Annotated in this window: 49 protein-coding genes and 1 pseudogene (2 of these 50 running past the window's edge); 28 read left to right on the top strand and 22 right to left on the bottom strand. The window is 65.3% G+C overall.

The window, feature by feature from the left end:
* Positions 1 to 43 carry the 3' end of a 5-(carboxyamino)imidazole ribonucleotide synthase gene (locus tag AWB68_RS03845; protein ID WP_087643034.1) on the top strand. Its footprint begins 1145 nt before the window's first position, so 43 of the gene's 1188 nt are visible here — the last part of the coding sequence; its start codon lies off the left edge, out of view; the stop codon is at positions 41 to 43.
* Positions 44 to 53: 10 nt separating this feature from the next.
* On the top strand, positions 54 to 1082 hold the full coding sequence (locus AWB68_RS03840; protein WP_087643033.1) for an L-threonylcarbamoyladenylate synthase: 1029 nt from the start codon (positions 54 to 56) through the stop codon (positions 1080 to 1082).
* An 85-nt stretch (positions 1083 to 1167) separates the two neighbouring features.
* Here the strand turns inward: AWB68_RS03840 and AWB68_RS03835 are convergent, their stop codons facing one another.
* Positions 1168 to 2322, bottom strand: coding sequence for an SGNH/GDSL hydrolase family protein (locus tag AWB68_RS03835; RefSeq protein ID WP_087643032.1), 1155 nt, complete (start codon positions 2320 to 2322; stop codon positions 1168 to 1170).
* 435 nt (positions 2323 to 2757) lie between these two features.
* Complete coding sequence (gene dacB, locus AWB68_RS03825) at positions 2758 to 4368, bottom strand: D-alanyl-D-alanine carboxypeptidase/D-alanyl-D-alanine endopeptidase (protein ID WP_125482862.1); 1611 nt, start codon at positions 4366 to 4368, stop codon at positions 2758 to 2760.
* A 220-nt stretch (positions 4369 to 4588) separates the two neighbouring features.
* On the opposite strand from dacB, the gene AWB68_RS03820 reads away from it, so the two are divergent.
* On the top strand, positions 4589 to 5251 hold the full coding sequence (locus AWB68_RS03820) for a response regulator (protein ID WP_087643030.1): 663 nt from the start codon (positions 4589 to 4591) through the stop codon (positions 5249 to 5251).
* On the top strand, positions 5251 to 6552 hold the full coding sequence (locus tag AWB68_RS03815; protein ID WP_087643029.1) for an ATP-binding protein: 1302 nt from the start codon (positions 5251 to 5253) through the stop codon (positions 6550 to 6552). The genes AWB68_RS03820 and AWB68_RS03815 overlap by 1 nt, the downstream gene beginning before the upstream one ends.
* A 107-nt stretch (positions 6553 to 6659) precedes the next feature.
* Here the strand turns inward: AWB68_RS03815 and AWB68_RS03810 are convergent, their stop codons facing one another.
* From AWB68_RS03810 to AWB68_RS03800, 3 genes are read right to left on the bottom strand one after another with little or no spacing between them, the layout of a single operon-like run.
* A complete protein-coding gene (locus tag AWB68_RS03810) occupies positions 6660 to 8033 on the bottom strand; it encodes an efflux transporter outer membrane subunit (RefSeq protein ID WP_160109953.1) in 1374 nt (457 codons plus the stop codon).
* A gap of 17 nt (positions 8034 to 8050) precedes the next feature.
* Positions 8051 to 9193, bottom strand: a complete 1143-nt coding sequence (locus tag AWB68_RS03805) for an HlyD family secretion protein (RefSeq protein WP_087643027.1) — start codon at positions 9191 to 9193, stop codon at positions 8051 to 8053.
* A gap of 33 nt (positions 9194 to 9226) precedes the next feature.
* Complete coding sequence (locus tag AWB68_RS03800) at positions 9227 to 9754, bottom strand: DUF3302 domain-containing protein (RefSeq protein WP_087643026.1); 528 nt, start codon at positions 9752 to 9754, stop codon at positions 9227 to 9229.
* Positions 9755 to 10021: 267 nt separating this feature from the next.
* On the opposite strand from AWB68_RS03800, the gene AWB68_RS03795 reads away from it, so the two are divergent.
* The 5 genes from AWB68_RS03795 to AWB68_RS03775 all read left to right on the top strand — a co-directional run bounded on the left by AWB68_RS03795 (position 10022) and on the right by AWB68_RS03775 (position 14364).
* Positions 10022 to 11539 carry a DegQ family serine endoprotease gene (locus AWB68_RS03795; RefSeq protein ID WP_087643062.1) on the top strand — a complete coding sequence of 506 codons (1518 nt, stop codon included), beginning with the start codon at positions 10022 to 10024 and terminating at the stop codon, positions 11537 to 11539.
* A 138-nt stretch (positions 11540 to 11677) separates the two neighbouring features.
* Positions 11678 to 12163 (top strand): hypothetical protein, encoded by a 486-nt coding sequence (locus AWB68_RS03790; RefSeq protein WP_087643061.1) that lies wholly within the window; start codon positions 11678 to 11680, stop codon positions 12161 to 12163.
* A 214-nt stretch (positions 12164 to 12377) separates the two neighbouring features.
* Positions 12378 to 12746 carry a DUF427 domain-containing protein gene (locus AWB68_RS03785; protein WP_087643025.1) on the top strand — a complete coding sequence of 123 codons (369 nt, stop codon included), beginning with the start codon at positions 12378 to 12380 and terminating at the stop codon, positions 12744 to 12746.
* A 55-nt stretch (positions 12747 to 12801) separates the two neighbouring features.
* Positions 12802 to 13626, top strand: coding sequence for an SRPBCC family protein (locus AWB68_RS03780; protein ID WP_087643024.1), 825 nt, complete (start codon positions 12802 to 12804; stop codon positions 13624 to 13626).
* A gap of 111 nt (positions 13627 to 13737) precedes the next feature.
* The gene (locus AWB68_RS03775; RefSeq protein WP_087643023.1) at positions 13738 to 14364 is read left to right on the top strand and encodes a cysteine hydrolase family protein; all 627 of its coding nucleotides are present in this window, start codon (positions 13738 to 13740) and stop codon (positions 14362 to 14364) included.
* Here the strand turns inward: AWB68_RS03775 and AWB68_RS03770 are convergent.
* The gene (locus AWB68_RS03770; protein WP_087643022.1) at positions 14344 to 14991 is read right to left on the bottom strand and encodes a TetR family transcriptional regulator; all 648 of its coding nucleotides are present in this window, start codon (positions 14989 to 14991) and stop codon (positions 14344 to 14346) included. The two genes, AWB68_RS03775 and AWB68_RS03770, sit on opposite strands and share 21 nt — an antisense overlap.
* A gap of 440 nt (positions 14992 to 15431) precedes the next feature.
* Here AWB68_RS03770 and AWB68_RS03765 point away from each other — a divergent pair, with 440 nt between their 5' ends.
* From AWB68_RS03765 to AWB68_RS03755, 3 genes are read left to right on the top strand one after another with little or no spacing between them, the layout of a single operon-like run.
* A complete protein-coding gene (locus AWB68_RS03765; protein ID WP_087643021.1) occupies positions 15432 to 16676 on the top strand; it encodes an efflux RND transporter periplasmic adaptor subunit in 1245 nt (414 codons plus the stop codon).
* A 15-nt stretch (positions 16677 to 16691) separates the two neighbouring features.
* Positions 16692 to 19895 (top strand): efflux RND transporter permease subunit, encoded by a 3204-nt coding sequence (locus AWB68_RS03760; RefSeq protein WP_087643020.1) that lies wholly within the window; start codon positions 16692 to 16694, stop codon positions 19893 to 19895.
* 1 nt (position 19896) lies between these two features.
* Complete coding sequence (locus tag AWB68_RS03755; RefSeq protein ID WP_087643019.1) at positions 19897 to 21534, top strand: efflux transporter outer membrane subunit; 1638 nt, start codon at positions 19897 to 19899, stop codon at positions 21532 to 21534.
* Between the two features lie 165 nt (positions 21535 to 21699).
* Here the strand turns inward: AWB68_RS03755 and AWB68_RS03750 are convergent, their stop codons facing one another.
* Positions 21700 to 23079, bottom strand: coding sequence for a nucleobase:cation symporter-2 family protein (locus AWB68_RS03750; RefSeq protein ID WP_125482860.1), 1380 nt, complete (start codon positions 23077 to 23079; stop codon positions 21700 to 21702).
* Positions 23080 to 23414: 335 nt separating this feature from the next.
* On the opposite strand from AWB68_RS03750, the gene AWB68_RS03745 reads away from it, so the two are divergent.
* The 4 genes from AWB68_RS03745 (at position 23415) to fghA (ending at position 28140) form a co-directional block, all read left to right on the top strand.
* Positions 23415 to 24827 (top strand): xylulokinase, encoded by a 1413-nt coding sequence (locus AWB68_RS03745; RefSeq protein ID WP_087643017.1) that lies wholly within the window; start codon positions 23415 to 23417, stop codon positions 24825 to 24827.
* A gap of 78 nt (positions 24828 to 24905) precedes the next feature.
* Positions 24906 to 26138 carry an AGE family epimerase/isomerase gene (locus AWB68_RS03740; protein WP_087643016.1) on the top strand — a complete coding sequence of 411 codons (1233 nt, stop codon included), beginning with the start codon at positions 24906 to 24908 and terminating at the stop codon, positions 26136 to 26138.
* A gap of 34 nt (positions 26139 to 26172) precedes the next feature.
* Positions 26173 to 27279, top strand: a complete 1107-nt coding sequence (locus AWB68_RS03735; protein ID WP_087643015.1) for an S-(hydroxymethyl)glutathione dehydrogenase/class III alcohol dehydrogenase — start codon at positions 26173 to 26175, stop codon at positions 27277 to 27279.
* A gap of 12 nt (positions 27280 to 27291) precedes the next feature.
* Positions 27292 to 28140 carry an S-formylglutathione hydrolase gene (gene fghA, locus AWB68_RS03730; RefSeq protein WP_087643014.1) on the top strand — a complete coding sequence of 283 codons (849 nt, stop codon included), beginning with the start codon at positions 27292 to 27294 and terminating at the stop codon, positions 28138 to 28140.
* A gap of 759 nt (positions 28141 to 28899) precedes the next feature.
* Here fghA and AWB68_RS03725 read toward each other — a convergent pair.
* The 4 genes from AWB68_RS03725 to AWB68_RS03710 are packed head-to-tail and all read right to left on the bottom strand — an operon-like array spanning position 28900 to position 31980.
* Positions 28900 to 29682: a metal ABC transporter permease gene (locus AWB68_RS03725; protein ID WP_087643013.1), complete on the bottom strand. Its 783-nt coding sequence runs from the start codon at positions 29680 to 29682 to the stop codon at positions 28900 to 28902.
* On the bottom strand, positions 29675 to 30583 hold the full coding sequence (locus AWB68_RS03720) for a metal ABC transporter ATP-binding protein (RefSeq protein ID WP_087643012.1): 909 nt from the start codon (positions 30581 to 30583) through the stop codon (positions 29675 to 29677). Before AWB68_RS03720 ends, AWB68_RS03725 begins: the two co-directional genes overlap by 8 nt.
* Positions 30580 to 31476, bottom strand: a complete 897-nt coding sequence (locus AWB68_RS03715) for a metal ABC transporter solute-binding protein (RefSeq protein ID WP_087643011.1) — start codon at positions 31474 to 31476, stop codon at positions 30580 to 30582. The genes AWB68_RS03720 and AWB68_RS03715 overlap by 4 nt, the downstream gene beginning before the upstream one ends.
* Before the next feature lie 45 nt (positions 31477 to 31521).
* The gene (locus AWB68_RS03710; protein ID WP_087643010.1) at positions 31522 to 31980 is read right to left on the bottom strand and encodes a Fur family transcriptional regulator; all 459 of its coding nucleotides are present in this window, start codon (positions 31978 to 31980) and stop codon (positions 31522 to 31524) included.
* A gap of 313 nt (positions 31981 to 32293) precedes the next feature.
* On the opposite strand from AWB68_RS03710, the gene AWB68_RS03705 reads away from it, so the two are divergent.
* The 8 genes from AWB68_RS03705 (at position 32294) to AWB68_RS03670 (ending at position 39371) form a co-directional block, all read left to right on the top strand.
* The gene (locus AWB68_RS03705; RefSeq protein ID WP_087643009.1) at positions 32294 to 33067 is read left to right on the top strand and encodes an L-iditol 2-dehydrogenase; all 774 of its coding nucleotides are present in this window, start codon (positions 32294 to 32296) and stop codon (positions 33065 to 33067) included.
* A gap of 308 nt (positions 33068 to 33375) precedes the next feature.
* Positions 33376 to 34737, top strand: a complete 1362-nt coding sequence (locus AWB68_RS03700) for an ABC transporter substrate-binding protein (protein WP_087643008.1) — start codon at positions 33376 to 33378, stop codon at positions 34735 to 34737.
* A gap of 84 nt (positions 34738 to 34821) precedes the next feature.
* A complete protein-coding gene (locus AWB68_RS03695; protein WP_087643007.1) occupies positions 34822 to 35757 on the top strand; it encodes a carbohydrate ABC transporter permease in 936 nt (311 codons plus the stop codon).
* Positions 35754 to 36602 carry a carbohydrate ABC transporter permease gene (locus AWB68_RS03690; protein ID WP_087643006.1) on the top strand — a complete coding sequence of 283 codons (849 nt, stop codon included), beginning with the start codon at positions 35754 to 35756 and terminating at the stop codon, positions 36600 to 36602. Before AWB68_RS03695 ends, AWB68_RS03690 begins: the two co-directional genes overlap by 4 nt.
* A gap of 14 nt (positions 36603 to 36616) precedes the next feature.
* The gene (locus AWB68_RS03685; RefSeq protein WP_200828620.1) at positions 36617 to 37333 is read left to right on the top strand and encodes an HAD family hydrolase; all 717 of its coding nucleotides are present in this window, start codon (positions 36617 to 36619) and stop codon (positions 37331 to 37333) included.
* A gap of 69 nt (positions 37334 to 37402) precedes the next feature.
* Positions 37403 to 38524, top strand: coding sequence for an ABC transporter ATP-binding protein (locus tag AWB68_RS03680; protein WP_087643005.1), 1122 nt, complete (start codon positions 37403 to 37405; stop codon positions 38522 to 38524).
* Positions 38525 to 38737: 213 nt separating this feature from the next.
* Positions 38738 to 39016 carry a hypothetical protein gene (locus AWB68_RS03675; protein WP_087643004.1) on the top strand — a complete coding sequence of 93 codons (279 nt, stop codon included), beginning with the start codon at positions 38738 to 38740 and terminating at the stop codon, positions 39014 to 39016.
* A complete protein-coding gene (locus AWB68_RS03670) occupies positions 39009 to 39371 on the top strand; it encodes a type II toxin-antitoxin system PemK/MazF family toxin (RefSeq protein WP_087643003.1) in 363 nt (120 codons plus the stop codon). The genes AWB68_RS03675 and AWB68_RS03670 overlap by 8 nt, the downstream gene beginning before the upstream one ends.
* A 17-nt stretch (positions 39372 to 39388) precedes the next feature.
* On the opposite strand, the gene AWB68_RS03665 is transcribed toward AWB68_RS03670, so the two are convergent.
* From AWB68_RS03665 to AWB68_RS03650, 4 genes are all read right to left on the bottom strand, one after another.
* Positions 39389 to 40336, bottom strand: a complete 948-nt coding sequence (locus AWB68_RS03665; RefSeq protein WP_087643002.1) for a sugar-binding transcriptional regulator — start codon at positions 40334 to 40336, stop codon at positions 39389 to 39391.
* Between the two features lie 131 nt (positions 40337 to 40467).
* Entirely contained in the window at positions 40468 to 41949 is a 1482-nt protein-coding gene (gene xylB, locus AWB68_RS03660; RefSeq protein ID WP_087643001.1) for a xylulokinase, read from the bottom strand.
* A 133-nt stretch (positions 41950 to 42082) separates the two neighbouring features.
* A complete protein-coding gene (gene dalD / locus AWB68_RS03655) occupies positions 42083 to 43474 on the bottom strand; it encodes a D-arabinitol 4-dehydrogenase (protein ID WP_087643000.1) in 1392 nt (463 codons plus the stop codon).
* A 264-nt stretch (positions 43475 to 43738) separates the two neighbouring features.
* On the bottom strand, positions 43739 to 44560 hold the full coding sequence (locus tag AWB68_RS03650) for an EAL domain-containing protein (protein ID WP_087642999.1): 822 nt from the start codon (positions 44558 to 44560) through the stop codon (positions 43739 to 43741).
* A 246-nt stretch (positions 44561 to 44806) separates the two neighbouring features.
* Between AWB68_RS03650 and hmgA the strand changes: the two genes are divergently transcribed.
* Both hmgA and fahA read left to right on the top strand, forming a co-directional pair.
* Complete coding sequence (hmgA, locus tag AWB68_RS03645) at positions 44807 to 46144, top strand: homogentisate 1,2-dioxygenase (protein WP_087642998.1); 1338 nt, start codon at positions 44807 to 44809, stop codon at positions 46142 to 46144.
* Positions 46141 to 47448: a fumarylacetoacetase gene (gene fahA, locus AWB68_RS03640; protein ID WP_200828619.1), complete on the top strand. Its 1308-nt coding sequence runs from the start codon at positions 46141 to 46143 to the stop codon at positions 47446 to 47448. The genes hmgA and fahA overlap by 4 nt, the downstream gene beginning before the upstream one ends.
* A gap of 388 nt (positions 47449 to 47836) precedes the next feature.
* Here fahA and AWB68_RS03630 read toward each other — a convergent pair whose 3' ends face one another.
* On the bottom strand, positions 47837 to 49018 hold the full coding sequence (locus tag AWB68_RS03630; RefSeq protein ID WP_087642995.1) for an MFS transporter: 1182 nt from the start codon (positions 49016 to 49018) through the stop codon (positions 47837 to 47839).
* A 354-nt stretch (positions 49019 to 49372) separates the two neighbouring features.
* Between AWB68_RS03630 and AWB68_RS03625 the strand changes: the two genes are divergently transcribed.
* Entirely contained in the window at positions 49373 to 49816 is a 444-nt protein-coding gene (locus AWB68_RS03625; protein ID WP_087642994.1) for a hypothetical protein, read from the top strand.
* A 22-nt stretch (positions 49817 to 49838) separates the two neighbouring features.
* Here AWB68_RS03625 and pdeM read toward each other — a convergent pair whose 3' ends face one another.
* The 4 genes from pdeM to AWB68_RS03605 are packed head-to-tail and all read right to left on the bottom strand — an operon-like array spanning position 49839 to position 55949.
* A complete protein-coding gene (gene pdeM / locus AWB68_RS03620; RefSeq protein ID WP_087642993.1) occupies positions 49839 to 50507 on the bottom strand; it encodes a ligase-associated DNA damage response endonuclease PdeM in 669 nt (222 codons plus the stop codon).
* Positions 50504 to 53089: a ligase-associated DNA damage response DEXH box helicase gene (locus AWB68_RS03615; protein WP_087642992.1), complete on the bottom strand. Its 2586-nt coding sequence runs from the start codon at positions 53087 to 53089 to the stop codon at positions 50504 to 50506. The genes pdeM and AWB68_RS03615 overlap by 4 nt, the downstream gene beginning before the upstream one ends.
* Positions 53086 to 54753, bottom strand: coding sequence for an ATP-dependent DNA ligase (locus AWB68_RS03610; protein WP_087642991.1), 1668 nt, complete (start codon positions 54751 to 54753; stop codon positions 53086 to 53088). Before AWB68_RS03610 ends, AWB68_RS03615 begins: the two co-directional genes overlap by 4 nt.
* Entirely contained in the window at positions 54750 to 55949 is a 1200-nt protein-coding gene (locus AWB68_RS03605; RefSeq protein ID WP_087642990.1) for a ligase-associated DNA damage response exonuclease, read from the bottom strand. Before AWB68_RS03605 ends, AWB68_RS03610 begins: the two co-directional genes overlap by 4 nt.
* 154 nt (positions 55950 to 56103) lie before the next feature.
* Here AWB68_RS03605 and AWB68_RS03600 point away from each other — a divergent pair, with 154 nt between their 5' ends.
* The gene (locus tag AWB68_RS03600) at positions 56104 to 56610 is read left to right on the top strand and encodes a plasmid fertility inhibition factor family protein (protein ID WP_087642989.1); all 507 of its coding nucleotides are present in this window, start codon (positions 56104 to 56106) and stop codon (positions 56608 to 56610) included.
* Positions 56611 to 56648: 38 nt separating this feature from the next.
* On the opposite strand, the pseudogene AWB68_RS49255 reads toward AWB68_RS03600, so the two are convergent.
* Positions 56649 to 56764, bottom strand: a pseudogene (locus AWB68_RS49255) (NAD(P)-dependent oxidoreductase); the annotation flags it as partial.
* Between the two features lie 51 nt (positions 56765 to 56815).
* Positions 56816 to 56886: the final stretch of a LysR family transcriptional regulator gene (locus AWB68_RS03595; RefSeq protein ID WP_087642988.1), read on the bottom strand. Its footprint extends 943 nt past the window's final position; the window shows 71 of its 1014 coding nt (coding positions 944–1014); the start codon falls outside the window, past its right edge; the stop codon is at positions 56816 to 56818.

Here is a 56886-nt window from a genome sequence, read left to right as displayed (position 1 = left end):
GGCGCGCGATTGCGCGCGCATGCTGCATATTCCGCTCGATTGAGCGAGCGCCGATGAGCATCATCTACCCGAGCGCCGCGCTGATCGACGAAGCGGCGGCGCTGCTGGATGCGGGCGAACTCGTCGCGTTTCCGACCGAGACGGTGTACGGACTCGGCGGCGATGCCGAGAATCCCGAGGCCATCGCCCGTATCTACGCCGCGAAGGGGCGGCCGGCGAATCATCCGGTGATCGTGCATCTCGCGCCGCAAGGCGATCCGGCGTATTGGGTGCAGTCGCTTGTCCCCGATGCCGTCAAGCTGATCGACGCCTTTTGGCCCGGCCCGCTCACGTTGATCCTCAAGCGCGCGGCCCATATTCCGGCGGCGGTGAGCGGCGGGCAGGATTCGGTCGGGATTCGTGCGCCGTCGCACCCGGTCGCGCAGCAGCTTTTGTCGGCGTTCAGCGCGCTTCGCGCCGGAAAGGGCGGACACGCCGGCGTGGCGGGGCCGTCGGCGAACCGCTTCGGGCACGTCAGCCCGACCACCGCCCAGCACGTGCGCGACGAGTTCGGCGCGAGCGTCCATGTGCTCGATGGCGGCGCGGCGGACGTCGGCATCGAATCGACGATCCTGGATTTGTCGCGCGGGTTTCCTGCCTTGCTGCGCCCGGGGCACGTGAGCCCGCAGGAAATCGCGGACGTGATCGGCGTCGCGCCGCGTCTGCCCGACGGCACCGATGCCACCGCGCCGCGCGCTTCCGGCACGCTGAAGGCGCACTACGCGCCGCGCACGCCGCTCGCGTTGCTGCCGTTCGCCGCGATCGAGCCGCTGCTCGCGGCGCATGGTTCGGGCGGAAGGAAGATCGCGCTGGTTGCGCGGAAGTCGAGTGCGGGCCGGTGGGCGGACGCGCCGAACGTGCATTTCATCGTAGCGCCGGAAGACCCGCAGACCTACGCACGCGATCTCTACGGGCTGCTCCGCGCGCTGGACCGGGCGAATGTCGAGCGGATTTTGATCGAGAAGCTGCCGGATTCGATCGAATGGATCGCGGTGAACGACCGGCTCGGCCGCGCGGCTGCGGCGTTTGAAGCACACGAATAGAGCCGCGCCGCAGTCGCCTCGTGAAAAGCAAAACGCCCGGTCGCGAGACCGGGCGTTTTGCATTCAAGCGCGTATCAGCCGCGGATCACTTGCCGAGACCCGACGCGGCAATCGCCTTCTCGACGGCTTGTGCGTAGAGCAGATGCAGGTGCGTCGTCGGATGGATGGTGTCCGCGTACATGTACGTCTGGTCCGCGCCCGCGACCGTCAGAGTCTGCGGCGAGCAGAACAGCGAACTGCCGAAAGCCGTCGGGTCCGTCTCGCCGAACTTCGCGGCGGCGGTGACCATCGCCTGGAGATTGCACGCGGTGCCCGTGTTCGACACAGTGAAACCCAGCGACTGGAAGTTTGCCGTGATATTGGCAAGCAGCGGCGGCACGTCGACGTAGACGACCTTGGAAATCAGCCCGGTCTGCGTCAATGCGGTCTTGAGCACGAGGTTGAAGCCGTTCGACGCGTTGCTGAGGGTTACGCCCTTGTCGGCGCTCATCAGGCCCTGCGGCGTGGTGCCGATGTCCGGCACGTTCGATACGACGACGTGCGTCGCGCCGGCTTGCACGACCCGGCCGATGACGGTCGCCAGATCGAGGGCGGCCTGCTGGATCGCAGCCGATGCCGCCGTGGCCGCAGCTTGTGCGGCGGCCGGCGGGATTTGTCCGGCTGCCGCGGCGGCGGCCGCGCCCTGGGCCTGAGCGAGATTGAGCAGGATGTCGTTGGCGCCGCCGTTGATCAGCACGAGCTGGTTCGCGTTGAAGCTGCCGTGTGCGGCGATATAGGTGCTGACCTGGTCGTTGATCGGGATGGTGGTCGCTTGCGAGAACGCGTCGCTCGCCGCGCCGGTCGTCGCGTGGCCGATGCCCGGTTGCAGCTTCACGCGCGAGCCGCCCTGCGCGTAGTCCAGGCCGGCTTGCGGCGTGAGCGGCACGCCGAAGCCGCCGGTCGCGGCGGGTGTCAGCGTGTTGCCGTAATACTGCGCGACGTTCTGCGTGAAGACCAGGCCCGGATTCGTCGTGAAGCGGCCGCCGCCGAAGGCCGGGGTGATGACCGTCGAATACGTGCCGGCGTCCGACAGGCTGTCGCCGAACGCCACGACCTGCAGCTTGATGCCGCCCGGCGGCGTCGAGTTGTTGTTGTCGTCGCTGCCGCCGCCGCACGCGGCGAGCAGTGCGATTGCCGCGCTCGCGGTGGCGATTTGTGCAAAGCGCACCATGGCGCTGCGGACCGTGTAGGACTTGTTCATCGACCTCGTCTCCAATTCTTGGCGAATCTTTTAATGAGTGCCGCGGCTGATGCGCCGCGTTTTTTATCAATTTGCGCCGCGTGCGCAGCGTGCGATAGCTTACCGAATCTTCCCGCCTCCATCAGATGTTTCGAATCGTGCCCGCTTGCGTCCGATCGTGCCGCTTCGGCGCGGTGAAGCGTCGAGTGGCGACGCGAACGTGCGTTCACCCTGCGCGGCGGTTCCGCATGCGTGCATTCACGGTTCAATGAAGGTGCGCGAAATGCGCGTGACGGCCGGCGTCGGATGCCGGCAGGAGCAATCCGGTATCGAATTGCATGATTGTCTTCCTCCATAGAAGCGGTCTGTGCCGCCGTGCCCGACAGCGTACACGGCGAGCGCACGGCGGCGCTCGCTACTTCGTAGAAGGAATATTCGAAGACGCGTACGCCCGTGCTATTCCGCGACGCCCACCTTGCGCGCGCCCTCGTACACCCATTCGAGCAGCGCATCGTGGGCGGCGCGCGCCGCTTCCGCCCGTGGATCGTTGATGAAGCTCACGACGACATAGGTCTCGCCGTTCTCCGAACCCACATAGCCCGCGATGGCCCGCACGTCGCGCAGGGTGCCGGTCTTGATGTGCGCGTTGCCGAGCGCGCCCGCGTTGGTGAGACGGTTGCGCATGGTGCCGTCGACGCCCGCGATCGGCAGCGATTCGGTGAACACCTGCGCGACCGGGCTCGAGTTCGCGGCTTGCAGAAGATCGGCGAGCGAGAGCGCGCTGATGGTTTCGTCGCGCGAGAGGCCGGAGCCGTTGTCGAGCGCGAGGCCCGGCATCGGCAGCGCGCTGCGGCGCAGGAACGACTGGATCGCCTGCGCGGACTTGGCGGTCGTCGCGGGCGGCTTCGCGGTGGCCGCGCCGATGGTGAGGAACAGGTTGCGCGCCATCACGTTGTTGCTGAACTTGTTGATGTCGCGAACGATGTCGGCGAGCACGGGGCTGCGGTGCGTGCCGACGAGCCGCGCGCCCGACGGCGTCGCGCCTTCGCGGGTCGCGCCGTTGAACGTGCCGCCGGTCTGCTTCCACAGCGCCAGAAAGCCGCCGGCGAAGAAGGTGGAATGGTCGAGCGCCGCGACGTTGATCGTGCGCGAGCCACAACGCAGCGGATAGTCGCCGATGAACGACGCCTGCACGAAACCGCCGGTCGTCTGCGCGACGCTTGGCGACGCCGCCGGCAGCGATCCCGCGCATGCGCCGCGCGTCACGCGCAGCTCGTTGTCGATCTGCAGTTGCGCGAGCTGCGGCAGCACGTCGATGGAAACCTGGCCGTCGGGATTCGGTGTCAGCGTGAACGACAACGACTTGAACGCGTACAGCAGCGGGTCGGGGCCGACGTTGTACGGCGCGGAATCGTCGTTGTCGAAGGCGGGGAGATCGCGCGTCGAGGGATCGAAATAGCGCTTGTCGAGCACGAGCGCGCCGTCGATGCCGGTGATGCCGTTGCGGCGAATCTGGTCGACGAGGTCGATCAGTTCTTCCGGCACGAGCTTCGGATCGCCCGTGCCCTGGATGTAGAGGTTGCCGTGCAGCACGCCTTGCGTATCGACTTCGCCGTCGGCGTAGGCGGTCGTCTTCCAGCGATAGTCGGGGCCGAGCAGCGACAGTCCGGCGTAGGTCGTGACGAGCTTCATCGTCGAGGCGGGGAGCATCGGCTGAGTCGCGTTGATCGCGACGAGCGGCACCGGCGCGCCGATGCGCTGCACGACGACGCTCATCGACGACAACGGCACGTGCGCCCGCGCGAGCGCGGCCATCACGGTGGCGGGAAGCGGACCCGAAGGCACCGCGACGCGCTCCTGGCGCTCCGCGTGTTTGCTTTTGACGGCGCCATGCGCGGCGTGCTTGGGCGCCTGCGATTCGGCCTTGGGGCCGCCGCCGCCGCGGGCGTCGGCGGCGGGCGCATAGCCGAGCGTCGCGCTGACGACGACGAGCGCCACGGCGAGCGCGCCCGATGACAAGCGCGCGGTGATACAACGGGAAGAAGCGGAGAACGAGGCAAGCGGCATGAATTCTTCTTCGATGCGAGTAGACAGGCGCGGCGAAAGCGGCTTGCCGTGGCAAGCGCGCTCGAACGAAGCGGCTATTGTAGACAAGCTTCCTTGCTAAATCGTTGCCGTATGTTGCGCACGATCCTGGTCCGCCGCGAGATCGCTTTAAGTCCCGCTTAATCCTTGCGGGAAGCGTCGCGGCTAAAATGGGCCGCACCCTTACGAGAAAGAGCACGCGATGCGAATCCTGCTAGTCGAAGATGATCGGATGATCGCCGAGGGCGTGAGGAAAGCGCTGCGCACCGATGGTTTCGCCGTGGACTGGGTGCAGGACGGCGAAGCGGCGCTGACCGCGGTTGGCGGCGAGCCCTACGACCTGATGCTGCTCGACCTCGGCCTGCCGAAGCGCGACGGCCTCGATGTGCTCAAGAGCCTGCGCGCACGCGGCAACGCGGTGCCGGTGCTGATCGTCACCGCGCGCGATGCGGTTGCCGATCGCGTGAAGGGGCTGGACGCCGGCGCCGACGATTACCTCGTCAAGCCCTTCGATCTCGACGAACTCGGCGCCCGCATGCGCGCGCTGATCCGCCGGCACGTGGGGCGCGGCGAGTCGCTGGTGCGCCACGGCGGACTGACGCTCGATCCCGTCGGCCACCAGGTCACGCTCGACGGCGCGCCGATCGCGCTCTCCGCGCGCGAGTTCGCGCTGCTCGAAGCGTTGATGGCGCGGCCGGGCGCGGTGCTCTCGAAGAGCCAGCTCGAAGAAAAGATCTACGGCTGGGGCGAGGAGATCGGCAGCAATACGGTCGAGGTCTACATCCACTCGCTGCGCAAGAAACTCGGCGCGGACCTGATCCGCAATGTGCGCGGCCTCGGCTACATGGTCGCGAAGGACGCCTGATGCATTCGATTCGCCGCCAGTTGCTCGTCTGGCTGCTAGCGCTCGTGATCGTCGGCGTGGGGTTTGCGGGCTGGTTGATCTACCGGCAGGCGCTCGCCGAAGCCAACGAACTCTTCGACTACCAGTTGCAGCAGATCGCGGCCGCGCTGCCATCGGAGCCGTTTTCGTCGGTGCTCACGTCGCGCAGCGGCAGCGACGAGGGCGTCGTGATCCAGATCTGGAATCGCAATGGCGTGCTGATGTATTACTCGCATCCGCGCGTGCCGCTCGCGCCGCACGCGGAACTTGGCTTTTCCACCGAATTGACGGCGCGCGGCGCATGGCGCGTGTATAGCGCGATCGTCGGCGATAACGTCGTGCAGATCGCCCAGCCGCTCTCGATTCGCAACCGCCTCGCGGCGGGCGTCGCGTGGCGCACGTTGTGGCCGCTCGTGCTGCTGCTGCCGTTTCTCGGGCTGGCGGTGTGGGTGATCGTCGGGCGCGGGCTGGCGCCGTTGCAGCGCGTGACGCGCGCGCTCGACACGCGCCACCCGGAAGCGCTCGAACCTTTGCCCGACACGCGTTTGCCGCAGGAAGTGCGGCCCGTCGTGCGCGCGCTGAACGCGTTGCTCGCGCGGCTCGCAACGGCGCTCGATACGCAAAAGGCCTTCGTCGCCGATGCCGCCCACGAACTGCGCACGCCGCTTGCGGCCGTGCAGATTCAGGCGCAGCTCGTCGCGCGTGCGCAGGACGACGTCTCGCGCAAGGAAGCGCTGTCGGACCTGCAGGCCGGCATCGCGCGCGCGACGCGTCTTGCCGAGCAACTGCTCGCGCTCGCTCGCTCGGAGCCGGATAGCAAGACGCCGATGAAACCTGTCGATCTGCACGCGTTGCTGGACGAATGTGTCGGCAGCAGTGTGCTGCTGGCGCAGCAGCGCGGCGTCGATCTTGGCATCGAGGCGAGCGAAGCCGCGACGATGACGGGCGACCCCGAGTCGCTGCGCGTGATGCTCAACAACCTGATCGACAACGCGACGAAGTACACGCCGGGAGGCGGGCGGGTGGATGTATCGCTGAAGGTGGAGGAGGGACGCGCGGTCGTGCGTATCGCGGATAGCGGGCCGGGCATCCCGGCGGAGGAACGCGAGCGCGTGTTCGACCGGTTCTATCGCGTGGGAGAAGGTGCGAGTCGCGCGCGCACGGATGTGGCGGGGAGCGGGCTCGGGCTTGCGATCGTGCGGCGGATCGCACTCCAGCATGGCGCGAAGGTGGAACTCGGGGAATCGCCGGGCGGTGGGCTGCTCGTTACCGTGAGGTTTTGAGGGACGCGAGTTGTTGCCGCGCGATGCGCGCCTGGGTTGAGCCGCGGGTTGAGCCGCCTGCCCATCGAACGGTGAAACCACCCGCACTCAACCACAGGCGCCAGCGGCTAGAAATCGCCGCCAAGTGCCAGATGCAGGTTCACCCGCTGCACGAGCCGCTCCGTTGCGAGCCGCACCTGCGCGCTTTGTGCGCGATAAAGCTGCAACTGCTGCCCGAGCACGTCGTATTCATCGGCCTTGCCGACCCGCTGCTGAACCTGAGCCAGTTGCACCGAACGCCGATAACCATCGACCTGCCGGCCGATCGTCGCGGACCGCTGCGACAAACTCTGCTCCGCCGCCATCGCGTTCTCGGCTTCGCCGATTGCGGTCAGGATCACGCGGCTGTAATTCGCAAGCGCTTCCTGCTGCGCCTCCGTGCGGATGAGAAAGGTCGTCTGGAGCGTGCCGCCGTCGAAGATCGGCCACGTGAACGTCGCGCCAAGCGGAAACACGGTCTTGTGCACGTTGACGAAGTCGAAGAAATCCTTGTGCAGACGGCCGACACCCGCCGACAGCGTGAGCCGCGGCAAGCGCGCGGCTTTCGCCTCCTGCGCGCCGAAATAGCTGGCGACGAAGCGCTCGCGCGCAGCGACGATATCCGGGCGCCGCTCAAGCAGGTTCGCAGGCACGCCAGCGCTCAGCGGCTCGGGCGATGCCGGCAGGTTCGCCGCCGTTGCCACGCTCGCCGACGGATAGCGTCCGAGCAGCAGTTCGAGGCCGCGCAACGCGGCGTCGCGGCTCTGTTGCACTTGCTGGACGGTTTCGTCGAGCGAGTCGAGTTGCGTCGAGATGAGCACGACGTCCTGCTCGCTCGCTTTACCCACGCGCTTGCGCGTCTGCATGAGCGCGACCTGTTGCGCGGTCGCGGCCCGCGTCTGCTGCGCGAGCGCCAGTTGCTGGCTCGCTTCGGCGCTCGCAAGCCACGCCCGCACGACGGCCGCCGCCAGCGACTGGCGCGCGTACGCGTAGTCGTCCTGCGCCGAACGGTAGAGCGCTTCCGCGCCTTTCTGCTCGGCCCGCGCGCGGCCCCAGAGGTCGAGCTCCCAACTCAGCACGAGGCCGTAGCCGTTGGCATTGAACGACTTGCCCGGCGTCGGCTCGCTCGCGTAGCCTGCGCCGAAGCCGACCGTCGGCAGGAGATCGGCGCTCGCGATCTGCACCTGCAGCCGCGATTGCTCGAGCCGGCTCGCCGCCGCCCGCAGGTCGGGATTGTGGGCGAGCGCCTCGTCGATCAGTTGCTGCACTTCACCCGACTTCGCGAAGCCGAGCCATTCGGGCTGGAAGGCCGCGCGCGCGGTGCTCGCCGCCCACGAGTCGGGCAGCGCCGCGCCGCGCATGGCCTGGTTGTAGGCATCGTCGGCGGCGGGCGGGGTGAGGTTCGCGCAACCCGCGAGAGACAGCGCGAGGCACAGGGACGTCAGCAGAAGCGCTGAATTCATACGCATCGTGTTCGTCCTCATTCCAGTTTGAACACGAGATAGTTGAGCTTGCTGCTCACCCGCACGATCACCTTGCGCACCATGTGCAGCGCCTTCATGTGTTCGGTGTAGATGGCGGCGTCGCCGCGCGCGCCCATCGCGAGATCGAGCGTGTTCATGTGCTCCATGTCGATCTTCACTGCGTACTGCAGCGGGCGCGCGCCATGTTCCGCTTCGGCGGCAGTCGTCGGCAGCGTGCCGCTCGCGTTGAACTGGCCTTGGGCGGTCGCCCAGATGATCGAGTTCACGCGACCCTTCAGGATCTGGCCGGGCCGCGACTTGAGCGAAACTTCCACCTCGTTGCCGGGCGCGACCCTGGTCAACTGGTTCTGGTCGAAGAAAGCGATCACCTGCTGGCTCGTCTCGACAAAGCTCATCACCGGCTTGAGCGGCAACGCTGCGGCGTAGGAGCCCGGGCGCACCTGCAGGTTGATCGCGTAGCCGTCGGCGGGCGCGCGGATCACGGTCTGCTCCAGGTTCCAGCGCGCGGTGGCGAGCTGCGCCTTCAACGCCGCCACCGACGACACGTCGCCGTCGTAAGTCGCACCGATGGAGAGCCGCACCTTCTGCTCTGCCTGCCGGGCGGCGAGCACGGCGGCTTCGTCGCGCTGCACCTCGGCGCGATAGGTCTCGACGTCGTATTGCGTGCCGGCGCCCTTGGCCGCGAGTTCGGTTGCCTGTTTGAGGCGCTGGCGCGCGAGTTGCAGCGGCGCTTCGGCGGCGGCGGTGTTGCTCTGCGCGACCTTCAGGTCGTGGTCGAACTGGTGCGCATCCGCCTGGCCGCCGACGAGTTGTGCCTCCAGTTGGCGAACCTGGAGTTCGAACGGTTCCGGGTCGATTCGCAGCAGGACGTCGCCCTTCTTGACCGGGCGATTGCCTTCGATCGGCACCTCGATCACGCGTCCCGTCACGCGCGGCACGATCTCGACGACGTAGTTGGTCACCCGGACGTCGCCCGTGGAAGGCGCGGTGACGTTGATCGTGAAGACGAGCAGCGTGAGCGCCGCCGCGCCGAACGCGACCACCCCGACTTGCGACTTGATGTTCCAGGGCAGCAGTTTCAGCTTGATGAAGATGAGCCACACCAAAAAAGCGTAGGCACAGGCGAGCAGTTCCAGCATGGTGTTACCCCGCGAAGATGCGTAGAGACGAATTCAAAGGGCCGGAGGAAGCGTGGCCTTCGCGGATGGCTTGGCCTCGACTGCCGCGAGGCGCGATTGAAGGCTGGCGATTTCCCGGCGGAGCGCGTCGGCGTCGACGGCACCGGAAGGCGCGGGTGTCTGTTCTGCCGCTGTGGCTGCCTGCTCGGCGTAGTAGTCGTCGTGCTTGTCACGCCCGTACGCCGCGCGATAGCCGACTGGCTTCGTATAGGCCCACAGCCACGCAAACGGCCAGAGCAGCCCGCCGAACAGCAGCGACATGATGCACAGCACCTTGATCGCTTCCTTTTGCGGATGATGACGTTTCTCGGCGGCGATTTCCGGCAGGATGTGCACCTTCCAGAAAAGCACGACGCCGCCAATCGGAACGAAGATCAGCACGATCGTGGAGATGATGTCCGCCAGCCGGTCTTCGAGGCCGCCCGAAAAGGCGAAGGCGGGTTGCGCGGCAAACAGCGCGATGAGTGCGCCGGTCTTGGCCGCTTGCCGGAGTGCGGCACCATCAGGGGTAGTTTGTTTCATCGCGACTCTTCCAGAATGGGGCGTGAAATTAGCACGCAGTCGCTTTCAGAACGGCGCTTCGCGCACAATCGGTTCAATTCTTCACTAAATATTACGGATGACAGACTAATTGCGACGCACGCGTGGCCGCCGAATCTCGCCCTCCGAGCAACGTTTCGCCGATTAAGACTCTCTTAAGACACGCCCTTTATGCTTCGTTTCAACGTCGCGCGACGCACGCGCACCCCCAGTCAGGACGATAACGATCAGGACGATCAGGAGCACACGATGAATTCGAAGATCATTACCCGCAGCGCAGTTGCAGTGGCCGTCGCGGTTGCGTTGTCGGCGGGCTATGTGGCCGGTCACAACAACGTGCCGGCGCCCCAGGTCATCGCGCCGGCGCAGGCCGCCGCGCTGATGCCGGCCGAAGCCGCCGCGAAAACGGGTATTCCCGACTTCTCCGGGCTCGTCGAAACCTACGGTCCCGCGGTCGTGAACATCAGCGCGAAGCATGTCGTCAAGCAGGCGTCGCGCGGCGGAAATGGCAACAACGGCGGCGCGGCGCAGTTGCCGATCGACCCGAGCGATCCGCTCTATCAGTTCTTCAAGCGCTTCGGCGGCATGCCCGGCTTCGGCGGCGGCAACGGCGCCCCGGGCGCGGATCGTCCGAGCGAAGGTCTCGGTTCCGGCTTCATCGTCAGCAGCGACGGCTACATCCTGACGAACGCGCACGTAGTCGACGGCGCGAACGTCGTCACGGTCAAGCTCACCGACAAGCGCGAGTTCCGCGCGAAGGTCGTCGGCGCCGACAAGCAGTCGGACGTCGCGGTGCTCAAGATCGACGCGAAGAACCTGCCGATCGTCAAGATCGGCGATCCGAACGGCAGCAAGGTCGGCCAGTGGGTCGTCGCGATCGGCTCGCCTTACGGCTTCGACAACACGGTGACGTCGGGCATCATCAGCGCGAAATCGCGCTCGCTGCCGAACGAGAACTACACGCCGTTCATCCAGACCGACGTGCCGGTCAACCCCGGCAACTCGGGCGGCCCGCTCTTCAACCTGCAAGGCGAAGTGATCGGCATCAATTCGATGATCTATTCGCAGACGGGTGGCTTCCAGGGCCTTTCGTTCGCGATCCCGATCAACGAGGCGATCAAGGTGAAGGACGCGCTCGTGAAGACCGGCCACGTCGATCGCGGCCGCCTCGGCGTGACGGTGCAGGGCATGAACCAGACGTTGGCCAATTCGTTCGGCATGAAGACGCCGCAGGGCGCGCTCGTGAGTTCCGTCGAGCCGGGCGGACCGGCCGCGAAGGCAGGGCTGCAGCCGGGCGACGTGATCGTGTCGCTGAACGGCACGCCGGTCGCGGACTCGACCGCGTTGCCGTCGCAGGTCGCCGGGCTCGCGCCGGGCAGCCAGGCGAAGATGCAAGTGTGGCGTGACAAGGGCACCAAGGACCTGACGGTGACGATCGGCGCGCTGGCGGATGCCAAGACGGCAACCGCCAACGGCGACAACGGCGGGGCGTCGGCGCAGGACGCGCGCCTGGGCGTTGCGGTGCGGCCGCTCACGCCGGAGGAAAAGCAGGACAGTTCGCTCTCGCGCGGCCTGATCGTGCAGCAGGCGAGCGGCGCGGCGGCGAACGCGGGCATCCAGCCCGGCGACGTGATCCTCGCGGTGAACGGCCAGCCGGTGACGAGCGTGCAGCAGTTGAAATCGATGGTGGCGCACGCCGGCGACAGCCTCGCGCTCCTGATCCAGCGCGACGACGCGCAGATCTTCGTGCCGGTCGACCTGGGCTGAACGCGGCGTGCTTCTGACCGACCGGGCACGAAGTATGCGGGGCAGGTGCCTGGTGCCCCATCGCGTCGGAGCGACGCATCGGGCGTGATTCCGGTTAAGCCCGCGGACAAGCGGACACAAGGAGCGGACCCAATGACGATCAGGACCAGGAGCAGCCGCACGACGACGATGGCGGCCGCGGTAGCGGCAATCGTGGCGCTCGGCACGGCCGGCGGCGCGTGGGCGCAGGCGTCGACCACCGATACCAGCGACATGAGCAGCGCGGGCAACACGAACGGCGGCGGGCTGCCGCAGGTTCAGCAGCAAGGCAGCGTCTCGTACACCTCGGGCGGCGTCGGTCTCGACGAATCGAAGGCGCTGTTGCGCGAACAGTCGCGCTGGCCGCTTTCGTTGCGCTTTACGGGGCCGACCGCGGACTATCTATCCGGCGTCCACGTGAGGATCGTGGATGGGAAAAACGGCGAGGTGCTCGGCACCGAGGCGATGGGGCCTTACATGCTCGTGAAGCTGCCGCCGGGCCAGTACACCGTGTACGCGAAGTACAAGGACCAGGAACAGCACCGTGCAGTGAGCGTCTCGGGCCCCGGCAGGGCGAAAGTCGCTTTCCACTGGAGCATTCAGTGAGCGCTTAGCGAGGCGCAGCCGGCGCCGGCCGCGCAAAAAGTCTTCGTCAAGGGAGCGAAAGCGCCCACACAGCCGGCCGGAGTTTGCTCATAATGAAGCCACGGGCATCGTCTTGGTCCGTGGCTTTTTTTGTGCGCGCAGTATCGGCATGAAACTGGCACGAAGTTGGAAGGCGGCCTCGCGTTTTCTCCTCAGCCGAACCGGGAGGGCATCGATGAATACCGACACGCATCAATCCGCGCATCGCATCGAGATCACGCCGAACGGCCGTCGCTGCCGGGTGATCCATCAGGGCGTCACCTACGCGGACACCCATGCGTCGCTGACGCTAGCGGAAACCGGCCTGCCACCCGTGCATTATTTCCCCCGCGCCGACGTGAACATGGCGCGTCTCGAACGCTCGATCCATACCTCGCATTGCCCGTTCAAGGGCGACGCCACCTATTACCATCTGCTGACCGAAGACGGTCCGGTCGAAAACGCCGCCTGGAGCTACGAACAACCCATCGAGGGTGCTGCGCAAATCAAGGGTTACCTTGCGTTTTATGCATCGCGCGTCGATCGTATCGACGAGACTTCCTGATTTACCAACGCCGCAAGAAAAACAAACGAGTGCAATCTTTGCCTGGGAGGCTCAGATGGAAGTCACCGATGCGTTGCGTGTTCCGCTCGACCCGGCGCACGTCCGGGAAGCGCTTGGCGACCTGGCGTTGCTGCGCGCGAGTCTCGACAACTGTGAATCGTTCGCGCGCTTGCCCGGCGGCGAATACGCGCTCACGATGATCGTGCCGCTCGGCGCGTTGCGTGCGCGCTACGAGATCCGCGCGCACACGGCCGGCCGCACGAGGCAGGCGGCGCACGCGGAAGGCGAACCGGACGCGGCCTCTCCCGCCGGTGCATCCAGTTCCTCCTCCGACAACTACGCCCGCACGCTCAGCTTCAAGGCGCGCGGCGAAGGCGTCGGGTCGTTGCGCGGGCAGATTGCCGTCGCGCTCAATCCGGACGCCACCAGCGAATCGACGTGGGTCGAATACACCGTCTGGGCGACCGTTTCGGGTCCGCTCGCCGGCTTGCCGTCGCGGCAGATCGAAAACTCGCTGCGCGAAGTGGCCGACGATTTCTTCTCCGAGTTCTGCGAAGTCGTGCGTGCGAAGCACGGCTTGCCGTCGATTCGGGCGCAGCAGGAAGCCAGTTCGCGGCGTCATGTGTTTCTGCGGCCGAGCACGATGTCGGCGGCATTTTCGCGGCGCGCGGGCAATCCGCCGCGCCAGCTTCGCGCGCCGGCCGCCGATGCCGCGAGCGGTGTGCTGCATCACCGGCTGCCGGGGCATGGGCTGGGACGTCACGACCGCGACCATTCGGACGATCCGCATCCGCTCGGCTTGCCCGGCTGGGCGTGGGCGACGATGCTTGTCTGCATCGCGTTGTTCGCGTTCTTTGCGCAGCGGGTGGGGTTGCAGTAGGCGCTTGCCGCTCCGCTAGACCGCTCGAAACTCCCGCCGATATGGCGACGTAGAACGCTCGTGGCTTGCGAGAATGGGTTCCGTCCACAGCCATTCCGAAGGAGCCAGACCATGTCCCGCCGTGCGCTGATCGTAATCGATGTACAGAATGAATACGTCACCGGCAACCTGCCAATCGAATATCCCGATGTAAACGTGTCGCTCGCCAATGTCGGCCGGGCGATCGACGCCGCTAACCGGCATGGCGTGCCGGTCGTCGTCGTGCAGAACGTGGCGCCCGCCGCGTCGCCGCTTTTTGCGCGCGGATCGGACGGTGCCGCACTGCACGAGGTGGTCGCGACCCGGCCGCGCGCGCATCTGATCGAAAAATCGATGCCGAGCGCCTTCGCCGGCACCGATCTCGCCGCCTGGCTCGCGCAACATGACATCGACACGATCGTGATCGCGGGGTACATGACCCACAACTGCGACGATTCGACGGTGAAGCACGCGGTGCACGCCGGTTTGTCGGTGGAATTCCTCGCCGACGCGACCGGCGCCGTGCCTTATGAAAACCGTGCGGGCAGGGCGAGCGCGGAAGAGATCCATCGCGTATTCACGGTGGTGATGCAGTCGCGCTTCGCGGCCGTGCTGACGACCGACGAATGGCTCGCCGCGCTCGATACCGGCGCACCGCCCGCGCGCGACACGATCTACGCGTCGAACCAGAAGGCGCGTTCAGCTCGCGCGGTGGGTTGAGCGCAGCGCCGGGCTGAAGCGCAGCGAGTCGAAACAGGCGTCGAGGAGGCGCTCGGCGTCGCGATCGAGATCGACGCCTTCGGGCAGCATCAGCGAGTCGTGCAGAATCCCCGTGAACAGCGCGTGCAGGAGCGTCGTGGCGAGCCGCGTGTCGAGCGTGGCGGGCAGTTGCCCCTGCTCGATCGCGTTGAAAAGACCGCGCTCGATCCTCTCGATGCCCTCGCGCATGTTGTTCTGGTGCCGCTCGCGCACCGGACCCATCTCTTCGACGAACTCGCACTTGAGAAAGAGGATGTCGAAAACCCGCCGGCGCTGCTCGTCGAGCGCGATATTGCGCATGCACCAGATAAAGATGTCGCGCATCCGGCCGAGCGGGTCGGGTTCCTTCGTATCGAGCGAGGCCTCCACGAGTTCGTCGAGCGGCAGCAGGCTGCGATCGAACATCGCGGTGAAAAGATCGCCCTTGTTGGCGAAGTGCCAGTAGATCGCGCCGCGCGTCACGCCGGCCTCATGCGCGATGTCGGCAAGCGACGTGCGCGATACACCCTTCTCGAAAAATACGCGCTCGGCGGCGTCGAGGATTCGATTGCGCGTCTCGAGCGCTTCTTCCTTGGTTCGTCTGACCATATCTTGCGGCTTAGCCGTCATCTCCTGCTTACTTCTGCTCCTGCTTCGTTGCTGGCGCAACCGCAGCCATGTCGAATGTTTGTCGAGAGTAATCGATGCCGCGGAGACGAATCCGCTCGCACGCCCCGTCCCGGACATCGGTCGTCACTTTAACATTCGTTCATGAATGTATATACAATACCCTCCGTCGATCGATGGCCCAGGCAGCATCGACCGGTTAATATCCGACACAGCTTTCAATTTGTACGCCCGTCAAGGCCGTCCCTCCGGCCAGCGCCGCACAGCGCCGCGCGCGGGCATCTGAATGACAAGTCGGCGAACCGGTCGCATCAGCGCCTGCCGGCTGTAGGTCAGCGTCGTCGAGACGCTCGTGCGCGGCCTGCCCGTAGAAGGCGGCCGCGCACTTATTTCAAACTCAGTCTTAGACAGAGGTCGCTTCCATGCGCGTCGAACGGGTTCCATTCCGCTTAATCAGTGCCGCGACGGCTGCCATCATCCTTGCAGCCTGCGGACAAAAACAATCGGCGCCTCCGCCGCAGACGCCCGAAGTCGGCGTCATCACCGTCCAGACCACCTCAGTGCCCGTCACGGCCGATTTGCCGGGCCGCACGAACTCGTTCCTGAACGCACAGGTGCGTGCGCGAGTCGACGGCATCGTGCTGCGCCGCGACTTCATCGAAGGCTCCGATGTGAAGGTCGGCCAGCGTCTTTACAAGATCGACCCGGCGCCGTACATCGCCGCGCTGAATAACGCGAAGGCATCGCTCGCGAAGGCGCAGGCGAACGTCGTCACGCAGAACGCGCTGGTCGCACGCTACAAGGTGCTCGTCGCGGCGAACGCGGTGAGCAAGCAGGACTACGACAACGCCGTCGCCGCGCAAGGCCAGGCGGTCGCGGATGTTGCGGCCGGCCGCGCCGCCGTCGATACCGCGCAGATCAACGTCGGCTATACGGACGTCGTCTCGCCGATCACCGGCCGCACCGGTCTCTCGCAAGTGACGCCGGGCGCCTACGTGCAGGCGAGCGCGGCGACCCTGCTGACCACCGTGCAGCAACTCGATCCGGTGTACGTGGATCTGACGCAATCGAGCGTCGATGGCCTGAAGCTGCGCCGCCAGATCCAGGAAGGGCGCCTGCAGACCAACGGCATCAACGCGGCGAAGGTGACGCTCGTGCTCGAGGACGGCCGCGTGTATCCGGAAGCCGGCAAGCTCCAGTTCTCCGACGTGAGCGTCGACCAGGGCACGGGATCGGTCACGGTCCGCGCGATCTTCCCGAACAAGGACCGCGTGCTTCTGCCGGGCATGTTCGTGCGCGCGCGCATCGAGGAAGGCGTGAACGACCGCGCGATCGTCGTGCCGCAGATCGGCGTGACGCACGACCAGAAGGGGCAGGCGGTGGCGCTCGTGGTCGGCCAGGGCGACAAGGTCGAACTGCGCCCGCTCGTCACGTCGGGCACGTTCGGCAGCAACTGGGTGGTCGACAGCGGCCTGAATCCCGGCGACCGCGTGATCCTGAACGGCGTCGAAAAAGCGAAGCCCGGCATGACGGTGAAGCCGGTCGCAGCTCAATTGCCCGCGCAGCCGGCGTCGAGTGCGCAGGCCTCCGGCGCTGCGCCCGCCGCGCCCGCCGCGAGCGGTGTGAGCGCTGCGTCAGGCGCTGTCGCCGCGTCCGCCGCGAAATAACAGGGAGCCTGTTTCATGGCAAAGTTTTTTATCGATCGCCCGATCTTCGCTTGGGTGATCGCCATCATCCTGATGCTGGCGGGGGTCGCGTCGATCTTCAACCTGCCGATCGCGCAGTATCCGACTATCGCGCCGCCTGCCATCCAGATCAGCGCGACCTATCCGGGCGCGTCGGCCACGACCGTCGAAAACACGGTGACGCAGGTGATCGAGCAGCAGATGAGCGGCCTCGACCACTTGCTGTACCTGTCGTCGACGAGTGACGACTCGGGCACGGCGACCATCACGCTCACCTTCGCGGCCGGCACGAACCCGGACATCGCGCAGGTGCAGGTGCAGAACAAGCTGCAGCTCGCCACGCCGCTTCTGCCGCAGGCCGTGCAGCAGCTCGGCACGAAGGTCACGAAGTCGAGCAGCAGCTTCCTGCTCGTGCTGGCGTTCGTCTCCGAAGACGGCAGCATGAACAAGTACGACCTCGCGAACTACGTGGCGTCGAAGGTGCAGGACCCGCTCTCCCGGATCGACGGCGTGGGCACGGTGACGCTGTTCGGCTCGCAGTACGCGATGCGCATCTGGCTCGACGCGATCAAGCTGACCAACTACGGCCTGACGCCAGTCGACGTGAAGACCGCGATCACGAACCAGAACGTGCAGATCGCGGGCGGCGGGCTGGGCGGCACGCCGTCGGTGCAGGGGCAGATGCTGCAGGCGACCATCACGGAAGCCACGCTGCTGCAGACGCCCGAGCAGTTCGGCAACATCCTGCTGAAGGTGAACCCGGACGGCTCGCAAGTGCGCCTGAAGGATGTGTCGCGCATCGACCTCGGCGGCGAGAACTACAACTTCGACACGAAGTACAACGGCGCGCCGACGGCCGGCTTCGGTATCCAGCTTGCCACCGGCGCGAACGCGCTGCAGACGGCGAAACTGGTGCGCACGAAGATCGACGACCTGTCGAAGTATTTCCCGCACGGGCTCGTCGTGAAGTATCCGTACGATACGACGCCGTTCGTGAAGCTCTCGATCGAGGACGTGGTCAAGACGCTGATCGAAGGTATCGTGCTCGTGTTCCTGGTCATGTACCTGTTCCTGCAGAACCTGCGCGCCACGCTGATCCCGACGATCGCCGTGCCGGTGGTGCTGCTCGGCACGTTCGCGATCATGTCGATCGTCGGGTTCTCGATCAACACGCTGTCGATGTTCGGGCTGGTGCTCGCCATCGGCCTGCTCGTGGACGATGCGATCGTGGTGGTGGAAAACGTCGAGCGGGTGATGGCGGAGGAGGGCTTGTCGCCGCGCGATGCCACACGCAAGGCGATGGAGCAGATCACCGGCGCGCTGATCGGCGTGGCGCTCGTGCTGTCGGCGGTGTTCGTGCCGGTGGCGTTCTCGGGCGGCTCGGTCGGCGCGATCTACCGGCAGTTCTCGCTCACGATCGTCGCGGCGATGGTGCTGTCCGTGCTCGTCGCGTTGATCCTGACGCCGGCGCTGTGCGCGACGATCCTGAAGCCGATTCCGCAAGGCCACCACGACGAGAAGACCGGCTTCTTCGGCTGGTTCAACCGCACGTTCGCGAAGAGCCAGCAGAAGTACCACAGCGGCGTGGAGCACGTGATCAAGCGTTCGGGCCGCTGGCTCATCATCTATCTGGTGGTGATCGTGGCGGTGGGGATGCTGTTCATCCGGCTGCCGAAGTCGTTCCTGCCGGACGAAGACCAGGGCACGATGTTCGTGCTCGTGCAGGCGCCGGTGGGGTCCACGCAGGAGCGCACGGCCAAGGTGCTCGCCGACGTCCAGAACTACTTGCTGAACGACGAGAAGAGCATCGTGGAATCGGTGTTCACGGTGAACGGCTTCAGCTTCGCCGGCCGCGGACAGAACTCGGGTCTCGTGTTCGTGCGGATGAAGGACTACGCGGTGCGGCAGTCGACGAACGAGAAGGTGCCGGCGCTGGTCGGCCGGATGTTCGGGCACTTCGCGGGCTACAAGGACGCGATGGTGTTCCCGGTCAACCCGCCGTCGATTCCTGAACTCGGCACGGCGTCGGGCTTCGACTTCGAACTGCAGGACCGCGCGGGCCTCGGGCACGCGAAGCTGATGGAAGCGCGCAACATGCTGCTCGGCATGGCGGCGAAAGATCCGTCGCTCGCGCAGGTGCGCCCGAACGGCCTGAACGACAACCCGCAGTTCAAGGTCAATATCGACCGCGAGAAAGCGAGCGCGCTCGGCGTGACGGCTTTCGACATCGACCAGACGTTCTCGATCGCGTGGGCGTCGCAGTTCATCAACAACTTCCTCGACGTCGACAACCGGATCAAAAAGGTCTACCTGCAGGGCGAGGCGAAGTTCCGCATGAACCCGGAAGACCTGAACGCGTGGTACGTGCGCAATTCGGCGGGCGGGATGGTGCCGTTTTCCGCGTTCGCGTCGGGCACCTGGATTTTCGGGTCGCCGAAGCTCGAACGCTACAACGGTATCTCGGCGGTCGAAATCCAGGGCGCGGCGGCACCGGGCAAGTCGACGGGCCAGGCGATGACGGCTATCGAGGCCATCGCGGCGAAGCTGCCGGCGGGCATCGGCTACGAATGGACGGGGCTCTCGTATCAGGAACGCCAGTCGGGTTCGCAGGCGCCGATCCTGTACGGCATCTCGATTCTCGTCGTGTTCCTGTGTCTCGCGGCGCTGTATGAAAGCTGGTCGATTCCGTTCTCGGTGATCATGGTCGTGCCGCTCGGCGTGCTCGGCGCGCTGCTCGCGGCCACCGTGCGCGGGCTGGAAAACGACGTGTTCTTCCAGGTCGGCCTGCTGACCACGGTCGGGTTGTCGGCGAAGAACGCGATTCTGATTGTCGAATTCGCCCGCGAACTGCGCATCCAGGGCATGACGACGATCGAAGCCGCGGTGGAAGCGGCGCGGCTGCGGCTGCGGCCGATTCTGATGACGTCGCTCGCGTTTATTCTCGGCGTGCTGCCGCTCGCGATCAGCAATGGCGCGGGTTCGGCGAGCCAGCACGCGATCGGCACCGGCGTGATCGGCGGGATGCTGACGGCGACCTTCCTGGCGATTTTCATGATCCCGATGTTCTTTGTCGTGATCAGCAAGTTCAGCAAGGGCAAGGATACGCCGACGCCCGGCACGTCCGGTGCGATCGAAGAAGGCCCGCACGGCGGCGGTAACGGCAGCAACGGCGGCAGCGGCGCGGCCAAGGAAGGACATTGAAATGCTTAAACAGTCACATTTGCATTCACTGAAGCTTTCACTGATCGCGGCGGCCGTCGCGCTGGTGGCGGCCGGCTGCACGTTCGAGCCGAAATACGAGCGCCCTCCGGCGCCCGTCACGCAGACGTTTCCGGAAGGCGGCGTCTACGCGAACCAGCCGAACGCGTCGTCGACCGCTAGCAACGGGCGCACGGCGAACAACGTCGCCGCGCCCGACATCGGCTGGCGCGACTTCTTCGCGGATGCGCGCCTGCAGCGCATCGTCGAGCTTGCGTTGAAGAACAACCGCGATCTGCGTGTCTCCGTGCTCAATGTGGAAGCGGCGCGTGCGCAGTACCAGATCACGAGCGCGGCGCTCTATCCGACGCTCGATGCGAGCGCCAGCCAGAACAAGACGCGCACGCCGAAGAACCTGTCGTTTTTCAACCAGACGATCTCGAACACGTATTCGGTCGGGTTGAATGCGTCGTGGGAAATCGACTTCTTCGGGCGCATCCGCAGCCTGAAGGACCAGGCGCTCGCGCAGTACCTGTCGACGGCCGAATCGCGCAAGGCGGCGGAGATTTCGCTGGTGTCGTCGGTGGCTGACCAGTATCTGCAGATGCTCGCCGTCGACGACCTGCTCACCGTCACGCGCAACACGCTGAAGACCGCCGACGAGTCGTACCGGATCACCACGCTCCAGTTCGACAACGGCGTGGGTTCCGAACTCGACGTGCGGCAGGCGGAAGGCGTCGTGGAGCAGGCGCGCGCGAACCTGCAAACGGAAATGCGTCTGCGTGCGCAGGCCGAGAACGGGCTGGTGCTGCTGGTCGGCGAGCCGCTGCCGGACGATTTGCCGCCCGCGTTGCCGCTCGACACCCAGAACCTGCTGTCCGACATTCCCGCCGGCCTGCCGTCCGAACTGCTGACGCGCCGGCCGGACATCGCCGCCGCCGAGCAGTCGCTGCTCGCCGCGAACGCGAACATCGGCGCGGCGCGCGCGGCGTTCTTCCCGCGCGTCTCGCTGACGGGCAGCTTCGGCACGCTGTCGCCGACGCTGGGCGGCCTGTTCAAGCCGGGATCGGCGGCGTGGTCGTTCGCACCGCAGATTTCGCTGCCGATCTTCGAGGGCGGCGCGAACGTCGCCAATCTCGATCTGGCGCAGGTCCAAAAGCGCATCGAAATCGCCAATTACGAGAAGGCGATCCAGAATGCGTTCCGCGAAGTCGCGGATGGTCTGGCCGCGCGCGGCACGTTCGACGACCAGATCAAGGCGCTCGAACTGTTCGTGAAGTCGCAGAGCCGGCGGCTGGACTTGTCGGATTTGCGGTATCGCAATGGCGTCGACAGTTATCTTGCAGTGCTGACCGCGCAGACCGATCTGTATAACGCGCAGCAGCTGCTGATCAACGCGCGCTTGCAGCGGCTGACGAACCTCGTCGATTTGTATCAGTTCCTCGGCGGTGGCTGGATCGAGCATGCCGGCGATCAGCCGCGTCCGGCCGATGCGCCGGTGGATTACGGGGCGACGGCGCCTGCGGCGGTGCCGGCGTCGGGCGCTTCGGGCGCTTCGGTGTCGAAGCTGACGCCGGTCGAGCACTTGCTACCGTCCGCACCTCAGGCCGATACGGTTGCGAAGGGCAACGCGCCGGACTGAAGGTAGTCGCTCCAGATGAAAAAACGCAGTCCTCGAAAGAGGCTGCGTTTTTTTTGTGTCCGGCGCTTGAAGCATCAGGTGTCGTTCGACCCGAGCACGCCGCACAACAAAAAACGCCACGGTTCGCACCGTGGCGTTTGCGCAGCGACGCGTTCTGGCTCGCCCTTACTTCACTTCCCCGGCATGCGCCGTCCCGTCGAAATCATGCCCCGCGCTCCGAATCTCGCAACGGGCTTCGCGTTCCTTCCTCACCCCGTTGAACACGACGTTCAGCACCACCGCTGACACCGAAGCCAGCAGAATCCCGCTATGCAGAATCGGTTCGAGCGCATGCGGCAGTTGCGAGAAGAACTTCGGCGCGACCACCGGCACCATCCCCATCGCGATACTCACCGCGACGATGAACAGGTTGTGGTGATTCTTCACGAAGTCCACCTTCGACAGCACCTTGATGCCGTTCGCCGCGACCATCCCGAACATCACGATGCCCGCGCCGCCGAGCACGAACGGCGGCACCGATGCCACCACCTGCGCCATCTTCGGAAAGAGGCCGAGCACGACGAGAATCACACCGCCCGTCGCGCAGACGAAGCGGCTCTTCACGCCCGTCACGCCGATCAGCCCGACGTTCTGCGAGAACGACGTATGCGGAAACGAGTTGAAGATGCCGCCGATCAGCGTGCCGAGTCCATCGACGCGCAGGCCGCGCACCAGCGCCTTCTGGTCGACCGGTCGCTCCACCAGATCGCCGACCGCGAGGAACATGCCGGTCGATTCGATGAAGGTGACGAACATGACGATGATCATCGTCGCGATCGAGAGCGGGTCGAAGTGCGGCAAGCCGAAGTGGAACGGCAGCACGACGCCGACCCACGGAGCGTGCGCGACGCCGTCCATGTTGACGAGGCCGAGCGTCGCCGCGATCACGAAGCCCGCGACCATCCCGAGCAGCACCGAAATGTTCGCGATGAAGCCGCGCATGAACTTGTTGATCAGCAGGATCAGCGTCAGCACGACGAGCGACAGCAGCAGGTACACGGGATTGCCGTAGTCCGGGCTGCCGACGCCGCCCGCCGCCCAGTTGATGCCGACGCCCATCAGCGAGAGCCCGATCACCGCGATCACCGTGCCGATCACGACCGGCGGGAAGAAGCGCAGCAGCTTGCCGACGATCGGCGCGAGCAGGATGCCGACGACACCCGCCGCGATCGTCGAGCCGAACACGTCGAGGATGCCGAGACTCGGGTTCGTGCCGATCGCGACCATCGGGCCGACGGCCGCGAACGTGCAGCCCATGATGACGGGCAGGCGAATGCCGAAGATCCAGAGGCCGAGCGTCTGGATCAGGGTCGCGATGCCGCACGAGAAGAGGTCGGCGCTGATGAGGAACGCGACCTGGTCTTTCGGCAGGTGCATTGCCGCGCCGAGGATCAGCGGTACCGCCACCGCGCCCGCGTACATCACGAGTACGTGCTGAATGCCCAGCGTGAGCAATTGTCCGGTGGGTAGCCGCTCGTCGCACGGATGTACGGTGTTCGAAGCCATGTGTTGTCTCCTTCTTCCAGTTCTGATTTGGTGGCCTCAAAGGTAAGCGGCTTAAAAAGCCTCAACAAGACTGCGCGGCTCTATACGTCGCGTTCGCCGGGTGATATGCCGGGCGCCCTCGAAGTCCGGCCTCGCCGGGCGCAAAGCTTGACTGCAAAGGCCGCGGCGCATATCGGGCGATTTTTGTCGCGTGGCATAAGGCCACGATGTTGTGCGCGTCGTTATGATGTTTATCCGCTCGGCGACATACTCCGTTTTCGACCATTCGTGCGGCAATGGCGGGTTAACCCGCGATAATCCGCGTTTTCCCTTAGCGTTTTCGACGGTAAATTCTCATGCGATTTCTCGGCATCGATCTCGGCACGGCTTCGCTGAAACTCGCCATCGTCGATGAGGGCGGGCGCGAAATTGCGTTCTCGAATGCGGCCTATACGGTGTCGACCCGGCATCCGGGCTGGGCCGAGACGCCGGTCGACGAATGGTGGAACGCGCTCGTGGCCGCCGCTTCGCGATTGCCGGCGAACGAGCGCGAAGCGGTGCGCGGCATCGGCTTTTCCGGGCAGATGCACGGCGTAGTGCTGACGGACGACGAAGGGCGGGCGCTGCGTCCCGCGATGCTGTGGCCCGACACACGCGCGCGCGATTTGCTGGACGCGTGGCCGTCGCCGCAAAGCAATCCGGTCGCGCCGGGCATGGCCGGGCCGTTGCTGCGCTGGATCGCGCTGAACGAACCCGCGTTGCACCGCGAGGCACGCTGGGCAATGCAGCCGAAAGACTGGCTGCGCACGAAGCTTGGCGGCGAGCTCACGACCGATCCGTCCGACGCCTGCGCGACGGCGCTCGCCGAACCGTCTGGCCTGTGGGACGACGCGTTGATCGAGCGACTCGGCTTGCCGCGCGCGTGGTTCCCGCCGCTCGCGCCTTCGTATGCGGTGGCCGGCACGTTGTCCGCCGACGCGGCCCGCGCGATCGGATTGAAAGCGGGCATCGTGCTCGCGGTCGGCGCCGGCGACACGCCCTGCGCCGCGCTCGGCAGCGGCCTCTGCGCCGACGGCGACGCGCTCCTCACGACGGGCACGGGCGGCCAGATCGTCGTGATGTCGCACGATGCGCCCGAGCCGGTCGATGGCTTGCACGCGTATCGCGCGGCCACCGACGACTGGTATCGGATGGCGGCGATGCAGAATGTCGGCGTGGCGCTCGAAGCGGTGCGCGGCTGGCTCGCGTTCGATGCGTGGCCGCGCGCCTACGAAGACGCGTTCGCCGCGCAACCGTCCGAGCGCGTGACGTTCCTGCCGTATCTGAGCGGCGAGCGGTCGCCCTGGATGAACCCATCGGCGCGCGGCGGCTGGCTCGGCCTCGGCCTCGGCGATACGCGCGGCACCCTGATGCGCGCGGCGTTCGAAGGCGTCGCGTTTTCGCTGCGTGCCGGGCTGGATGCGATCCGCGCGAGCGGCGCCGACATCGGCACGATGCGTCTTGCCGGGGGCGGCTCGATCAATCCGCGCTGGCGGCAGTTGCTTGCCGATGCGCTCAAGGTCGAACTGCATGCCGTCGATTGCCCGAACGCCGCGACGCGCGGCGCCGCGCTGCTCGGCGGCTTCGCGCTTGGCCACTGGCATGCGGGCGACCTCGCGTCACTCGCGCCCTCGACGACGCTGGCCGCCACGCCGAACGCCGACGCCTCGCTTGAAGCCAGGCATGCGCGTTTCATCGACCTGTACGGGCGCGTGCGCGACTGGTTCTGACGCGAGTCCCAGCGAGCGCTTAAACTTGTGGCCCGCGTTCGACGAGCGCGGCATCGCGACAAAACATCGAACCTTCCCATGCCCGCCATCGACCCTTCGACATCCGCAAAGCCCGCACACCCCGATTTCCGCTCGCGCGAGTTCCTGCTCGATCACGCGTTGCGCACGATGACGTTCTATCACCCGCACTGCATGGACCCGGCGGGCGGCTTCTACCACTTCTACAAGAACGACGGCACGCTCTACGACCGCAAGACGCGTCATCTCGTGTCGAGCACGCGTTTCGTCTTCAACTACGCGATGGCGTACAAGCACTTCGGCCTCGATGAATATCGCGGCGGCGTGGCGCACGGCATCGAGTACTTGCGCGCGTTTCACCGCAATCCCGCGACGGGCGGCTATGCGTGGACGCTCGACGGCCGCGACGTCACCGACGGCACGAACCACTGCTACGGCCTGGCGTTCGTCGTGCTCGCGTATGCGAAAGCGCTTGAAGCGGGCTTCGAAGCGGCGCGCGCTTATCTCGACGAAACGTGGGACCTGATGGAGGCACGCTTCTGGGACGCGGAACACGGCCTCTACAAGGACGAAGCGACCGCCGACTGGCGAGTGTCCGACTATCGCGGGCAGAACGCGAACATGCACGCGTGCGAGGCGATGCTCGCAGCCTTCGAGGCGACGAACGACACGCGCTATCTCGATCGCGCCGCGCTGCTCGCCGACAACATGGTGAACCGGCAGGCGTCGCTTTCGGGCGGGCTCGTATGGGAGCACTACAAGCCTGACTGGTCGGTCGACTGGGCGTACAACAAGGGCGATCGCAGCAACATCTTTCGTCCGTGGGGTTTTCAGCCGGGACATCAGACCGAATGGGCGAAGCTGCTCTTGATCCTCGACCGGCATCGGCCCGAAGCGTGGCATCTGAAGCGAGCGCGCGAGTTGTTCGACCGCGCGCTGGAACTTTCATGGGACGACGAGCACGGCGGCATGGTCTACGGATTCGACCCGGACGGCCGCTTCTACGACGAAGACAAGTACTTCTGGGTCCAGGCCGAGTCGCTCGCGACGGCCGCGTTGCTGGCGGAGCGCATGTCGACGCTCGGCGACGCAGCCGCCGCGCAACATTACTGGAACGAATACGATCGACTGTGGACTTATAGCTGGGCGCATTTCGTCGATCACAAGTACGGCGCTTGGTATCGCATCCTCACGCGCGACAACCGCCAGTACAGCGACGAGAAAAGCCCGGCCGGCAAGGTCGATTACCACACGATGGGCGCGTGCTACGAGGTGTTGAACGTCACGCGCTGAATGATTTGATTTGCCACGAACAAGGAGCCGAACGATGAAGACCAAAGCCGCCATCGCATGGGAAGCGGGCAAGCCGCTGACGATCGAGGAAGTCGACCTCGAAGGGCCGCGCGCCGGTGAAGTGCTGATCGAAGTGAAGGCGACGGGCATCTGTCACACCGACTACTACACGCTCTCCGGTGCCGATCCGGAAGGCTTCTTCCCGGCGATTCTCGGGCATGAAGGCGCGGGCGTGATCGTCGATGTGGGGCCGGGCGTCGGCACGTTGAAGAAGGGCGATCATGTGATTCCGCTCTATACGCCGGAGTGTCGTCAGTGCAAGTTCTGCCTGTCGCGCAAGACGAACCTGTGTCAGGCGATCCGCTCGACGCAAGGCCGCGGACTCATGCCCGATGCCACGTCGCGCTTCTCGATCGACGGCAAGCCGCTGTTCCACTACATGGGCACGTCGACGTTTTCGAACTACATCGTCGTGCCGGAAATCGCGGTCGCGAAGGTGCGTGAAGACGCGCCGTTCGACAAGATCTGCTATATCGGCTGCGGCGTGACGACGGGCGTGGGCGCGGTCGTGTATTCGGCGAAGGTCGAGGCGGGCGCGAATGTGGTCGTGTTCGGGCTCGGCGGGATCGGGTTGAACGTGATCCAGGGCGCGAAGATGGTTGGCGCGGACAAGATCATCGGCGTCGATCTGAATCCGGGGCGCGTCGAGTTGGCGAAGAAGTTTGGCATGACGCACTTCATCAACCCGAAGGAGATCGAGAACGTCGTCGACCACATCGTGCAGTTGACCGATGGCGGCGCCGATTACTCGTTCGAGTGCATCGGCAACACGAAGGTGATGCGTCAGGCGCTCGAATGCACGCACAAGGGCTGGGGGCAGTCGTTCATCATCGGCGTGGCGGCGGCGGGCGAGGAAATCTCGACGCGGCCGTTCCAGTTGGTGACGGGCCGCGAGTGGAAGGGCTCGGCGTTCGGCGGCGCGCGCGGACGCACCGATGTGCCGAAGATCGTCGACTGGTACATGGAAGGCAAGATCAACATCGACGACCTGATCACGCACCGCCTGCCGCTCGAACGCATCAACGAGGGCTTCGACCTGATGAAGAAGGGCGAGTCGATCCGCTCCGTCGTGCTGTACTGACCGGAGACGACGATGCTTGAAATCGTGGAAGAGCACCGCTCGTGGGGCGGCGTGCAGCGGACGTACCGGCACGACTCGAAGTCGATCGGCCTGCCGATGCGCCTTTCGGTATTTTTGCCGCAGCAGGCATCGTCGGGGCGGGTGCCTGCGCTGTTTTATCTCGCGGGTCTCACTTGCACCGAGGAGACGTTTCCGATCAAGGCGGGCGCGCAGCGTCACGCGGCCGAGCACGGCATCGCGCTGATTTCGCCCGATACGAGTCCGCGCGGCGCGGGCGTGGCGAACGAGAGCGCGGCGTGGGACTTTGGCGTCGGCGCGGGGTTTTATGTCGATGCGACCGAGGAGCCGTGGTCGAAGCACTATCGGATGTATTCCTACGTGACGCAGGACCTGCGTGAGGCCGTGCTCGCGGAACTGCCGGTGCGCGAGGACCGGCTTGGCATCTTCGGGCATTCGATGGGCGGACATGGCGCGCTCGTGCTGGCGCTGCGCAATCCTGACCTGTATCGATCGGTGTCGGCGTTTGCGCCGATTGCGGCGCCTTCACGGTGTCCTTGGGGCGTGAAGGCGTTGTCGGGGTATCTTGGCGAGGATCGCGAAGCGTGGAAGCGTTATGACGCGAGTGAGCTGGTCGGAGGCGCTTCGGCGGGGCGCTTTGCCGAGGGCATTCTCATCGATCAGGGACTCGCGGATCAGTTTCTCGCCGAGCAGTTGTATCCGGAGGTTTTCGAGGCTGCCGCTGCTGCGGCGGGGCAGAAGGTGATGCTGCGGCGGCATGAGGGATATGACCACGGGTATTACTTCATCTCGACCTTCATCGGGGAGCATATTGCGCATCATGCGCGGGTTCTATATCGGTGAAAGGGTCGCTGGCGCTTGGGGGGTGGTTTACGCCGTTTGATTTTGTTGCGCTTCCATGGAACTTGTATTGTTTTTGGTTTATTTGCTCTGCCCCTGTCCGGGGCGGGACTCACTTTCTTTGCTGCTGCAAAGAAAGTAAGCAAAGAAAGCAGCTTTCCACCGCCAATTCTTGCCAGTCGCCGCTAGACCGCTCCCTCGGAGTGGTCCAACCGGGGGAGTGTCGTTAGCGGGGTTTCAACGTTGTTGGCATGTAGAAAAGGCGCGCGCGTCACACCACTACCGGGAGTGGATCAGCAGTCATTCATCCGTCTTGGCACTTCGTGCCCGACGACAGGTTCGCTAAGCGGTGAATTGAAGCATGGAGCAAGCACGAACGCAGGATATAGATATAGCGATGGGTGTTGATTTTGCCTTACGGGTGAGCGCGAAGCGCGAGGCTGGATGAATGACTGCTGGTCCACTTCGTATGGCGGTGCGATGCCCGTACCTCTTCTACATGCCAACAACGATGAAACCCCGCTAACGACACTCCCCCGGTTGGACCACTCCGAGGGAGCGGTCTAGCGGCGCATGGCAAGGATTTGCGGTGGCAAGCTGCTTTCTTTGCTTACTTTCTTTGCAGCAGCAAAGAAAGTGAGTCCCGCCCCGGACAGGGGCAGAGCAAATAAACCACTAAGAAAACAAGTTCAATAGAAGCCTGAGCGCATCAAACGGTGTAAACACTCCAACTCCAACTCCACCCCCAAGCGCCAGCGCAATTCACCTCCGTGCGACCAGACTCCCGCCGTAGACCAAAGCCGCGAGCATCGTGATCCAGAAACTCGTAGGCCAGTCGGTGTAGTAAGCGAGCACCAACCCGGCCCAAGCCTGCCCCAAGGCAAACACCGCAGCGAGTACCAGCCCGGTCCAGAGCCGCGTCGTCACGTTCTGCGCGGCCGCCGCCGGCCCGACCATCAACGCGAACACCAGCAACACGCCCACGATCTGCGTGCAAGCCGCAACTGCAAGCGCCGTAATCGCGAGAAACAGCACCGAAACGAAGCGCAGCGACACCCCCTTCGCCTCGGCCAGTTCCGGCTGCAAGGAAGCGAACAGCAACGGCCGCATAATCGCCGCAAGCGCCAAAAGACTCACCGCAGCAAGACCCGCCAGCACGACAAGCGTCTCGTGACTCACGCCAAGCACATTGCCGAACAGAAGCGCAGTAGCTTGCGTTGCGTAGGCGGTGAAGAAGTGCAAAAACAACAACCCGAGCCCAAGCGACAGCGACAAAATCACCCCGATCGCGACATCGCGCCCCGACAGCCGCTCGCCGAGCGCGCCCATGCCAATCCCCGCCGCGAGCGTGAACCCGACCATGCCCCAGAGCGGCGACACGCCGACCAGCACCGCGCCCGTCGCGCCGGTGAATCCCACGTGAGAAAGCGCATGACCGGCGAAGGTCTGTCCGCGCAACACGAGAAAATAACCAACGATCCCCGCCAGCACCGCGACGATCCCCGACGCCGCGAACGCATTCACCATGAAGTCGTATTCAAACATTGTGCGTATGCTTCCCCTTGGCCTTGTGACCGTGACCGTGGTCATGCCCATGATCGTGCTCATGTTCATGCTCGTGGCCGTCGTCGCCTTCCTCGTGCGCGTGATCGAGCTTCTCGATCTCGACATCGCCCGACATCACGAAAATGCGCCCGTTCACGCGCATGACGTCGATCGGCGAGCCATATAGCTGCGACAGTACCGGCTTCGTGATGACTTCGTCGACCGTGCCGAGCGCCGCGCGACCGTTGCCGAGATACAGCACGCGGTCGAGCGAATTCAAAAGCGGATTGAGCTCATGCGCGGAAAACAGCACGGTGATGTTCAACTCGCGCTGCACCCGCCGCACGAGATCGACGACGCCCGTCTGATGACGCGGGTCGAGGCTGATCAGCGGCTCGTCGAGCAGCAGCACTTTCGGATTGCCAAGCAGGCACTGCGCGAGCAGCAGGCGCTGCCGCTCGCCACCCGACAACTCCGATAGCGGCCGCGCGGCGAGCGCATGGGCATCGACGAGATCGAGCACGCGATCGACATCCGCGCGGATCGCGGCGCTCGCGTGCGGCAGTCCCCAGTGATGACCGTCGGCGGCCATCGCGACGAAGTCACGACCGCGCACGCGCCGTCCCGCAAGACCGCTGCGGATCTGCGGCATGTAGCCGATCGACGGATTGCCGCGCACGACCGCTTCGCCGTTCACGCGGATCGAGCCGCCCGTCAATGGCAAGAGGCCGAGGAGCGCGCGCATCAGCGTCGTCTTGCCGGCGCCGTTCGGCCCGAGCACGCCGATGAATTCGCCGGTTTGCACCGTGAAGCTCGCGTCGTTGAGGATCGCGCGGCCGCCGAGTTCGAGCGTCACATGCTCGACCCTCAGCGCGTCGTTGATGCTGGATACGCCGCTCATCGCTGCCATCCCTGCAGCGCGCCCGACAGGGCGTCGAGCTGGGAAATCATCCATTGCTGGAAGGTCTTGCCGGCGGGCAGCGTCTCGGTGACGCTCACGCTCGGCAGGCGCGAATCCTTCGCCAGCTTCAACATGCGCTTCGTCAGCGCTTCCGTGGCCTGGCTGTTGTAGATCAATACGTGCACGCGCCGCTCGCGCAGGTCGTTCTCGAAGGCGGCGATATCGGCGGCGCTCGGTTCCGTGTCGTTCATCACGGCCAGTTGGAAACGCCGGTTGCGCATCTCGAAACCGATCGCGTCCGCCATGTAGCCGAAGACGGGCTCGGTTGCGGTCACGGGCACGCCCTTGTAGTGCGAGTTGAGCACCGCGACGCGGTTGTCGATCGCCTTCAGCGACGCGAGGAATGTCGCGAGGCGCGCGTCGTAGTCGCTCTTGTGCGCGGGATCGGCCTGCACTAGAAAGCCGCTCACGGCTTTCGCGACGACCGGCATCGTGGCCGGGTCGTACCAGAGATGCGGATTGTCGCCGGACTTCCGCCCGACGAGTTGCGCCACGACGATCGTCGTGCGCTTGTCACCCTTCGATACGGCGAGCAGCTTGTCCATCCACGGATCGTAGTCGGCCCCGTTATAGACGACGAGCGCCGCATGCTGCAACGCGCGCGCGGTCTTCGGACTGGCCTCGAACAGATGCGGGTCTTCGTCGGGGTTGTTGAGGATGCTCGTCACCTGGACGCGGTCGCCGCCAAGTTGCTTCACGACGTCGGCATAGAAGTTCTCGGCTGCGACGACCGGAATGGTTGATGTCTGTGCTTGTGCCTGTACTTGTGCCTGTGAAGCAGCGCCGCTGCAAAAGCCCACGACGAGCGCCGCGGCCATCAGGATTTTTTTCATGTCGATGTCGACCGGATGGTGATTGGAAGGGTCACGCTGGAAGGACTACGCGCCGCGGTGCTTTTGCTGGCATTCGCTGCAAAGCCCGCTCAGTTCGACGACCTGATGGCGCACTTCGAAACCGTGCGCGGGCGCGCTCGCCGAGAGCGTCGACGCGAGTTCGTCGCCGGGAATCTCGAGCGTGGCGCCGCATTCTTCGCAGATCAGGAACTGGCTTTCGTGCGGTTGCCCGACGTCGCAGCACGCGAGGAACGCATTCTTCGACGCGATGCGGTGCACGAAGCCGTTCTCCACCAGAAAGTCGAGCGCGCGATAGATGGTCGTGGGCGGCACGCGGCCGCCGCGATGCGGCTCCATCGCGTCGATCAGGTCGTACGCGCCGATCGGTTTTTGCGCGCGCAGGACGAGTTCGTAGACCTGGCGCCTGAGCGGCGTGAGCGCAAGGCCGCGTTCAGCGGCGAGCGCCTCGGCACGCAAAAGCATGTGTTCGCAAGACTCGGACATGAGGTTTCGCAGTAGTGACCCGGCCGATGCCGGAGTCGGAATTTTCCGAGATGATATAACGTATCACCGGGTTTTGCATGACGAACGATGCTCCGTCGGGTTGGGTTCGAAATGCCTTCGATTTGGCTGTCAGCCGCGCTGGCAGGGGTTTTCCCGGAGACGACAATGATTGCGCGGCGCAGCATCGAAAGATCGCAACGTGCCTTGACAGCGCTCGATGCGTCGCCGATCATTCGATCAAAGAGAGAGCAATTGTTCGCACGCAGAGCGTTCGCTCGGCGCGACGATCGAAAAACGAACCCGGAGACAAGCCTTGAAACTGCAAGACAAGGTAGCGATTCTGACTGGCGCCGCGAGCGGCATCGGCGAGGCGGTAGCGAAGCGGTATCTCGATGAAGGCGCGAAAGTCGTCGTCGTCGATGTGAAGGACGAGGGTGAACTGGCCCAGCGTTTCAGCGCGACCGCGGACCGTGTGCTCGCATTGCGCGCCGACGTGACCAAGCGCGACGACATCAAGCGCATCGTCGGTGCGACGGTCGAGCGTTTCGGCGGCATCGACATTCTCTTCAACAACGCGGCGCTCTTCGACATGCGCCCGATCCTCGACGAATCCTGGGACGTGTACGACCGCCTGTATGCAGTCAACGTGAAGGGCATGTTCTTCCTGATGCAGGCGGTCGCGCTTCGGATGGTGGAGCAGGGACGCGGCGGCAAGATCATCAACATGGCGTCGCAGGCGGGGCGCCGCGGCGAAGCGCTGGTCTCGCACTATTGCGCGACCAAGGCCGCCGTCATCAGCTATACGCAGTCGGCCGCGCTCGCGCTCGCGAAAGAGCGCATCAACGTGAACGGCATCGCGCCGGGTGTCATCGATACGCCGATGTGGGAGCAGGTCGATGCGCTCTTCGCCAAGTACGAGAACCGGCCGCTCGGCGAGAAGAAACGCGTCGTGGGCGAGGAAGTGCCGCTCGGCCGCATGGGGCTGCCCGCCGACCTGACGGGCGCGGCGCTGTTCCTCGCGTCGCCGGATTCGGACTACATCACCGCTCAGACACTGAACGTCGACGGCGGCAACTGGATGAGCTGAAGCTGAACTGAAGCACGCGACGGCTCGTCAAGGCGCGTGAGTCCGCCGCGCCGCGAGCCGTTCGCTTCACTCAACTTGATTGCCTTCGGGCGCCGTCTATATTGGAACGGCGCAGTTTGAACGACGGCGCACGCCGTCTTCCATACCGGTATCTCCTGTCAGCCGGCGAGGCTCAGGAGCCGCAGCAATGCGCACGAGTACGTATCGATTACGCAGCGAGTACGCATCGAATACACCCGCATCACGCCAGCAATCGGCAAGCCACGCAGCACGAGTGCCCGTGCTCACGAAAAAGGAGACGAACCAACATGAAATGCGCCCAACTAAACGTTCGAGCATTGCAAGGCCGCACGACGGCCGCACGCACGCTTGCCCTTGCCGCGTTCGCCGCGGCCGCGCTGGTCCCGATGGCCGCGAAAGCCGCCACCACGGTGACGATCGCCACCCTCAACAACCCGGACATGATCGAGTTGAAGAAGCTGTCGCCGGCATTCGAGAAAGCGAATCCCGACATCCAGCTCAAGTGGGTGATCCTCGAGGAAAACGTGCTGCGCCAGCGCGCGACGACCGACATCACCACCAACAGCGGCCAGTTCGACGTGATGGCGATCGGCACGTATGAAGCGCCGCAGTGGGGCAAGCGCGGCTGGCTCGTGCCGATGGCCAACTTGCCCGCCGACTACGATCTCGAAGACGTCGTGAAGTCCGCTCGCGACGGTCTCTCGTACAACGGCCAGTTGTACGCGCTGCCGTTCTACGTCGAAAGCTCGATGACGTACTACCGCAAGGACCTGTTCCAGGCGGCTGGCCTCAAGATGCCCGACCAGCCGACCTACGACCAGATCAAGCAGTTCGCCGACAAGCTCACCGACAAGTCGAAGGGCCAGTACGGCATTTGCCTGCGCGGCAAGGCGGGCTGGGGCGAGAACATGGCGTTCGTGTCGACGGTGGTGAACACGTTCGGCGGCCGCTGGTTCGACGAGACCTGGCATGCCCAGCTCGACACGCCGGAGTGGCACAAGGCGGTCAGCTTCTACGCCGACCTGCTGAAGAGCGACGGCCCTCCGGGAGCCAGCTCGAACGGCTTCAACGAGAACCTCACGCTGATGTCGTCGGGCAAGTGCGCGATGTGGATCGACGCGACGGTCGCGGCCGGCATGCTCTACAACAAGGCGCAGTCGCAAGTGGCCGACAAGATCGGCTTCGCCGCCGCGCCGATCGCCGTGACGCCGAAGGGCTCGCACTGGCTGTGGTCGTGGTCGCTCGCGATCCCGAAGACGTCGAAGTCGCAGGATGCCGCGAAGAAGTTCATCACGTGGGCGACGAGCAAGCAATACATCGAGATGGCCGGCAAGGATGAAGGCTGGGCCTCGGTGCCGCCCGGAACCCGCAAGTCGACTTACGCGCGGCCCGAGTACAAGCAGGCCGCACCGTTCGGCGACTTCGTGCTGAAGGCGATCGAAACGGCCGATCCGAACGATTCGTCGCTGAAGAAGGTGCCGTACAGCGGCATCCAGTTCGTCGGCATTCCCGAGTTCCAGTCGTTCGGCACCGTGGTCGGGCAGTCGATCGCGGGTGTCGTCGCCGGACAAACCACCGTCGATGCCGCGCTCAAAGCTGGCAACGCCGCCGCCGACCGCGCGGTGAAACAGGCAGGGTATCAGAAGTAAGCGCAGTAGCCCATCGCAGTAAAGCGGGCCGCGCGGCGTCTGAGAGGCGGCGCGGTCCGCGCATCATCGAGAGGTGACACGATCATGAGTCAACTGAATCCCCCCATAACGGACCACTACGCCGAATCCGCGGCCGAGCGCGACAAGCGCCGCGCGAAGTCGGTCCGCTGGCTCATCATGCCGTCGACCGGCGTGCTGTTCCTGTGGATGGCGATCCCGCTCGCGATGACGATCTGGTATTCGTTCTCGCGCTACAACCTGCTCAATCCCGATGTCAAAGGCTTCGCTGGCCTCGACAACTACGAGTTCCTCGCCACCGACCCCGCGTTCGGCCCTTCGATCTATCACACGCTGACGCTGATCGGCTCGGTGCTCCTCATCACCGTGGTCGGCGGCGTGCTGCTCGCGGTGCTGTTCGACCGCAAGTTCATCGGGCAGGGCATCGCGCGGCTGCTGGTGATCGCGCCGTTCTTCGTCATGCCGACGGTCAGCGCGCTGATCTGGAAGAACATGATCCTGCACCCGGTCTACGGGCTCGTCGCGCAGGCCATGCGAGGGATGGGCATGCAGCCGATCGACTGGTTCGCCGACTATCCGCTGTTCGCGGTGATCATGATCGTCGCGTGGCAGTGGCTGCCGTTCGCGTTCCTGATCCTGTTCACGGCGATCCAGTCGCTCGACCAGGAGCAGAAGGAAGCAGCGCGCATCGACGGCGCGGGTCCGTTCGCGATGTTCTTCTTCATCACGCTGCCGCACCTGAAACGCGCGATCGCGGTCGTAGTGATGATGGAAACCATTTTCCTGCTGTCAATCTTCGCTGAAATCTACACGACGACGGGCGGCGGCCCGGGCACGGCGACGACCAACCTGTCGTACCTGATCTACGCGCTCGGCCTGCAGCAATTCGACGTCGGCCTGGCTTCCGCCGGCGGGATTCTCGCCGTGGTGCTGGCGAACATCGTCGCGTTCTTCCTCGTGCGGATGCTCGCGAAAAACCTGAAAGGGGAGTACGACTCATGAGCCATCCCGTTACCACAACCCGTTCCGTGCCGGCCCTCGATATGGTCAAGCGCGGCATTCCCGGCGTCCTCGCGTGGCTGGTGTCGATCCTGCTGTTCTTCCCGATCTTCTGGATGACCATCACGGCGTTCAAGACCGAGCAGCAGGCGTATGCGTCGTCGCTGATTTTCACGCCGACGCTCGACAGCTTCCGTGAGGTGTTCGCACGCAGCAATTACTTCGGCTTCGCGTTGAATTCGATCCTGATTTCGCTCGGCGTCACCGTGATCTGCCTGTTGCTCGCGGTGCCGTGCGCCTACGCGATGGCGTTCTTCCCGACCAAGAAGACGCAGAAAGTGTTGCTGTGGATGCTGTCGACGAAGATGATGCCGTCGGTCGGCGTGCTGGTGCCGATCTATCTGCTGTGGAAAAACAGCGGACTGCTCGACACCGTCACGGGTCTCATCATCGTCTACACGCTGATCAACCTGCCGATTGCCGTGTGGATGGCGTTCACGTACTTCAACGAAGTGCCGCGCGACATCCTGGAAGCCGGCCGCATCGACGGCGCGACGACCTGGCAGGAGATCGTCTACCTGCTGATGCCGATGGCGCTGCCGGGGCTCGCGTCCACCGGATTGCTGCTCGTGATCCTCTCGTGGAACGAGGCGTTCTGGAGCATCAACCTGTCGAGTTCGAACGCCGCGCCGCTGACGGTTTTCATCGCGTCGTATTCGAGCCCTGAAGGCTTGTTCTGGGCCAAGCTCTCGGCGGCTTCGCTGCTCGCGGTCGCGCCGATCCTGATCGTCGGCTGGCTGTCGCAGAAGCAGCTTGTACGCGGCCTGACGTTCGGCGCCGTGAAGTGAGCGAGGCCACGCTTGTGAACCTCAACCTCACCCCAAGCCCGGCAAACGTCGACGATCGCCTGGTGATCTGCGATTGCGACGGCGTGCTGATCGACAGCGAAGCCGTCGCGGCGCGGGTCCTCGTCGAGGAACTGCACGCGCTGTGGCCGGGTGTCGATGTCGAGCCGGTCGTGTTGCCGCTCCTCGGGCTGCGCATCGAAGCGGTGCTCACCAGCACCGCCGACACGCTCGGACAGACCATCGACGCCGGAGAGATCGATGCGATCCGCCGCGCGGTCGAAGCCGCCGCGGTCGGTGCGCCGCCGGTCGAGGGCATCGCCGAGGCGCTCGCGGCGATCCCGGTCCGCAAGGCGTGCGCGAGCAACAGTTTCTCGCCGTATGTCGAAACCGTGCTGAAGCGCACGGGCCTCGTGCGCTTCTTCGGCGAGCGGCGCTTCTGCGCCGACATGGTCGCGAACCCTAAGCCCGCGCCCGACGTGTATCTTGCGGCGGCGCGCACGCTGCGCGTGTCGACGGCGCATTGCCTCGTGGTCGAGGACAGCGTGACGGGCGTCACGGCGGCGAGGGCGGCGGGCATGGCGGTGCTCGGCTTCATCGGCGGAGGACACGCAACCGAAGGACAAATCGATGCGCTGCGGCGCGCGGGCGCAAGCGTCGTTTTCGACGACATGAAGCGACTGCCCGCGCTCGTGGGCGAATGGCTGCAAAACGCGACTTTCGAGATTCGCTGACGACCCGGAACTTCATTGAGAGGCTGCGGATCGCGAATCGAACCAGCACCGGATGCATGGAGACACATCATGGCAAGCCTGACTTTACGCGGTATCAACAAGCGTTACGAAGAAACCGAAGTGATGAAGAGCGTGAACCTCGACATCAACGACGGCGAGTTCGTCGTGTTCGTCGGCCCGAGCGGCTGCGGCAAGTCGACGTTGATGCGCATGATCGCGGGACTCGAGGACATCAGCGCCGGCGATCTGATGATCGACGGCACGCGCGTGAACGAACTGCCGCCCGCGAAACGCGGCATCGCAATGGTGTTCCAGTCGTACGCGCTCTATCCGCACATGACGCTCTACGACAACATGGCGTTCGGCCTCAAGCTCGCGGGCGAGAAGAAGCCGGCCATCGACGCCGCCGTGAAGCAGGCGGCGAAGATTCTGCACATCGATCACCTGCTTGATCGCAAGCCGAAGCAGTTGTCGGGCGGGCAGCGCCAGCGCGTCGCGATCGGGCGCGCGATCACCCGGAAGCCGAAGGTGTTCCTGTTCGACGAACCGCTCTCCAACCTCGACGCCGCCCTGCGCGTGAAGATGCGCCTCGAATTCGCGCGCCTGCACGACGAACTCAAGACGACGATGATCTACGTGACGCACGACCAGGTCGAAGCGATGACGCTCGCGGACAAGATCGTCGTGCTGTCGGCGGGCAATGTCGAGCAGGTGGGCACGCCGAACCAGCTCTATCACGCGCCGGCCAACAAGTTCGTCGCGGGTTTCATCGGCTCGCCGAAGATGAATTTCCTGAACGGGACGGTCACGCAGGTCATGAGCGACGGCGTGCTCGTGAAGTACGCGACCGGTGAGACGCAACTCGTCGCGGTCGAGCCGGGCAATGCGAAGGTCGGCGATGCGGTCACGGTGGGCATCCGCGGAGAGCATCTCCATGCGGGCACGGCGGCGACGGTCGAACATGGTGTGTCGACCACGACGATGGCCGTCGAATCGCTCGGCGATTCGGCTTACCTGTATGCCGAATCGCCCGTGGCGCCGGATGGCCTGATCGCGCGCATTCCGCCGCTTGAGCGGCACGCGCGTGGCGAGACGCTCAAGCTGGGCGCTACGCCGGAGCACTGCCATCTGTTCAACGCGGAGGGGCAGGCGTTCAAGAGGAAGATCATCGAGGTTTTGTCGGCGGCTTGATCGACGCTTGACGTGACGCGTTGGCCGTTCGGCCGACTGTTGGTGTCGCGCAAGGCTGAATAGGATCGAAGCGCCTGGACTGCATGTGCAGCCAGGCGCTTTTTGTCTTTAAATCCGAATTTAGCCATGACGACACTAAATTCAACACATATCTCTAAGCAGATAAATTTCCCCTTATCTAGACTCTGCGGTCCACTCAATAAGGAGACCGCAATGGAAGAGGATTTTGTACCGTTTCACACGATCGGCGTGCTCGAGCCGTCCGACGACGGCGGCCTGGTCATCCGCATTTCGGCAGAGGTCGTGGCGGAGCGCAAGCTCAAGGCCGGCGAGCGGATGGACCTGGATCGCCGGGAATGGTTTCTCGATGACCCAACGCATCCGTATTACGACGATCCTAATGAGAACCGGCTCGAGGGCATGACCCCCGAGAAAATGGCCGCCATCATGGAGGCGTCGTCGGCCTGTGTGGAGGATTTCGTCAATGGTTGATCCGTTCTGGATACCCGATCGCCAGGACATGATCTGGATTGATTTTGACTGCGGCGTAAGCGGGACGGAAATGTCCGGCATGCATCCGATGATGGTGCTCTCGACTCGCGAGTTCACCGAGGATACCGGGCTCGTGCTTGGCATTCCGATGACTTCGTCGGAATCCAATCTATCGAATCGGTACGCAATGCCGTTCGTCGAACAGAGCGAATTGAAGTTCGTCCTGCCCTCGATGCCGAAGTCCTTTGTCCTGCGGGCACGCAACGCGGCTCCGCATCCTTGGGGCAAGGTGCCAGGTGAGCCGTTCGGAAGGGCGAGAAAGATGCTGGAGCGGCTCGTCAACTCCGGTGTCTAGCAAGCGTGCGCGAGCGGCTATGCCTCCAGCGCCGCCCGCGCACAAAGCTCATCCGTCACGAGCCCCGACAGCCATTTCCCCTTCAACGTCGCGATCAGCGCCTCGCGCTTCCTCAGCCCGCCGGCAAATCCGATCGTCGGCCGCTTCGGCGGTGCATCGATCTTCAGGCTCGTCACGCGCGCCCCCGTCGCCGAATTTACCCGCGCGCCCTCGGCATCGATCGGCAAGCCGAGCAGTTCGGCCACCGCGCCCGCCTGCATCAGTTCCTTCACTTCGGCTAGCGTGATGAAGCCGTCCTCGTGCAGCGGGCAGTTGACGCCCACATTGCCGACCCCGACGAACGCCACGTCGGCTTTCTGCGCGAGTGCATCGACGATGCGATACAGCCGGTGATTGCACCACTGCGCGCGTTCGGCTTCGTTGTCGGCCATGAGGGGCGCGGGCAGCATGAAGTGCTTGCCGCCCGTCTTCTCGGACAGATGCTGCGCGACGTCATAGGGATTCGACGATCCGTCATGGGCGATCGCGCCGACCATCGACACGAGCCGGTGCTGCGGCCGCTCCAGTTGCCCGATCTGCTCGACGACGGCCTTCAGCGTGCGCCCGCTGCTGATCGACACGACGAGCGGCTTCTCCTCGCCGAGAAAGCGCTCCATCACCTGCGCGCCCGCCACTGCGAGCTTGCGGTCGACCTGTTCGCTGGTGTCGCCGTCGATCGGCACGACTTCGCACAGCGTGAGCCCGTAGCGCTTCGACAACTGCGCCGCGAGCGACAGGCAATCGGCGATCCGGTGATCGACGCGCACGCGGATCAGGTTCTTCTCGACCGCGAACGCGACCAGCCGCTGCGCCACCGGCCGCGAGATCTGCAGCTTCTCTGCGATCTCGTTCTGGGTATTGCCCGCGACGTAGTAGAGCCAGGCGGCTCGCGTAGCGAGATCGAGTTTTTCGTTGGACTTGGGCACGGTGTTCGTCGTCGTCGTTGCGCTCGCGCTGGGAGAGCACGCTGGTTATTGTGCCTGTATCTCGTGTGCAGGCCGCCTTGAAATGGCGGCCATATCCAAATCGAGCAATCGAGCAATCGAGCAGCCCGCGGTCAGGCGAGCCGCGGTCGCGCCGGATCGAAGAGCGGCCGCACGTGCCGGTACAACTCGCGAAAGCCCTTCAGCCGCTGGCGCAGCAATTCATGGCGCTCCGGGTTGGGAATGAACTCGTCCTTGACGGGCGGTTTCGCGAGCACCGTCGCCGGATCGCCGCCCGCTGCCAGCCAGCCGAGCCGCGCCGCGCCGAGTGCTGCGCCCGTCTCGCCGCCGCCGTGCGTGCGGGTGGTCGTGTCGAACGCGTCGGCGAACATTTGTCCCCAGTACGCGCTGCGTGCGCCGCCGCCGAGCAGCGACAGCGCGTGCGCCTCGGTGCCGCCCGAACGCAGCGCGTCGAGTCCGTCCGTGAGCGCGAGCGTCACGCCTTCCAGCACCGAGTAGCCGAGCAGCGCGCGGTCGGTCGCGTGCGTCATGCCGAAGAAGACGCCCTGCGCGAACGGATCGTTGTGCGGCGTGCGCTCGCCGCTCAGATACGGCAGGAAGAGCGGGGCGATCGCGGTCGATTCGGGTTTGAGCAACGCGATTTCGGCGAGCAGCGCGGGTTCGTCAGTCGAGGTGAGCTTGCAGACCCAGCGCAGGCAGCTAGCCGCCGACAGAATCACACTCATCTGATGCCAGCGATCGGGAATCGCGTGGCAGAACGCATGCACCGCCGACGCCGGATTCGGCCGGAAGCGGTCGCCGACGACGCACAGCACGCCCGACGTTCCGAGCGAGAGGAAGCCGTCGCCCGGTTCCGTCGCGCCGATGCCGATCGCGCTGGCCGCGTTGTCGCCGCCGCCCGCCGCGACGACCACGCCTTCGCGCAAGCCGAGTTCCCGCGCGAGTTCGGGGCGCAACGTGCCCGACGGCTCGCTGCCTTCGGCGAGCGCGGGCATCTGCGCGCGCGACATGTCGCAGGCGGCGAGCAACGCGTCGGACCAGTCGCGGCGCGCGACGTCGAGCCACAGCGTGCCGGCCGCGTCCGACGGGTCGGAGACCTTGGTGCCCGTCAGGTGCAGGCGCAGATAGTCCTTCGGCAGCAGCACGCAGGCGGTCTGCTTGAAGATGTCCGGTTCGTTGTGCGCGACCCAGAGCAGTTTCGGCGCGGTGAAGCCGGGCATCGCGAGATTGCCCGCGATGCGATGCAACTCCGGCGCACGCTCGGTGAGTTCCGCGCATTCCTTGTCGCTGCGCATGTCGTTCCAGAGGATCGCCGGCCGCAGCACGCGATCGCTTGCATCGAGCAGCACGGCGCCGTGCATCTGTCCCGAGAGGCCGATGCCGCGCACTTGTGCGAACTCGGCGGGAAACTTCTCGCGCAGCGCAAAGAGCGCGGTGCGCGTGCCTTCCCACCAGTCGAGCGGATTTTGTTCCGCCCAGCGCGGTTTCGGACGCGAAACGGTGAACGGCGTTCCCGCCGTCCCGATGACGCTGCCGTCGCTCGCGAGCAGCAGGACTTTTACTTCGGAGGTGCCGAGGTCGATACCCAGATACATGAACGAACCCTTATCGAAGGCGGAAGGCAGAAGCGAAGGCGCAAAGCCGGAGCCGCTAATGTAGCGCCGCGTCCGGCATTACGCCATGAGCATGAGAACGGAACGCGGCTTGACGCGTGCGCGCCGATCAGGCTCAGGACCGCTTTTCGAGCCAGCCGTCGACGCGGGCGACAGCCGCGCGCAACACGCGTTCGAGTCCTTCGGTCCCGGCCATGCTGCCCCACAGGAGCTTGTCGCTGGCGAACGCCTTCAGCGGATCGGCCGACGTGAAGAAGCCGTGCGCGACGGCCGGGTCCATCACGCCGTCCTGATATGTGTACGGCAGCTTGCCCTGATGCCAGCGGTCGAGGAAGCGGAAGAAGAGCGCGGGCAGCACGGCGGTCGCGTTCGGATCGACCTTGCGGGCGAAGCATTCGGAGAGGGTCGGCGCGATGAAGCCGGGCAGCTTCGAGAAGCCGTCGGCGGCGACGCGCTGGTTCGTGTCCTGGATATGCGGATTGCTGAAGCGGTCGAGCACGACGTCGCGATACTTCGCGAGATCGAGCGGACTCGGCGTGAGGCACGGAATCACGTCCTCGGTGACGTAGGCATCGGCGAAGGCGCGGATCTCCGGGTCGAGCGTGCCTTCATGGATGTACTGCAGGCCGACCAGCGACCCCGCCCACGCGATGCAGCTATGGCTCGCGTTCAGGATGCGGATCTTGGCTTCTTCGTAAGGCAGCACCGATTCGACCATCTCCGCGCCGACCTTCTCCCACGCCGGACGACCGGCGCAGAAGTGATCCTCGATCACCCACTGGATGAACGCTTCGCCCATGACGGGCGCGCGGTCGTCGAAGCGGGTCGCGGCTTGCACGCGTTCGCGGACGTCGGGCGTGGGGCGCGGCGTGATGCGGTCGACCATCGAATTCGGGCACGACGTGTTGGCGAGCATCCAGTCGCGCAGTGCGGTCTCGCCGCGCAGTTGCAGGAATTCGAGCATCCCGGCCTTGAAGCGGTCGCCGTTGCTGCGCAGGTTGTCGCAGTTCTGCAGCGTGACCCTGCCGGCGTCCTGCTTCATGCGCGCATCGAGGATCGCGGCGAGCGCGCCGTAGATCGTCGTGCGCGCGCCCTTGAGGTCGGCGGCGATGTCGGGGTTCGCGGTGTCGAGCTTGTGGTGTTCGTCGAGGTAGTAGCCGCCTTCGGTCACGGTGAACGACACGATCTTGCATTCCGGCGCCGCCCCTGCCGCGACAAGCGCTTCCAGATCGGCGGACCACGGCACGACTTTCGTGATCGACTTGACGGTCTCGTAAGCGCGCTCGCCTTGCGGCGTCACGGTTTCGAGCGTGTAGGCGCCGTCTTGCGCAGCGAGCGCTTCGAGCACGGCGTTCATGTCGCCGCGGATATTGCCGACGGTGAGCGACCAGCGCGTGTCGCCCGAGTCGATCAGCCGGTGCAGGTACCACGCCTGGTGCGCACGATGAAACGATCCCGCGCCAATGTGCAGGATTACATCGGCGGCCGAATTGCGTTCGCTAGTCATGTCTGTCGTCCTCTGCTCTGAATGGAAGCGTCCGTTCGATGTCGTCCGCGTGTTTTGCGTCGATGCCGGCTATTGCTTGCCTGGATTGCTGTTTGCCGATCAATTGCTCTCATTGTGAGCGAATGATCGTAGCGAGAGGAGGGAAAGTCAAGGCGTGGCGCAGCAAGGATCTCGCTGCGATGCGGCAGTGACGGCGCCGGATCGGGCTTCAGGGCTTGATGGAAAGGGAGAAAAGGCGACGCTGCGCCGCACAACAACGATCGTTCAGCGCGAATTCACCGGATGCGCATCGAACACGGGTCCCTGCACGAAGCGCACGTCGAATTGCTGGAGCGCGTCGAACTGCGCCTCGTCGGCGACGTGGCTGAAGATCAGCGGAATCCTGAGCCGGTTTGCATAGCCGACGAGGTGCTTGACGACCGAGTCGCGCAAGGCGGACCCCGCGTCCATCTTGATGAAGTCGAGCCGGGCCATTTCCGACACCGACATGATCTGGCCGGCGTTCGGCAGATTGCCCGCGACCTTGAAGCCATAGTGTTGATAGCTCTTGGTCAGGTAGCCGAGGAAGGTCTTGTGCGCGACCGCCGCCGCCGGCAACTCGATCACGATTCGCGACGGATTCAGCCCGAAATCGATCAGCACCGACGAAAAATGCAGTCCGTGGTCGTACTTCACGCTCTTGAGCAGGCGCTCGTGGACGCGCAGGAACAGCAGCCCCGGGCGCTGCGTCCCGAAGAAATTGAACGCATGCAGCGCCCGCGAAAGGCGGTCGAGTTCGACGAGTTCGCGATCGCTTTCGATTTGAGCGAACAGATCGAACGACGAGCCATCGGCGAGCAGGGTCAGCGCCTGGACGCCCAGTTCGTCGCCGAAGCGCTCGGCGCTTTCCGGCGAGGCCGACAGTGTCTGCGGGAAGCTGTGCGTGCCGACATCGAAGATCGGCTCATAGGCGCTCGCCAGCCCGACGCCCTCGTATCGCGCGATCGCCGCAGCGCGATGCTCCCTTTCGCCCAGCACGATATGCGCGCCGAGGAAGGGGTGCGCGGCGGCTTTGGAGACGAGTTCGGCGACGGTCGGCGCGATCATGGATTCGAGCTAGTGGGGCTTGGCGCGCGTTTGGCGCCACGGGACATGCATCGATGGTAGCAGCGCGCGATCCATCCCTTTGCACAAAATTCACATATTGATATGCGGTATCGATACGCCTGCTAGGGTTAACGACGATTTAACTAATCGTAATTGGTTTTACTATACGTAAATTAGATCGTTGTCTTGAAAATGCCCCGCGGGCGCGCATCGCAACGACACCGAATTCAACCAAGGAATCACAACATGCCGACGTTCGAGACCCATACGGACGCGAGCCTCCACTACCAGTCGGGGTTCGCCAACGATTTCGCCTCCGAGGCGCTCCCGGGCGCGTTGCCGCTCGGCCGCAACTCGCCGCAGCGCGCCCCCTATGGCCTCTACGCCGAGCAACTGTCCGGCACCGCGTTCACCGCGCCGCGCGCCCACAACCGGCGTTCGTGGCTGTATCGAATCCGGCCGGCTGCCGTGCACATGCCGTTCTCGCAGATGCGCGGCGAAACGCTGCGCGCGAAGCTCGTCGCGAATTTCGCGGAAGTGCCGCCGACACCGCCGAACCAGCTTCGCTGGGACCCGCTGCCGATGCCCGCCGAGCCGACCGATTTCATCGACGGCTGGGTGACGATGGCTGGCAACGGCGCGGCCGAATCGATGACGGGCTGCGCGATCCATCTGTACGCGGCCAACCGCTCGATGAAGGACCGCTTTTTCTACAGCGCCGACGGCGAGTTGCTGATCGTGCCGCAGGAAGGGCGCCTGTCGATCTTCACGGAGATGGGCAAGCTCGACGTCGCGCCGTTCGAAATCGCCGTGATTCCGCGTGGCGTGCGTTTTGCCGTGACGCTCCCCGACGACGAGGCACGCGGCTACATCTGCGAAAACTTCGGCGCGCTACTGCAATTGCCGGATCTCGGCCCGATCGGCTCGAATGGCCTCGCGAATCCGCGCGACTTCCTCACGCCGCATGCCGCATACGAAGATCGCGAAGGCGCGTTCGAACTCGTCGCGAAGATGAACGGCGCGCTGTGGCGCGCGGACATCGGCCATTCGCCGCTCGACGTGGTCGCGTGGCACGGCAACTACGCGCCGTACAAGTACGACCTGCGCCACTTCAACACGATCGGCTCGATCAGCTACGACCATCCCGATCCGTCGATCTTTCTCGTGCTGCAATCGGTCAGCGACACGCCGGGCGTCGATACGATCGACTTCGTGATCTTCCCGCCGCGCTGGCTCGCCGCCGAGGATACGTTCCGCCCGCCCTGGTTCCATCGCAATGTCGCGAGCGAGTTCATGGGCCTCGTGCACGGCGCGTACGACGCGAAGGCCGAAGGCTTCGTGCCGGGCGGTTCGAGCCTGCACAACTGCATGTCGGGGCACGGCCCGGATGCGGGCACGTTCGAGAAGGCGTCGAACATCGATACGTCGAAGCCGGCGAAAGTCGGCGACACGATGGCCTTCATGTTCGAAACCCGCACGCTGATCAAGCCGACGCAATTCGCGCTCGAAACCGCGCAACTGCAGGCGCATTACTACGAGTGCTGGCAAGGCCTCGCCAAACATTTCAATCCGGAGCAACGATGAGCACGTCCGCACAACTGCAAGCGACCCTGGCCCCTGCGCTGAAAAGCTGGATCGAGTCGGCCAACGACCCGGCGAGCGACTTCCCGATCCAGAACCTGCCGTTCGGCGTGTTCAGCAACGACGTGAATCCGGCGCGGCGCGTGGGCGTGGCGATCGGCGACTGGATCGCGGACCTGGCGGTACTGGAACAGGCCGGCCTGCTCGACACCGCCGATGTTTTCGACAAGCCGCGCCTGAACGATTTCATCGCGCTCGGCCGCGACCGTTGGCGCAGCGTGCGCATCGCGTTGAGCGCGTTGCTCGCAAGCGGCAATGCGACCCTGCGCGACGATGCTGCGCTCCGCCAGCGCGCGCTGGTGCCGCAGGCGGACGCGACGCTTCATCTGCCCGTCGAGATTCCCGGCTACACGGACTTCTACTCGTCGAAGGAGCACGCAACGAACGTCGGCTGCATGTTCCGCGATCCGAAGAACGCGCTGCTGCCGAACTGGTCGGAGATGCCGATCGGGTACAACGGGCGGGCGTCGTCGGTGATCGTGAGCGGCACGCCGGTGCGGCGTCCGAACGGGCAGATCAAGTTGCCAGGCGACGAGCGTCCCGTGTTCAGCGCGTGCCGCAAGCTGGATATCGAACTGGAGATGGGTTTCATCGTCGGCGCGGGGAATGCGCTGGGTGAGCCGATCGACTGCAACGATGCCGAGCAGCATATCTTCGGCATGGTGCTGTTGAACGACTGGAGCGCGCGTGACATCCAGCAGTGGGAATACGTGCCGCTCGGGCCGTTCAACGCGAAGGGTTTCGCCACGACGATCTCGCCCTGGATCGTCACGCTCGATGCGCTCGAACCGTTCCGCACCGCGACGCCGCAGCAGGAACCGCAGCCGCTCGCGTACCTGCGTCACGAAGGCGATCACGCGTTCGACATCGAACTGGAAGTGACGCTGCGTCCCGAAGGCGCGGCCACGGCGACCACGATCTCGCGGACCAATTTCAAGCTGATGTACTGGTCGATGGCGCAGCAACTCGCGCATCACACGGTGGCGGGCTGCAACACGCGGGTGGGCGATCTGATGGGTTCGGGCACGATCAGCGGGCCGACGCCGGATTCATGCGGGAGCCTGCTGGAAAGCACCTGGAACGGCACGCGGCCGATCAAGCTGGAGGACGGCGGCGAGCGAGCGTTCATCGAGGATGGCGACGAGCTGACGCTCGCGGGATGGTGCCAAGGCGATGGGTATCGCGTGGGGTTCGGCCAGTGCGCGGGGCGGATTCTGGCCGCGCGGGGGGCGGGTTCAGCGGGCTAAAGAGCATGCGCACAACAAACGCGCGGGTGGGTTGAGCTTTCGCCTGACGGGTGAGCGCGTAGCGCGAGGCCGGATGAATGACTGCTGGTCCACTCCGCATAGCGGTGCGACGTGCGCGCCTTTTCTACATGCCAACAACGGGGAAACCCCGCTAACGACACTCCCCCGGTTGGACCACTCCGACATAACGGTCTAGCGGCGCATGGCAAGCATTGGCGGTGGGAGGCTGCTTTCTTTGGTTACTTTCTTTGCAGCAGCAAAGAAAGTGACTGCCGCCCCGCACAGGGGCAGAGCAAATAGACCGACACGAACACAAGTTCCACAGAAGCCTGAGCGCATCAAACGCCGCAAATACTCCAACCCCAACCCCAACCCCAAGCGCCAGCGCTCACCTTTCCCACGCAGCCTGCCCGATTGCCGAGCGCCGCGCGCGTCTTTCGAGCGATGCCGAGAGCAGCGTCAATCCAAACGCGCCGCACGCCATCGTCACGCCGACCCAAGGCAGCGATTCCAGCGGCGCGCCCGCACCGATCGCCATGCCGCCGAGCCATGCGCCCGTCGCGTTGCCGAGGTTGAACGCGCCCTGATTGAGCGTCGATGCGAGGTTCGGCGCGTCGCTTGCGCGGTTCACGATCAGGATCTGCAGCGGCGGCACGATCGCGAACGCGAGCACGCCCCACAGGAAGATCGTGACCATCGCGGGAACGGCCGAGTGCATCGTCGCGGCGAAGATCGTGAGAATCACGACGATCGCGAGCAGGAACGACAGCAGCGAGCGCAGCACCTTCCAGTCCGCGAGCTTGCCGCCAAGCGTGCTGCCGACCGTCAGCCCGAGACCGAACAGCAGCAGCACGAGCGTGACCGCGTGCGGCGAGAAACCGGTCACGTCCTCGAGGATCGGGGTGATGTAGGTGAAGACCGAAAAGAGACTGGCGGAGGCCAGCACGCTGATGCCGAGCACCATCAGCACTTGCGGGTTCTTCAGCACGTCGAATTCGCGCAGGATGCTGGTCTCGCGCATCTCGATGTGCTTCGGCAGGCAGACCTGAAGGGCAGCCGCCGCGAGCAGTCCGATCAGCGTCACGACCCAGAACGTCGCGCGCCAGCCGGCCGCCTGCCCGAGCGCCGTGCCGAGCGGCACGCCCAGCACGTTCGCGAGCGTGAGCCCGGTGAACATCAGCGCGATGGCCTGCGCGCGGCGGTTCGGCGCGACGAGGTCGGCGGCAACGACCGAGCCGATGCCGAAGAACGCGCCGTGGCAGAACGCGGTCACGATGCGCGCGCCCATCAGCACCCAGTAGCCCGGCGCGATTGCGCACAGCAGATTGCCGACGATGAAGACGCCGATCAGGCCCATCAGCGCCTTCTTGCGCGGCATCTTCGCGGTGACGATGGCAAGGATGGGCGCGCCGATCGTCACACCGAGCGCGTAGCCCGAGACGAGCATGCCGGCGGCGGGAATCGATACGGCGAGATCGCGGGCGACATTGGGCAGAAGGCCCATGATGACGAATTCGGTCGTGCCGATGCCGAACGCGGCAATGGCGAGAGCGAGAAGGGGCAAGGGCATGGCGGGAGCGGAGGGGGCGCGGAAGTCTCGTCGCAACGCGCGTTTTCGGAGTGAAAGACGCAAGCGTCAGGCGGCGAACGAAGGGTTGAATTGTACCGAAGGGTTCAAAAGCGTGCTGGTGAAAACCCTAATTCGCGTGCGTTGGGCACGAGATTCGCGTGCAGGGTTATTTTGCTGAAAGCCTGGGTTGGCGCAGGAATTCTTCGCCAATTTCCCGCTTATGAACGGTTCTTTTAATTACGAGACGACAAAATCGGGAACGTTGCGCATTGGGCGGTGTTGGAGAAACGCCTCGTTGCGCTTGTTCATGTCTGTGGGTAAGGTCGAATCTTCGTACTTTTTTGAGATCGCCCCATGATTGATCGCCGGTGGAAGGGGTTGTTGATGGCCGTTCTCGTCGCGAGTGGCGCGAGTGGCGCGCACGCACAGAGCAGCGCGAGCGGTCCGATCGCGACGACGGGCGGCGCGCTGCAATTCGTGCCGGACGGCGCGGCTTACGTCGCACAGGTCGACGGTCGCGTGTTCGACCATCTGAACGCGAACCGCCTCCGGCACTTCGACGAGACCTCCGGTGCGCACGGCGCGGTCGCGCGGATGATCGTCGAAGGGAACGACGGTCTCGTGCTCTACGACTTTCGGCGCAACCCGCCCGCGGTCGAGCGGATCGGACGCCGACTGAAACTCGACGGCGTGTACTGGCAGCGAGACGAAGTCGTGCTCAAGAGCACGGAGGGCTGGTACAGGTTCCAGCGCGGGACGCTGACGAAACTGACGTCATCGAAGACGATTTACCACTAAGCCAGGCCAAGCCGAGCAGACATCACGCGTCACGCCGCACGCCAAAAACCCGCTCTCCCGCGACCACATAGATCGCTTCGCCGCGCGCGGTTTCATTGATCTCGAATCCGCCGGTGAAGCCGCCAAACGCCGGCAGCACGCCCGAGCGCGCGCCAAACCGGAAGCACGGCAGCCGCGCGTGATCCGTGCGCGTCGCGATGCGGTACACCGGATGCTCGTGGCCCGCGAGCGCGTACGCGCCTTCCACCGTCTGCGGATGATGACAAAGCGACCACGGTCCCAGCGCGTACGGCTCGTCCACCTTCTCGAAGCCGAGCGCATCCGGCAACGCGCCCGCATGCCGGTCGTGATTGCCTTCGACCAGCAACAGCCGCAACCCGCGATGCCTCGCGCGCCACGCGGATAACGCGCTCAACGTCTCCTCGGCGTGAGACTCGCGCGCATGCAGCAGGTCGCCCAAAAACACGATCGACTCCGGCCGATGCGTGCTCACCAGCGCATCGAGCCGCGCGAGATTCTCGCCGGTCGATCCCGCGGGCACCGGAATCCCGCGCGCGCGGAACACGGCGTCCTTGCCGAAATGCGCATCGGCGATGAAAAGCGCCTTCAGCAGCGGATCGAACGCCGCGCGCTCGGCCGAGAGCAGCAGCGTGTGCCCCGCGACATCGACGGTCAGCGCTTCCGTCGTCATGTGCGCGCCGCCTTTTCCAGGTCGGCCAGCATCCGCTCGACGCGATCCGACAGCTTCTCCGTGCTCACCTTCTCGCGCAGCCGTCCGATGATGAGCGGAAACGCGAAGGGCGTCGGCTTCTTCGGATGCGTCAGCGCGAGGCGGCTCGCGCTCATGCTTTCCAGCGCCACGCGGATGCGCTCGAGTTCCAGTTCCTGCAACCTCACTTCCTCCTCGGCCTGCGCGAGCAGCAGGTTGCCGCTGTCGTGCTTGCGGAAGACTTCGTAGAACAGCCCGCTCGAAGCCTGCAATTGCCGCGCGCTTTTCTGCTGCCCAGGATGCCCCTGGAACACGAGCCCCGACACCCGCGCGATCTCGCGAAAGCGCCGCGCCGCGAGTTCCGACGAGTTCAGGCTCGCGAGGATGTCGTGCGCGAGGTTGTCGGGCGAGAAGAGGCCGTTTTCGATGAGCGTCTCCCAGTCGAACGGACGCGCGGACAGCAGTTCGAACCCGTAGTCGTTCATCGAGATCGAGAACGTGCTCGGCTGGTCCCGCGCGACGCGCCAGCCAATCAGCGAGCCGAGCCCGATATGCGCGGTGCGCCCGGCGAACGGATAGCAGAAGAAGTGATGGCCTTCGCGCGAACGGATCGCTTCGACCAGCAGCACGCCCGGCCCCGGCAGCGCCGACCATCTTGCCTGCAATTCGAGCAGCGGGCGCACGGCGCGCATCTCCGGCTCGTCGTAGATGCCGGCGTTCGCACGCGCGAGCATCATTAGCGTGGCGCCCGCGAGTTCGGACGAAAGCGGCATGCGGCTGCCCGCCCATTGCGGCATTGCGCCGCGCGAGGAGGTCGCGCGCTTCACGTAGGCGGTCATGTCGCGCACGCGCACGAGTTCGAGCGCGCGGCCGCCGAAGGTGAAGACGTCGCCGGGCTTGAGGCGCGAGATGAACGATTCCTCCATTGCGCCGATGCGTCCGCCCGTCATGTACGCGACGTTGATGGTCGCGTTCGCGACGATCGTGCCGACATTGTTCCGATGCCGCCGGACCAGATCCTCGCGCGGCACGCGATAGACGCCGTCGTCGCCGAGCGTCACGCGGTGGTAGTCCGGATATGCCGCGAGCGACGTGCCGCCGCGCTCGACGAACGCGAGCGCCCAGTCGAACTCCTGCTGCGTCAGGTCGCGATACGCGTAGGCGCTGCGAACCTCGTCGAACAGTTCCGAAGCCCTGAAACCGCCGCCGATCGCCACCGTCACCAGATGCTGGACGAGCACGTCGAGCGGTTTCGCCGGCATCTCGCGGCCTTCGATGCGCCGTTCCGCGACGGCCCAGCGCGCCGCCGCCGCTTCGACGAGTTCGAGTGCGTGCGTCGGCACGATCGTCACGCGCGACGCCCGGCCGGGCGCGTGGCCCGAGCGGCCGGCGCGCTGCATCAGGGGCGCGACGCCTTTCGGCGAGCCGATCTGGAACACGCGCTCGACGGGCAGGAAGTCGACGCCCAGATCGAGGCTCGACGTGCAGACGACGGCCTTCAACTGTCCGTTCTTCAGACCCGTTTCCACCCACTCGCGCACTTCCTGATCGAGCGAGCCGTGATGCAGCGCGATCAGCCCGGCCCAGTCCGGCCGCGACTCCAGCAACGCGCGATACCAGATCTCCGACTGCGAGCGCGTGTTGGTGAAGACGAGCGAACTGCGCGCCTGTTCGATTTCATTAGCGACCGGGCCGACCTGCCGCACGCCGAGATGACCGCCCCATGGAAACCGCTCGATCGTGTCGGGGATCAGCGTGTCGACGATCAGCGTCTTCGGCTGCGCGCCGCGCACGGTCACGCGCGGCGTTTTCACGGACGCAAGCAGCGCGTCGTGCGCGAACGCGAGATTGCCGAGCGTCGCGGACAAACCCCACACCTGAATGCCGGGACGCCAGCGTGCGAGGCGCGCGAGCGCGAGCTGTGTCTGCGTGCCGCGCTTGTTTCCCAGCAGCTCGTGCCATTCATCGACGACGACGAGCCGCACATGCGCGAGTTCCTCTTGAGCGTCGGCGCGGGTCAGCATCAGCGTGAGGCTTTCGGGCGTCGTGACGAGCGCCGATGGCATGCGGCGGTTCTGCCGCGCGCGCTCGGCAGACGGCGTGTCGCCGGTGCGCAAGCCGACCGTCCACGGCACGGCGAGCGCGGTGACGGCCGACTGCAACGCGCGGGCGGTATCGGCGGCGAGCGCGCGCATCGGCGTGATCCACAGGACCGTGAGCGGCGCGGGCACGGCGCGGGCGCCGCTTTGCGCGAACGTCGCGAGCGCGCCGAGCCAGACCGCCCAGGTCTTGCCCGCGCCGGTCGTCGCGTGGAGCAGGCCGCTCGATCCGTGCGCGATCTCGCGCCACACTTCGCGCTGGAAATCGAACGGCTGCCAGCCCTTATCGGCGAACCAGTGTTTCAGGCGCTCGTCGAAGGGGCGGCTTGCCTGTTCGGCGTCGATGGCGAGCGGCGCGGGGCGAAACAACTCGGCCACGGCATCGGCGCGGGCTTGCGCCGCGCGCGTTTTCGGCACGCGGCGCGGACGCGGTGGCCGATGCTTCGCGTCGTCCGGCGCACTCATGGCGCCGACCCGCCGAGAAACCCTTTGAGCATCGCGAGCGTATCGGCGTCTTCGATCCGCTTGTCCGTGCGCCAGCGCAACATGCGCGGAAAGCGCACCGCGATCCCCGACTTGTGGCGCGGGCTCGCCTGAATGCCTTCGAAGCCGATCTCGAAGACGAGCGTCGGCGTGACGCTGCGCACCGGTCCGAACTTCTCGACTGTCGTCTTGCGCACGATCGCATCGACCTGGCGCATCTCTTCATCCGTGAGGCCGGAATAGGCCTTCGCGAACGGCACCAGCGTGCGCGTGCCGTCGGCTTCGTCCCAGACCGCGAAGGTGAAATCGGTGTAGAGGCTCGCGCGCCGGCCGTGGCCGCGCTGCGCGTAGAGCAACACCGCGTCGATCGCATACGGGTCGATCTTCCACTTCCACCACGTCCCCGACGCCTTCGTGCGCCCGACGCCGTACATCGATTGCCGCTCCTTCAGCATCAATCCTTCGACCCCGCGCGCACGGCTTTCGTCGCGCAACGCGGCGAGCGCATCCCAGCCGTCTGCCTGAACGAGCGGTGAGACGCGCAGCAAATCGACGGCGAGCGTTTGCCCCAACTCCGCGGCAAGCGCATCGAGCCGCGCGCGGCGTTCGCCGAGCGGCGTCGTGCGCAGGTCGACGCCATTTGCTTCGAGCAGATCGTAGGCGAGCAGCGCGGCGGGCGAATCCGCCAGCACCTTCTTGGTCAGCGACTTGCGCGTGATGCGCGGTTGCAGTCGCGCGAATGGCAGCGGTGCGTCGGCGCCCGGCTCCCACGCGAGAATCTCGCCGTCGATCACGGTCCCGTCCGGCAGCGCCGCGCCGAGCGACGCGAGTTCGGGAAAGCGCTCGGTGATCAGGTCCTCGCCGCGCGACCACAGCCACACGCGGCCGCCGCGCTTGACCAGTTGCGCGCGAATCCCGTCCCACTTCCATTCGACGAGCCAGTCCGATGTCGCGCCGAGCGTCGCCGGATCGGCCTGCAACGGATGCGCGAGAAAGAACGGATAGGGCAGGCCGAGGTCGCTTTCGTGCGGCGTATCGAGGTCTTCGCCGGCGCTGTCGGGCGCGATCAACCGCAGGTAGCGCGCGGCGCTCGGCGCGTGGCGCGAATCGGTCCAGCCGACCATGCGTTGCGCGATGCGCTTGTGGTCGACGCCCGCCACTTCGGCCAGCGCGCGCACGACGAGTTGCCGCGCCACCCCGACGCGAAACCCGCCGCCGATCAGCTTCGTCAGCAGGAAGCGTTCGCTCCAGTTGAGTTCGTCCCAGTAGCCGAGCAGGCGTTCGCGCAGCGCCGGGGGACTCGCGCCGCGCAGCGTCAGCACGCGATCCTCGATCCATTGTGCAAGCCCCAGTTCGGATTCGCGTTCGGCGGGCGGCAGGACATGCGCGATGGTTTCGGCGAGGTCGCCGACCGCTTGATACGACTCGTCGAAGAGCCATTCAGGCAGGCCCGCGCGCTCGCGGGCGAGTTCGGTCAGCATGCGGGTGGGCACGGACTGGCGCGGCTTGCCGCCCGCGAGGAAATAGGCGGCCCACGCGGCGTCTTCCGGCTCCGCCACCGAGAAATACGCGGTCAGCGCTTCGAGCTTTTCGTTCGTCGATGTCGTGGCATCGAGCGCCGTGTAGAGCGTGGCGAAGCGCTTCATTGCTTGTCGCTCTCCCGGTTCGCCGTGTTCCCCGCGTTCACCACGTTCCCAGCATTCGTCGCATCGGCCGCGTCCCGCGCGTTCGGCGCGTGCCCTTCGCTCGCAGCGCTCTCCGTGCTGTTCGTGTTCTTCACGCTCTCGGCGTTCCCGACACTCCCCACAGCTTCAGCCGCGTCGGCTTCGATGGCATCGTCGCCATATTCGGTCTTGAACGCGCCGGCTTCGAGACCCTGTTCGCGCAGCCACCGCACCATCGGCTCGATCTGCCCATGCGTGACGATCACGCGTTCGGCCCCCGTTGCGCCGATCGCGGTTTGCAAGCCGGGCCAGTCGGCGTGATCGGACAGGACGAAGCCGCGATCCAGCCCGCGACGCCGCCGCGTGCCGCGCAGCCGCATCCAGCCGGACGCGAACGCATCGCTGTAGTCGCCGAAGCGGCGCATCCACGCGCTACCCTGCGCGGACGGCGGCGCGATCACCAGCGCGCCCTTGAACGCGGCCTTGTCGCGGGCGGCGATGTCGGAGACGAGCCGCGTCGGCGGCAGCGCGACCCCGGCTGCGCGATACGCGCGATTGAGCGGCTCGACCGCGCCATGGCAGAAGATCGGCCCGATCCCGCTGTCGACGCCCGCGAGAATGCGCTGCGCCTTGCCGAACGAATAGCAGAAGAGCACCGACGCGCGCCCTTGCGCCGCGTTGTGCCGCCACCAGGAATCGATGCCGTCGAACACCGCCTGCGACGGCTCCCATCGATAGATCGGCAAGCCGAACGTCGACTCGGTGATGAACGTCTCGCAGCGCACCGGTTCGAAGGGCGCACAGGTCGGGTCCGGCTCGATCTTGTAGTCGCCCGAAGCGACCCATACGCGCCCCGCGTGCTCGACGCGCACCTGTGCCGAGCCGAGCACATGTCCCGCCGGATGCAGCGACACGGTCACACCGTTGATCGCGATGCGCTCGCCATACGCGAGACCCTGAAGGTCGATGCCGGGCAACCTCGACAGCAGCACGCCGGTACCCGGCTCAGCCGCCAGATAGTGCCGATGACCGAAGCGCGCATGATCGGCGTGCGCATGCGTGATGACGGCGCGTTCGACGGGCCGCCATGGATCGATATGGAAGTCGCCCGCCGGACAATAAAGCCCTTCGGGGCGCGCGACGATGAGGTCGGCGTTCGCGTTCGAGTGTGCGTTCAACCCGGCTCCGGCTGGTCTCGCGGATGAAGTAGTTTGATTCTTGCAACAGAGCACATGCTGTGCCCGTCATGAGTCTTTCACGATCGGCCGCTAGGGTGTACAAGTTTTACTCGTGAAGCGCGCGCATCGAGCGCGCGCAGCCTGGTTCCTGGTTATGGCGAACAACGCTTCGATGAGTGCCCCGGCGCTGGCGGAAACGGTCTGGATCGTGCGGCTGCAAGGCCACGCGCACTTCGACTTCGTGCGTCTCAAGCGCGTCTTTGGCGAGGTCGGCTCGCGCCATCAGGTGGTGCTCGTCGATGTGAAGAAGCTGCTCGAGTGTGCCGATCGCGACGACACCGACTATGTGCTCAAGTCGGTCAGCGACTGGCATGCGGGCAAGGTGAAAGGCATCCGCGAGTTTCTCGATCCGGACAATCCGCGCGTGCCCGAGATGCCCTATGTGACGATCTCCGCGCGGCGCGCGCACGGCCTGCTCGGTTTGCTCGGCGTGAATCGCGATGGCGTGGTGGCGTTTCGCAACGGTCAGCATCGCGCGCGCTATCTGGCGCACGCGGGCGCGTTGTGCATGCCGGTGGAAGTGCACGAGCGCGAAGCGGAGCTGCTGCGCCAGATGTGCGCGGCGCCGGGCGCTGCGTCGGCCGAATACGGCGAGACCTGAAGCCTCGTCGCCTCCGGTCGGTTCAATCGTCGATGGCCGAGCGCGAGGCGTCCCGACTGGCCGCTTTTCAGCGCGCCGATCAGTGCATTGCGTTCGACGAGTCCGCCGCGCCCCGTGTTGACCGCATCGCGCCGGCTTTCATCTTGCCGAGCGCGCGTTCGAGAGAACCACGCGGCCCGGCACGGCGGCTAGCGTTTTGTCTCGCTCAATGAGTGGGCCTTTCCGCGTGCGACGAGGCATGCGACATGCCCGCGCCGGTGGAGGCCATGAAGCCCG

The sequence above is a fragment of the Caballeronia choica genome (assembly GCF_001544535.1).
In the GTDB taxonomy this organism is placed as follows: Bacteria; Pseudomonadota; Gammaproteobacteria; order Burkholderiales; family Burkholderiaceae; genus Caballeronia; species Caballeronia choica.
This window is presented reverse-complemented; position numbering and strand designations above follow the sequence as displayed.

Excerpts from the sequence above, each read along its gene's own strand:
- AWB68_RS03600 (WP_087642989.1), top strand. The coding sequence starts at position 56,104 with ATGGCGAACAACGCTTCGATGAGTGCCCCGGCGCTGGCGGAAACGGTC.
- fahA (WP_200828619.1), top strand. The coding sequence starts at position 46,141 with ATGAGCACGTCCGCACAACTGCAAGCGACCCTGGCCCCTGCGCTGAAA.
- AWB68_RS03780 (WP_087643024.1), top strand. The coding sequence starts at position 12,802 with ATGGAAGTCACCGATGCGTTGCGTGTTCCGCTCGACCCGGCGCACGTC.
- AWB68_RS03725 (WP_087643013.1), bottom strand. The coding sequence starts at position 29,682 with ATGTTTGAATACGACTTCATGGTGAATGCGTTCGCGGCGTCGGGGATC.
- dalD (WP_087643000.1), bottom strand. The coding sequence starts at position 43,474 with ATGACTAGCGAACGCAATTCGGCCGCCGATGTAATCCTGCACATTGGC.
- AWB68_RS03800 (WP_087643026.1), bottom strand. The coding sequence starts at position 9,754 with ATGAAACAAACTACCCCTGATGGTGCCGCACTCCGGCAAGCGGCCAAG.
- AWB68_RS03815 (WP_087643029.1), top strand. The coding sequence starts at position 5,251 with ATGCATTCGATTCGCCGCCAGTTGCTCGTCTGGCTGCTAGCGCTCGTG.
- pdeM (WP_087642993.1), bottom strand. The coding sequence starts at position 50,507 with ATGACGACGGAAGCGCTGACCGTCGATGTCGCGGGGCACACGCTGCTG.
- AWB68_RS03785 (WP_087643025.1), top strand. The coding sequence starts at position 12,378 with ATGAATACCGACACGCATCAATCCGCGCATCGCATCGAGATCACGCCG.
- AWB68_RS03610 (WP_087642991.1), bottom strand. The coding sequence starts at position 54,753 with ATGAAGCGCTTCGCCACGCTCTACACGGCGCTCGATGCCACGACATCG.
- AWB68_RS03615 (WP_087642992.1), bottom strand. The coding sequence starts at position 53,089 with ATGAGTGCGCCGGACGACGCGAAGCATCGGCCACCGCGTCCGCGCCGC.
- AWB68_RS03720 (WP_087643012.1), bottom strand. The coding sequence starts at position 30,583 with ATGAGCGGCGTATCCAGCATCAACGACGCGCTGAGGGTCGAGCATGTG.
- AWB68_RS03765 (WP_087643021.1), top strand. The coding sequence starts at position 15,432 with ATGCGCGTCGAACGGGTTCCATTCCGCTTAATCAGTGCCGCGACGGCT.
- AWB68_RS03715 (WP_087643011.1), bottom strand. The coding sequence starts at position 31,476 with ATGAAAAAAATCCTGATGGCCGCGGCGCTCGTCGTGGGCTTTTGCAGC.
- AWB68_RS03740 (WP_087643016.1), top strand. The coding sequence starts at position 24,906 with ATGCCCGCCATCGACCCTTCGACATCCGCAAAGCCCGCACACCCCGAT.
- AWB68_RS03700 (WP_087643008.1), top strand. The coding sequence starts at position 33,376 with ATGAAATGCGCCCAACTAAACGTTCGAGCATTGCAAGGCCGCACGACG.
- AWB68_RS03805 (WP_087643027.1), bottom strand. The coding sequence starts at position 9,193 with ATGCTGGAACTGCTCGCCTGTGCCTACGCTTTTTTGGTGTGGCTCATC.
- AWB68_RS03750 (WP_125482860.1), bottom strand. The coding sequence starts at position 23,079 with ATGGCTTCGAACACCGTACATCCGTGCGACGAGCGGCTACCCACCGGA.
- AWB68_RS03820 (WP_087643030.1), top strand. The coding sequence starts at position 4,589 with ATGCGAATCCTGCTAGTCGAAGATGATCGGATGATCGCCGAGGGCGTG.
- AWB68_RS03670 (WP_087643003.1), top strand. The coding sequence starts at position 39,009 with ATGGTTGATCCGTTCTGGATACCCGATCGCCAGGACATGATCTGGATT.
- AWB68_RS03690 (WP_087643006.1), top strand. The coding sequence starts at position 35,754 with ATGAGCCATCCCGTTACCACAACCCGTTCCGTGCCGGCCCTCGATATG.
- AWB68_RS03835 (WP_087643032.1), bottom strand. The coding sequence starts at position 2,322 with ATGAACAAGTCCTACACGGTCCGCAGCGCCATGGTGCGCTTTGCACAA.
- fghA (WP_087643014.1), top strand. The coding sequence starts at position 27,292 with ATGCTTGAAATCGTGGAAGAGCACCGCTCGTGGGGCGGCGTGCAGCGG.
- dacB (WP_125482862.1), bottom strand. The coding sequence starts at position 4,368 with ATGCCGCTTGCCTCGTTCTCCGCTTCTTCCCGTTGTATCACCGCGCGC.
- AWB68_RS03770 (WP_087643022.1), bottom strand. The coding sequence starts at position 14,991 with ATGGTCAGACGAACCAAGGAAGAAGCGCTCGAGACGCGCAATCGAATC.
- AWB68_RS03775 (WP_087643023.1), top strand. The coding sequence starts at position 13,738 with ATGTCCCGCCGTGCGCTGATCGTAATCGATGTACAGAATGAATACGTC.
- AWB68_RS03795 (WP_087643062.1), top strand. The coding sequence starts at position 10,022 with ATGAATTCGAAGATCATTACCCGCAGCGCAGTTGCAGTGGCCGTCGCG.
- hmgA (WP_087642998.1), top strand. The coding sequence starts at position 44,807 with ATGCCGACGTTCGAGACCCATACGGACGCGAGCCTCCACTACCAGTCG.
- AWB68_RS03810 (WP_160109953.1), bottom strand. The coding sequence starts at position 8,033 with ATGAATTCAGCGCTTCTGCTGACGTCCCTGTGCCTCGCGCTGTCTCTC.
- AWB68_RS03680 (WP_087643005.1), top strand. The coding sequence starts at position 37,403 with ATGGCAAGCCTGACTTTACGCGGTATCAACAAGCGTTACGAAGAAACC.
- AWB68_RS03630 (WP_087642995.1), bottom strand. The coding sequence starts at position 49,018 with ATGCCCTTGCCCCTTCTCGCTCTCGCCATTGCCGCGTTCGGCATCGGC.
- AWB68_RS03695 (WP_087643007.1), top strand. The coding sequence starts at position 34,822 with ATGAGTCAACTGAATCCCCCCATAACGGACCACTACGCCGAATCCGCG.
- AWB68_RS03735 (WP_087643015.1), top strand. The coding sequence starts at position 26,173 with ATGAAGACCAAAGCCGCCATCGCATGGGAAGCGGGCAAGCCGCTGACG.
- xylB (WP_087643001.1), bottom strand. The coding sequence starts at position 41,949 with ATGTATCTGGGTATCGACCTCGGCACCTCCGAAGTAAAAGTCCTGCTG.
- AWB68_RS03625 (WP_087642994.1), top strand. The coding sequence starts at position 49,373 with ATGATTGATCGCCGGTGGAAGGGGTTGTTGATGGCCGTTCTCGTCGCG.
- AWB68_RS03710 (WP_087643010.1), bottom strand. The coding sequence starts at position 31,980 with ATGTCCGAGTCTTGCGAACACATGCTTTTGCGTGCCGAGGCGCTCGCC.
- AWB68_RS03755 (WP_087643019.1), top strand. The coding sequence starts at position 19,897 with ATGCTTAAACAGTCACATTTGCATTCACTGAAGCTTTCACTGATCGCG.
- AWB68_RS03650 (WP_087642999.1), bottom strand. The coding sequence starts at position 44,560 with ATGATCGCGCCGACCGTCGCCGAACTCGTCTCCAAAGCCGCCGCGCAC.
- AWB68_RS03760 (WP_087643020.1), top strand. The coding sequence starts at position 16,692 with ATGGCAAAGTTTTTTATCGATCGCCCGATCTTCGCTTGGGTGATCGCC.
- AWB68_RS03840 (WP_087643033.1), top strand. The coding sequence starts at position 54 with ATGAGCATCATCTACCCGAGCGCCGCGCTGATCGACGAAGCGGCGGCG.
- AWB68_RS03745 (WP_087643017.1), top strand. The coding sequence starts at position 23,415 with ATGCGATTTCTCGGCATCGATCTCGGCACGGCTTCGCTGAAACTCGCC.
- AWB68_RS03675 (WP_087643004.1), top strand. The coding sequence starts at position 38,738 with ATGGAAGAGGATTTTGTACCGTTTCACACGATCGGCGTGCTCGAGCCG.